This window comes from Faecalibacter rhinopitheci (assembly GCF_015234135.1).
In the GTDB taxonomy this organism is placed as follows: domain Bacteria; phylum Bacteroidota; class Bacteroidia; order Flavobacteriales; family Weeksellaceae; genus Empedobacter; species Empedobacter rhinopitheci.
This window is the reverse complement of record NZ_JADGIK010000004.1, coordinates 115,344-173,014: the sequence shown is the minus strand read 5'-3', so window position 1 is coordinate 173,014 and position 57,671 is coordinate 115,344. Positions and strand designations below refer to the sequence as shown.

Annotated in this window: 50 protein-coding genes (2 of these 50 cut by a window edge); 16 read left to right on the top strand and 34 right to left on the bottom strand. The window is 30.4% G+C overall.

Annotated elements, in window-relative coordinates:
- The 3 genes in view from IM532_RS07300 to IM532_RS07290 are tightly spaced (at most 2 nt apart) and all read right to left on the bottom strand, a layout consistent with a single transcriptional unit that may run on beyond the window.
- Positions 1–187 carry the start of a UbiA prenyltransferase family protein gene (locus IM532_RS07300; RefSeq protein WP_194182797.1) on the bottom strand. 734 nt of this gene lie to the left of the window's left edge, so the window shows 187 of its 921 coding nt (coding positions 1–187); its start codon is at positions 185–187; its stop codon lies off the left edge, out of view.
- A 2-nt stretch (positions 188–189) separates the two neighbouring features.
- Positions 190–873: a LytR/AlgR family response regulator transcription factor gene (locus IM532_RS07295; protein ID WP_194182796.1), complete on the bottom strand. Its 684-nt coding sequence runs from the start codon at positions 871–873 to the stop codon at positions 190–192.
- Entirely contained in the window at positions 866–1,621 is a 756-nt protein-coding gene (locus tag IM532_RS07290; RefSeq protein ID WP_194182795.1) for a sensor histidine kinase, read from the bottom strand. The genes IM532_RS07295 and IM532_RS07290 overlap by 8 nt, the downstream gene beginning before the upstream one ends.
- Positions 1,622–2,155: 534 nt before the next feature.
- Between IM532_RS07290 and IM532_RS07285 the strand changes: the two genes are divergently transcribed.
- From IM532_RS07285 to IM532_RS07275, 3 genes are all read left to right on the top strand, one after another.
- On the top strand, positions 2,156–2,872 hold the full coding sequence (locus tag IM532_RS07285; protein WP_194182794.1) for a CoA transferase subunit A: 717 nt from the start codon (positions 2,156–2,158) through the stop codon (positions 2,870–2,872).
- Between the two features lie 5 nt (positions 2,873–2,877).
- Complete coding sequence (locus tag IM532_RS07280; RefSeq protein WP_194182793.1) at positions 2,878–3,534, top strand: 3-oxoacid CoA-transferase subunit B; 657 nt, start codon at positions 2,878–2,880, stop codon at positions 3,532–3,534.
- A gap of 344 nt (positions 3,535–3,878) precedes the next feature.
- Positions 3,879–6,275 (top strand): T9SS-dependent choice-of-anchor J family protein, encoded by a 2,397-nt coding sequence (locus IM532_RS07275; protein WP_194182792.1) that lies wholly within the window; start codon positions 3,879–3,881, stop codon positions 6,273–6,275.
- A gap of 80 nt (positions 6,276–6,355) precedes the next feature.
- Here the strand turns inward: IM532_RS07275 and rimO are convergent, their stop codons facing one another.
- Positions 6,356–7,660 (bottom strand): 30S ribosomal protein S12 methylthiotransferase RimO, encoded by a 1,305-nt coding sequence (gene rimO, locus IM532_RS07270; RefSeq protein ID WP_194182791.1) that lies wholly within the window; start codon positions 7,658–7,660, stop codon positions 6,356–6,358.
- Between the two features lie 267 nt (positions 7,661–7,927).
- A complete protein-coding gene (locus tag IM532_RS07265; RefSeq protein WP_194182790.1) occupies positions 7,928–9,094 on the bottom strand; it encodes a zinc-dependent alcohol dehydrogenase in 1,167 nt (388 codons plus the stop codon).
- A gap of 450 nt (positions 9,095–9,544) precedes the next feature.
- Between IM532_RS07265 and IM532_RS07260 the strand changes: the two genes are divergently transcribed.
- Positions 9,545–10,057: a DUF3223 domain-containing protein gene (locus IM532_RS07260; RefSeq protein ID WP_194182789.1), complete on the top strand. Its 513-nt coding sequence runs from the start codon at positions 9,545–9,547 to the stop codon at positions 10,055–10,057.
- Between the two features lie 68 nt (positions 10,058–10,125).
- Here the strand turns inward: IM532_RS07260 and IM532_RS07255 are convergent, their stop codons facing one another.
- The 3 genes from IM532_RS07255 to IM532_RS07245 are packed head-to-tail and all read right to left on the bottom strand — an operon-like array spanning position 10,126 to position 12,771.
- A complete protein-coding gene (locus IM532_RS07255) occupies positions 10,126–11,166 on the bottom strand; it encodes a glycosyltransferase (RefSeq protein ID WP_194182788.1) in 1,041 nt (346 codons plus the stop codon).
- A 16-nt stretch (positions 11,167–11,182) separates the two neighbouring features.
- On the bottom strand, positions 11,183–11,620 hold the full coding sequence (locus tag IM532_RS07250) for a DUF2750 domain-containing protein (protein WP_194182787.1): 438 nt from the start codon (positions 11,618–11,620) through the stop codon (positions 11,183–11,185).
- Positions 11,621–11,631: 11 nt separating this feature from the next.
- Positions 11,632–12,771: a THUMP domain-containing class I SAM-dependent RNA methyltransferase gene (locus IM532_RS07245; protein WP_194182920.1), complete on the bottom strand. Its 1,140-nt coding sequence runs from the start codon at positions 12,769–12,771 to the stop codon at positions 11,632–11,634.
- Positions 12,772–12,957: 186 nt separating this feature from the next.
- Between IM532_RS07245 and IM532_RS07240 the strand changes: the two genes are divergently transcribed.
- From IM532_RS07240 to IM532_RS07230, 3 genes are read left to right on the top strand one after another with little or no spacing between them, the layout of a single operon-like run.
- A complete protein-coding gene (locus IM532_RS07240) occupies positions 12,958–13,341 on the top strand; it encodes a Fur family transcriptional regulator (RefSeq protein ID WP_194182786.1) in 384 nt (127 codons plus the stop codon).
- A gap of 5 nt (positions 13,342–13,346) precedes the next feature.
- Complete coding sequence (locus tag IM532_RS07235) at positions 13,347–14,075, top strand: SAM-dependent methyltransferase (protein ID WP_194182785.1); 729 nt, start codon at positions 13,347–13,349, stop codon at positions 14,073–14,075.
- Positions 14,068–14,778 (top strand): ZIP family metal transporter, encoded by a 711-nt coding sequence (locus tag IM532_RS07230; RefSeq protein ID WP_194182784.1) that lies wholly within the window; start codon positions 14,068–14,070, stop codon positions 14,776–14,778. Before IM532_RS07235 ends, IM532_RS07230 begins: the two co-directional genes overlap by 8 nt.
- A gap of 37 nt (positions 14,779–14,815) precedes the next feature.
- Here IM532_RS07230 and IM532_RS07225 read toward each other — a convergent pair whose 3' ends face one another.
- The 3 genes from IM532_RS07225 to IM532_RS07215 form a co-directional block, all read right to left on the bottom strand.
- Positions 14,816–15,406, bottom strand: coding sequence for a hypothetical protein (locus tag IM532_RS07225; RefSeq protein ID WP_194182783.1), 591 nt, complete (start codon positions 15,404–15,406; stop codon positions 14,816–14,818).
- Between the two features lie 71 nt (positions 15,407–15,477).
- Complete coding sequence (locus IM532_RS07220) at positions 15,478–16,176, bottom strand: pseudouridine synthase (RefSeq protein ID WP_194182782.1); 699 nt, start codon at positions 16,174–16,176, stop codon at positions 15,478–15,480.
- A gap of 66 nt (positions 16,177–16,242) precedes the next feature.
- On the bottom strand, positions 16,243–17,037 hold the full coding sequence (locus IM532_RS07215) for an SPFH domain-containing protein (RefSeq protein WP_194182781.1): 795 nt from the start codon (positions 17,035–17,037) through the stop codon (positions 16,243–16,245).
- Positions 17,038–17,327: 290 nt separating this feature from the next.
- Here IM532_RS07215 and IM532_RS07210 point away from each other — a divergent pair, with 290 nt between their 5' ends.
- Entirely contained in the window at positions 17,328–18,077 is a 750-nt protein-coding gene (locus IM532_RS07210) for a Rossmann-fold NAD(P)-binding domain-containing protein (protein WP_194182780.1), read from the top strand.
- A 127-nt stretch (positions 18,078–18,204) separates the two neighbouring features.
- Here IM532_RS07210 and IM532_RS07205 read toward each other — a convergent pair whose 3' ends face one another.
- The 8 genes from IM532_RS07205 to IM532_RS07170 form a co-directional block, all read right to left on the bottom strand.
- Positions 18,205–18,975, bottom strand: a complete 771-nt coding sequence (locus tag IM532_RS07205) for a LytR/AlgR family response regulator transcription factor (protein WP_194182779.1) — start codon at positions 18,973–18,975, stop codon at positions 18,205–18,207.
- A gap of 61 nt (positions 18,976–19,036) precedes the next feature.
- Complete coding sequence (locus tag IM532_RS07200; protein ID WP_194182778.1) at positions 19,037–20,356, bottom strand: RagB/SusD family nutrient uptake outer membrane protein; 1,320 nt, start codon at positions 20,354–20,356, stop codon at positions 19,037–19,039.
- Between the two features lie 8 nt (positions 20,357–20,364).
- A complete protein-coding gene (locus IM532_RS07195) occupies positions 20,365–23,700 on the bottom strand; it encodes a SusC/RagA family TonB-linked outer membrane protein (protein ID WP_194182777.1) in 3,336 nt (1,111 codons plus the stop codon).
- A 5-nt stretch (positions 23,701–23,705) separates the two neighbouring features.
- The gene (locus tag IM532_RS07190) at positions 23,706–26,276 is read right to left on the bottom strand and encodes a zinc-dependent metalloprotease (RefSeq protein WP_194182776.1); all 2,571 of its coding nucleotides are present in this window, start codon (positions 26,274–26,276) and stop codon (positions 23,706–23,708) included.
- A 112-nt stretch (positions 26,277–26,388) separates the two neighbouring features.
- A complete protein-coding gene (locus IM532_RS07185; RefSeq protein ID WP_194182775.1) occupies positions 26,389–27,882 on the bottom strand; it encodes a histidine kinase in 1,494 nt (497 codons plus the stop codon).
- Between the two features lie 146 nt (positions 27,883–28,028).
- Positions 28,029–29,429, bottom strand: a complete 1,401-nt coding sequence (gene lpdA / locus IM532_RS07180) for a dihydrolipoyl dehydrogenase (protein ID WP_194182774.1) — start codon at positions 29,427–29,429, stop codon at positions 28,029–28,031.
- A gap of 194 nt (positions 29,430–29,623) precedes the next feature.
- Entirely contained in the window at positions 29,624–30,637 is a 1,014-nt protein-coding gene (locus tag IM532_RS07175; RefSeq protein WP_194182773.1) for a 3-oxoacyl-ACP synthase III family protein, read from the bottom strand.
- Between the two features lie 116 nt (positions 30,638–30,753).
- A complete protein-coding gene (locus IM532_RS07170) occupies positions 30,754–31,635 on the bottom strand; it encodes a DMT family transporter (RefSeq protein ID WP_194182772.1) in 882 nt (293 codons plus the stop codon).
- Positions 31,636–31,790: 155 nt separating this feature from the next.
- On the opposite strand from IM532_RS07170, the gene IM532_RS07165 reads away from it, so the two are divergent.
- The 3 genes from IM532_RS07165 (at position 31,791) to IM532_RS07155 (ending at position 34,443) form a co-directional block, all read left to right on the top strand.
- Complete coding sequence (locus IM532_RS07165) at positions 31,791–32,597, top strand: TerC family protein (protein WP_194182771.1); 807 nt, start codon at positions 31,791–31,793, stop codon at positions 32,595–32,597.
- 35 nt (positions 32,598–32,632) lie between these two features.
- Positions 32,633–33,433 carry an HAD family hydrolase gene (locus IM532_RS07160; protein ID WP_194182770.1) on the top strand — a complete coding sequence of 267 codons (801 nt, stop codon included), beginning with the start codon at positions 32,633–32,635 and terminating at the stop codon, positions 33,431–33,433.
- Positions 33,434–33,537: 104 nt separating this feature from the next.
- A complete protein-coding gene (locus IM532_RS07155) occupies positions 33,538–34,443 on the top strand; it encodes a polysaccharide deacetylase family protein (protein ID WP_194182769.1) in 906 nt (301 codons plus the stop codon).
- A 24-nt stretch (positions 34,444–34,467) separates the two neighbouring features.
- Here the strand turns inward: IM532_RS07155 and IM532_RS07150 are convergent, their stop codons facing one another.
- Both IM532_RS07150 and argS read right to left on the bottom strand, forming a co-directional pair.
- Entirely contained in the window at positions 34,468–34,941 is a 474-nt protein-coding gene (locus IM532_RS07150; protein ID WP_194182768.1) for a DUF1810 domain-containing protein, read from the bottom strand.
- A 174-nt stretch (positions 34,942–35,115) separates the two neighbouring features.
- The gene (gene argS / locus IM532_RS07145) at positions 35,116–36,888 is read right to left on the bottom strand and encodes an arginine--tRNA ligase (RefSeq protein WP_194182767.1); all 1,773 of its coding nucleotides are present in this window, start codon (positions 36,886–36,888) and stop codon (positions 35,116–35,118) included.
- Between the two features lie 130 nt (positions 36,889–37,018).
- Between argS and IM532_RS07140 the strand changes: the two genes are divergently transcribed.
- Complete coding sequence (locus tag IM532_RS07140) at positions 37,019–38,365, top strand: DEAD/DEAH box helicase (RefSeq protein WP_194182766.1); 1,347 nt, start codon at positions 37,019–37,021, stop codon at positions 38,363–38,365.
- 107 nt (positions 38,366–38,472) lie between these two features.
- Positions 38,473–38,685: a heavy-metal-associated domain-containing protein gene (locus IM532_RS07135; RefSeq protein WP_194182765.1), complete on the top strand. Its 213-nt coding sequence runs from the start codon at positions 38,473–38,475 to the stop codon at positions 38,683–38,685.
- A 60-nt stretch (positions 38,686–38,745) separates the two neighbouring features.
- Here the strand turns inward: IM532_RS07135 and IM532_RS07130 are convergent, their stop codons facing one another.
- The 3 genes from IM532_RS07130 to lpdA (IM532_RS07120) form a co-directional block, all read right to left on the bottom strand.
- On the bottom strand, positions 38,746–39,507 hold the full coding sequence (locus tag IM532_RS07130; RefSeq protein ID WP_194182764.1) for a T9SS type A sorting domain-containing protein: 762 nt from the start codon (positions 39,505–39,507) through the stop codon (positions 38,746–38,748).
- Between the two features lie 134 nt (positions 39,508–39,641).
- Positions 39,642–41,045 carry a T9SS type B sorting domain-containing protein gene (locus tag IM532_RS07125; protein WP_194182763.1) on the bottom strand — a complete coding sequence of 468 codons (1,404 nt, stop codon included), beginning with the start codon at positions 41,043–41,045 and terminating at the stop codon, positions 39,642–39,644.
- A 109-nt stretch (positions 41,046–41,154) separates the two neighbouring features.
- Complete coding sequence (gene lpdA, locus IM532_RS07120) at positions 41,155–42,546, bottom strand: dihydrolipoyl dehydrogenase (RefSeq protein WP_194182762.1); 1,392 nt, start codon at positions 42,544–42,546, stop codon at positions 41,155–41,157.
- An 89-nt stretch (positions 42,547–42,635) separates the two neighbouring features.
- On the opposite strand from lpdA (IM532_RS07120), the gene IM532_RS07115 reads away from it, so the two are divergent.
- A complete protein-coding gene (locus IM532_RS07115; protein ID WP_194182761.1) occupies positions 42,636–42,983 on the top strand; it encodes a hypothetical protein in 348 nt (115 codons plus the stop codon).
- An 82-nt stretch (positions 42,984–43,065) separates the two neighbouring features.
- Here the strand turns inward: IM532_RS07115 and IM532_RS07110 are convergent, their stop codons facing one another.
- Positions 43,066–44,355 (bottom strand): MFS transporter, encoded by a 1,290-nt coding sequence (locus tag IM532_RS07110; RefSeq protein WP_194182760.1) that lies wholly within the window; start codon positions 44,353–44,355, stop codon positions 43,066–43,068.
- A 49-nt stretch (positions 44,356–44,404) separates the two neighbouring features.
- Between IM532_RS07110 and IM532_RS07105 the strand changes: the two genes are divergently transcribed.
- The gene (locus IM532_RS07105; RefSeq protein WP_194182759.1) at positions 44,405–44,881 is read left to right on the top strand and encodes a GNAT family N-acetyltransferase; all 477 of its coding nucleotides are present in this window, start codon (positions 44,405–44,407) and stop codon (positions 44,879–44,881) included.
- Positions 44,882–44,919: 38 nt separating this feature from the next.
- On the opposite strand, the gene rpoN is transcribed toward IM532_RS07105, so the two are convergent.
- The 9 genes from rpoN to IM532_RS07060 all read right to left on the bottom strand — a co-directional run bounded on the left by rpoN (position 44,920) and on the right by IM532_RS07060 (position 56,442).
- Positions 44,920–46,389 carry an RNA polymerase factor sigma-54 gene (rpoN, locus tag IM532_RS07100; RefSeq protein ID WP_194182758.1) on the bottom strand — a complete coding sequence of 490 codons (1,470 nt, stop codon included), beginning with the start codon at positions 46,387–46,389 and terminating at the stop codon, positions 44,920–44,922.
- A 94-nt stretch (positions 46,390–46,483) separates the two neighbouring features.
- Positions 46,484–47,932, bottom strand: coding sequence for an asparagine--tRNA ligase (gene asnS / locus IM532_RS07095; protein ID WP_194182757.1), 1,449 nt, complete (start codon positions 47,930–47,932; stop codon positions 46,484–46,486).
- Between the two features lie 429 nt (positions 47,933–48,361).
- Entirely contained in the window at positions 48,362–50,779 is a 2,418-nt protein-coding gene (locus IM532_RS07090; protein WP_194182756.1) for a DUF5686 family protein, read from the bottom strand.
- 83 nt (positions 50,780–50,862) lie between these two features.
- The gene (gene frr / locus IM532_RS07085; protein WP_194182755.1) at positions 50,863–51,417 is read right to left on the bottom strand and encodes a ribosome recycling factor; all 555 of its coding nucleotides are present in this window, start codon (positions 51,415–51,417) and stop codon (positions 50,863–50,865) included.
- 7 nt (positions 51,418–51,424) lie between these two features.
- Positions 51,425–52,135 carry a UMP kinase gene (gene pyrH / locus IM532_RS07080; protein WP_194182754.1) on the bottom strand — a complete coding sequence of 237 codons (711 nt, stop codon included), beginning with the start codon at positions 52,133–52,135 and terminating at the stop codon, positions 51,425–51,427.
- 49 nt (positions 52,136–52,184) lie between these two features.
- Positions 52,185–52,952: a TatD family hydrolase gene (locus IM532_RS07075; RefSeq protein WP_194182753.1), complete on the bottom strand. Its 768-nt coding sequence runs from the start codon at positions 52,950–52,952 to the stop codon at positions 52,185–52,187.
- Positions 52,946–53,932, bottom strand: coding sequence for a GSCFA domain-containing protein (locus IM532_RS07070; RefSeq protein ID WP_194182752.1), 987 nt, complete (start codon positions 53,930–53,932; stop codon positions 52,946–52,948). Before IM532_RS07070 ends, IM532_RS07075 begins: the two co-directional genes overlap by 7 nt.
- A 6-nt stretch (positions 53,933–53,938) precedes the next feature.
- Entirely contained in the window at positions 53,939–54,910 is a 972-nt protein-coding gene (locus tag IM532_RS07065) for a polyprenyl synthetase family protein (protein WP_194182751.1), read from the bottom strand.
- Between the two features lie 533 nt (positions 54,911–55,443).
- On the bottom strand, positions 55,444–56,442 hold the full coding sequence (locus tag IM532_RS07060) for an LLM class flavin-dependent oxidoreductase (protein ID WP_194182750.1): 999 nt from the start codon (positions 56,440–56,442) through the stop codon (positions 55,444–55,446).
- A gap of 856 nt (positions 56,443–57,298) precedes the next feature.
- Here IM532_RS07060 and IM532_RS07055 point away from each other — a divergent pair.
- Positions 57,299–57,671, top strand: the 5' portion of a protein-coding gene (locus IM532_RS07055) for a tetratricopeptide repeat protein (protein WP_194182749.1). Its footprint extends 899 nt past the window's final position; only the first 373 of its 1,272 coding nucleotides appear in the window; it begins with the start codon at positions 57,299–57,301; the stop codon falls past the right edge of the window.

The window sequence follows — 57,671 nt, the reverse complement described above, 5'->3', positions numbered from 1 at the left end:
TATAAGCATAGAAATAAAATAAGATAGATAAAGAGCTTATAAAAAAATAATACTCAATATTATTTAGCGGTAATCCTATTTTTATATTAGTTTCCAGATTAAGCCCAATTGACATTAATCCCATAAAAAAATTGGAATAAAAAATAATTTCCCATACTAAGTACGTTACTTTTTGTTCCAATTTCATATCTATTTAATTAATTCTTGAATTACACTTTTATAAGTATCTCCTACTGCGATTTGATAATCTCCTAAATGGAGTGTCTTATTTTGAATAGAAGTTACATACTTTAGGTTTACAATATACGAACGATGTACACGTTTAAATAAATTTTGCGGTAGTTTTTCCAATATAGATTTCATTGAAATTCGAGCTGTAATTTTTTTATTATTACTCAAATTAATTTTTACATAGTCATCTAATCCTTCTATATAGAGTATATCATTATAAGCAATTTTGTTTAATTTATAATCCGCTCTAATAGTCAAATATTCTTTGTCTTCTGCCAATTTTTTGTCTACAATTATCAATATAGCTTTATTAACAGCTTCTTCAAATCTATCATATTCTATAGGTTTTAGTAGATAATCCAACGCGGATACATTAAAACCTTCTAATGCATATTCAGCGAAAGCCGTTGTAAATATGGCAGGAATTTTCTTCTCAAGACTTTTATAAAATTCCAATCCGTTCGTCTTAGAAATTTGTATATCTAAAAACAATAAATCTATTGGGAATTGGTTGATATACTTTTGAGCGTCTTTAACATTAGAAAAAGTTTTTACCAAGTCTATATTTTCATTTCTAGAACAATAGTTTTCGATAACCATTAGTGCTAATGGCTCATCGTCCACAGCAATAGCTTTAATCATTTAAATTTAATTTTAAATTTACAATATATTGATTTTTATCTTTATGGATTTTTAAATCATAACGATTTGTATATAAATACTCTAACCGTTTATATGTATTTATCAACCCCACTTCACTACTTTCCACATTATCAAATTGTATATTTTCTATTTCATTTTCTACATACAATTCGAGGAATTTATTATCTATTGTAATATAGACTTTGATTGGATGAGTAACATCATCTAAAACACCATATTTAAAAGCATTTTCTATAAAATTAATTAATAATAAAGGTGAAATATTTATTTGTTTAGGATCACCATCAATTATAAAATCTACAGAATTTTTATTTACAAATCTTAATTTTTGCAATTCGATATAATTCTTGATGTAATCTAGATCCTGTAAGAGAGGAACATTATCTTTTGAACTTTCAGAAACTACAAAACGCATCATTTTAGATAATTTCATAACAGCATCCGATGCATAATCAGATTTTTGCAACGTTAATGCATATATATTATTTAAAGTATTAAATAAAAAATGTGGATTTATTTGCGCTCGTAAATATGCAATTTCAGATAATTGCTTCTCCTCTTTTATTTCTTGATATCTTTTGTTATGGCGCAAAAATAATGAAATTAATACCATACATAAATACATAAGAATGCGAGGAGCCCACAAAAAGTAAGCTGGCGGTGCTTTTCTTACCAAAGGTGTAGTATTAGCTGTCAGTTGCTGGATTCTTTCACTTTTTACTACCAATTCTGGAATTTTATATATAATAAAAAAACTACCAATGAGAGTTAGAAAATAAATAATATATTTTTTCTGAAAATATAATTTTGATGAAAGAATAAAGTAGTTAAATAGAAAAAATATTAATAATAAAATAGATTGAAGTGTTATTCTAATAAAAAAAGGTTGTTGATAAAAATTTTGTTGTGATGAAATATCCCGCATAAACATAGTCGGCATCATTAAAAAACCAATTGATATGACAATGAAAATGATTAGTTCTCGTTTAGAAAACAAGTTTTTATACATTATAAATAGTTTAAATTTGGATATATAGACGTCAATATTATCTATTCTATTAATTATCCAAGTACAGATAAATGATTCTTTTAAATATTAATCGTTACAAATTTAAACTATATAGGATAGAATATATAAAAATAGAGGTGAATTCATCTTAGTATGAGGTGAAATTTAAAAATTTAAAAAACTACTGCATTTTATTAGAACAGAAATACTAGATTTTATTATATTTAAACAACATATAGAAACCACAAAAATATGATTAATAAAAAAGTAAACTCTATAGAGGAGGCTTTAGAAGGTGTTTCCAGCAATATGACCATAGCCTTTGGAGGCTTCGGACTTAGTGGAATCCCAGAAAACTTAATACAAGGAATTGTAGATAAAGGAATTACGAACCTTACTTGTATTTCTAACAATGCGGGAGTTGATAATTTCGGATTAGGACTTTTACTACAGCGTAAACAAATTAAAAAAATGATATCGTCTTATGTTGGGGAAAATGCTGAATTTGAGAGACAAATGCTTTCTGGAGAATTAGAAGTAGAATTGATTCCTCAAGGTACCCTAGCTACACGGCTGATGGCTGCTGGATTTGGAATGCCCGTTTTTTACACTCCAGCTGGTGTAGGTACAGAAGTAGCTGAAGGAAAAGAAGTAAGAAAGTTTACTTTTCATGGTATAGAAAAAGAATATTTATTGGAAAAAACTTTTGAGCCTGATTATGCAATCGTTAAAGCCTGGAAAGGTGACACCGCAGGTAACTTAATTTACCGAGGCGCTGCAGGTAACTTTAATCATCCTGCTGCAATGTGTGGAAAATTCACTATTGCTGAAGTCGAAGAACTTGTAGAAATTGGAGAGTTAGATCCTAATCAAATTCATACACCGGGAGTTTTTGTGAACAGAATAATACAAGGAAAAAAATACGAAAAACGTATTGAAAATAGGACTGTACAACCAAAATCAAATTAATTGCCATGCTAGATAAAAACGGAATTGCAAAACGTATTGCAAAAGAGGTAAAAGATGGATATTATGTTAATTTAGGTATTGGAATACCTACTTTGGTAGCCAATTATATTCCAGATGGTATTAATGTAGTATTACAATCAGAAAATGGACTATTGGGTATGGGTCCATTTCCTATCGAAGGTGAAGAAGACCCAGACTTTATAAATGCAGGTAAACAAACAATTACTACATTGCCTGGATCTTCTTTTTTTGACTCTGCAATGAGTTTTGGAATGATTCGAGCACGTAGAATCAACTTAACCATTCTAGGCGCAATGGAAGTCTCTGAGAACGGAGATATTGCAAATTGGAAAATTCCTGGAAAAATGGTAAAAGGAATGGGTGGTGCAATGGATCTTGTAGCATCAGCAGATAATATTATTGTAGCAATGCAACATGTAAATAAGTTAGGAGAATCAAAATTACTATCTGAATGTACTTTGCCCCTAACCGGAATAAAATGTGTAAAGAAAATTGTAACAGAATTAGCTGTTCTTGAAATTTTACCTGAAGGTGGCTTTAAGCTATTAGAAAGAGCTCCGGGTATATCTGTAGAAGAAATTAAAAAAGCTACATCTGGTAAGCTAATTATAGAAGGTGAAATTCCTGAAATGATATTGTAACAAGTAAAATATTTAAAGTTTTTAAATAGTATATATTAATATACTTTACTATTATATATAAGTCCGATGATATCGGACTTATTTTATTTTAAATAATATTCTTAATAATTGATTTATCAATCTTATCAATTATCTGAATTCAACTCTATATTTATATAATTATTATTTTCTTTATTAATGATAACCTCTAAATATACAACAAACCATACAATTTATCAAACAAACACATTATTAATAGCTTAAGGAAATATTTTTTCAAAAAAATGTACATTTTATTTTAATTCTATTTTGCATTATTGATAATTCTTTATATATTTAAATTAATTACACTAATAAAATACATTATGAAGAAAAATTTACTAGGATTAGCCTTTTTGGCTATGCTTCCTTCTGTGAGTAACGCACAGATTTTCCAGGAAGATTTTGACGGTAAGGGACCAGGAATGAGCGCATGGACAACCATCGATGTGGATGGTAAAAACCCTGCTCCTGCAGTTAATTTTATCACAAATGGGTGGAATAGAATTGACAGACTTGGTGTTAATGGAAACTTTGGTGGACCTGCTGGTAATTATGCAGCTATGAGTACATCATGGTACAATCCTGCAGCTACATCTAACGATTGGTTAATTAGCCCAGTTATTGACTTAACTGCTGCTGTATCACCAGAATTATCGTTTGAAATAAAATCTCAAGATCCAGATTTCCCAGATGGTTACAAATTAATGTTATCAACTACAGGTGGAAATACGGTAGCAGATTTTGATGTAACTTTATACTCAAACCCAGCAGAGGATGCTGAATGGGTTACAAGAACTGTTGATTTAAAAAGCTATGTTGGAAAATCAGTTAGAATTGCTTGGGTAAACAATACTAATGATGCTTTTATGCTAATGGTAGATAACATTATTGTTAATGATAATAACACTAATGCAGAAGCTATTTTTAACGAATCTTTTGAGGCAGACTCACCTACAAGAGCAAATTGGACACAAGAAAATGTTCTTGGTAATGCACAATGGACTTTTGCAACTGGATCTACAGGAGGTTTAACTACAGCACATGGAGGAACTTTAAATGCAAGATTTGTAAGTGTAGCTGGAACAAATTCTCCAGTAACAAAATTAGTCACACCACAAATTAATGCAGGTAGTGGACAAGCTTATTTAGACTTTTATTATGCAAACCCTGATTGGTTAGGAGATATAAATCCATTAAAAGTTTATTACAAATTAAATGATTCATCTGATTGGGTGTTATTATTTACTGAAAATGGTTCTAAAAATTCTTGGACAAACAAAAAAATTCAGCTACCTGAAGTTTCAAGTACAATGAAGTTTGCTTTCGAAGGTATTAATAACTATGGAAGAGCAAATGTTATTGATGATGTTCAAGTATTTGCAGGTGAAATTCCACCTTTACCACCTTTACCTGAAGTATGTGGAATAGAAAATGTTTCTAATGAATTAGAAAATGGAATTGGTAATACTATCAGCTTCACATATGCTAATGATTTTAGAGTTAATGCAGTTTCAAAAATTGATGTTTCTCAAATTTCATTTAATTTAATTACTGCTACAAGTGGTATTTCAACTGCAACTTTTACAATTGTTGAAGATCAAGACGGTGTACCAGGAGATAATGTTATATATACTTTTACAGGAGCTCCTACAGCTACTGAAAATATTGGAGAAAACTTCGGATTTAGTTTTTCTAAATATACATATGATCTACCAGAAGTTGTTACATTAGAAAATACAACAGATACACATAAGAGATATTGGTTAAAAGTTGAAGGTGTACAACCTAATTCTGGAACAAACGCTTACTGGGAAGTAACTTCTGTAGACAATTCAGAATTCCCAATGGTTGTTTTCGATACAACTACACAAACTTGGACAGAATTACCAAACGAAGGGGTATTTACAGTTACAGGAGAATGTTCTTCATTAACTCCAGAGCCAGGAGAGGATTGTTCACAAGCAACTCCATCAAATGGGTTTGAAAATGGATTTGGATCACTTATAGCTGCTGAAATTGGAAATGATTTCCAAATTGAAGCAAACACTACTTTCAATTTAAATAAAGTTAGCGTTAACATGATGAGTTCAACAGGAATCAATTCTGCATCTGTTAATATTTATGAAAATAACAATGGTTATCCTGGAGCATTAATTAAAACTTTCTCAGCTACACCTACTCGTGAGGTAGTTGGATCTGCATTTGGTTTTGATGTTTCTACTTACACTTTTGATTTACCAGAAGCTGTTCAATTACAAGCTCCTGCTGATCAAAGTGCTACATATTGGATTGGAATCAGTAATGCTGTTGTAGCTTCTGGAACTAATGCATATTGGGAAGGAACTTCTATCTTAACTAATACGACATACCGTACTAAGTTTAAAAATGCTAGTGGATGGGCTGATTTATCTAATCCAGATTGGGATGGAGTATTCTCTATTTCTGGTGAATGTGCATCATTAGCTATTGACAATGAAATTGTAAATGTTGACAAATTATCTTTCTACCCTAACCCGGTTCAAGACAAATTATTCGTTCAATATAACAAAGTAATTTCTTCTATCGAAGTTTACAACTTAACTGGTCAAAACGTTTTAAGTGCTAAATTAAACACTAAAGATGGTTCAGTTAACTTAGCTAATCTTCCTAAAGGAGTTTATGTAGTAAATGCTAAATTAGCAGATGGTACAAACCAAACATTTAAAGTAATTAAGAAATAATTTCTTAAACTATAAATAAAATAAAGCCCTCATAAAATTTATGAGGGCTTTTATTTTATATTATATTTTTTAAAAAAATCTTAGTCGATTACTTTACCAATTAAATCAAATTCGTACGCTTCGATAATCTCAACGTTTACAAATTCTCCTACTGGTAAATAAGTATCAATTGCAGAAATTAAAATCTCATTATCTACATCTGGAGAATCATGTTCTGTTCTTCCAACAAAATTATCACCCTCTTTACGATCAATTAAAACTTTAAAAACTTTTCCAATTTTTTCTTGATTCAAATCGTAAGAAATTTGAGATTGAATTTCCATAATCTCTTCTACACGTTGCTGTTTAACTTCTTCTGGTACGTCATCTATTAAATTATACGCATGCGTATTTTCTTCATGAGAATAAGTAAAACAACCTAAACGATCAAACTTTTGCTCTTGTACCCAAGCTTTCATTTCTTGGAAATCTTCTTCAGTTTCACCTGGATAACCACAAATCAAAGTTGTACGGATCGTCATATCTGGTGCTTTTGTGCGGAAAGCTTCTAATAATGCATTCGTTTTCTCTTTCGTAGTTCCACGACGCATTGATTTTAAAATGTTTGTAGAAATATGTTGTAATGGAATATCTAAGTAATTACAAACTTTAGGCTCTTCACGAATTACATCCAATACATCTTCTGGAAAACCAGCTGGAAATGCATAATGTAAACGTATCCACTCTATACCTTCAACTTTTACCAATTCTTTTAATAGAGAAGCTAATTCACGTTTTTTATATAAGTCTAACCCGTAATAAGTCAAATCTTGTGCAATTAAGATTAATTCTTTAGTTCCATTTTTTGCTAAATGAGTTGCTTCTTTTACTAAATCTTCTATTGGTCTAGATACATTTCCTCCACGCATTAAAGGAATTGCACAGAAAGAACAAGGACGATCGCACCCTTCAGCAATTTTTAAATATGCATAATGACGAGGAGTTGTCGTTAAACGTTCTCCTACTAACTCATGCTTATAATCTGCACCTAATGCTTTTAATAACAATGGTAACTCTCGTGTACCAAAATACTGGTCAACGTTAGGAATTTGCTCCAACAAATCTGGTTTGTATCGTTCTGATAAACATCCAGTAACAAATACTTTTTCTACTAAACCATCTTCTTTACGTTGAACATAATCCAAGATTGTATCAATACTTTCTTCTTTAGCATTATCTATAAATCCACAAGTATTAATTACAACAATATCACCTGACTGCTCATGAACTACTTCTTTTCCATTGGCTTTTAATTGTCCCATTAAAACCTCTGAATCATATACATTTTTTGAACACCCTAATGTAATAACGTTGATTTTCTTTTTTCCAACCGATTTTGTACGCATTGCTTCAATTTAAGTGTGCAAATTTACGAATAATATTGGTAGAAGCGAATAAAATTATAGAGTTTGATTAAAATAAAACTATATGTATGAAGGAAATTATAAGAACTAATTTTAGAATTTTCAACGAAAAAAACCTCACTAAAAAGCTTTATTAAAAGAATTTATAGTGAGGTTTTTCTATTAATGCATTTATTTTGATGATTTATATAATTATAATAAGAATAAAAAATAAGTCATTTGTAAGCATTTATATAAGAAATTTTTATTCTACGCCCATGGATCTAATACTACTTTAACACAATCATCTTTCTTATTTTTAAAAATATCATAAGCATGTGCTACTTCTGTTAATGGTAAGCGATGTGTAATAATATCATCTAAAGTTATTTTGCCATCTATAACATATTGCATTAATTTATCAATATATTTATGTACCAAAGCTTGTCCTCCTCGCAATGTTATACCTTTATCAAAGAATTGACCAACAGGGAAATTATCATAGTAAGTAGGATAAACTCCTAAAACACTAACAATTCCACCCCTTCTTACTGCGCTCATACACGCCTCTAAGACTTTGACAGACCCTTTCTCGAAATTCACCAAAGCTTTTGCACGATCAACTAAATTTCTATCAGGTTCAAAACCTACAGCATCAATACATGCATCCGCACCCCTTCCTTGAGTCATTTCTCTAATTTTCTCAATCACTTCTTTTGGATCTTCCCACAATATAGTTTCACAATTTGCAGTTTTTGAAGCTTTTTGCAAACGATATTCTACAGTATCTACAATAATTACACGTCCAGCATTTCTTAGCCAAGCACTTTTAGCAGTCATGATACCAACAGGTCCCGCTCCAAAAATAACAACAGTTTCGCCACCTTTAATTTCTGCCCAATCTACTCCTGAATATCCAGTAGGGAAAATATCAGTCAAGAAAAGTACCTGTTCATCAGAAAACTGTTCAGGTACTAAACGAGGCCCAAAATCTGCATAAGGAACTCTTACATATTGTGCTTGTCCGCCATCATAACCACCGTAGAGATCTGTATACCCAAATAAAGCTCCACCTTTCTCATCTACTACTCCACCTTCTGGTCCATAATGATCTGGATTACTATGCTCACAATGTACTGGTAAGTCATTATCACAAAAATAACAACCACCACACGCTATAGGAAATGGTACAACTACCCGGTCTCCTACTTTTAAATTCTTTACACTATGTCCTACTTCTTCTACAATTCCCATAAATTCATGTCCTAATATCATAGGTGTAGGTTGCGGAAATCCACCAGAATAAATGTGTAAATCAGAACCGCAAATTGCAGTTGAAGTTACACGTAATACTACATCAGTGGAATCTTTAATTTGCGGATCGGGTGTATCGTCGCACGATATTTTTCCCGGTGAATGAATTACTGCTGCTTTCATAATATTCATTTTTGAGGTTAATATATAGTATCTACTAATAATTATTTTGTCAGATATAATTGCTCTAAAACTTAGACTACTATAAATCGTTCTATTGTAAATATTGTATAAATAGATATTAATATTTATCTGACATTAATTGATCAGTTGGAAATTAATCAATCAAAAATAAGTCCATTGATGAACCTAAATAAAACATAAAAACCTCATTAACTGATATGTAACCAATTTAAATACCTAAACTTGTGGTTTTTTAGATTTTTTTATTTTAAAATTTAAAAACATAAATAAGGTTATTAAATTTTGATTTTGATTTAGAATTTCAATAATTAGGTGGAGCTTTGACATAAAAAATACCTATTTTAAACCATGAAAAAATTATTCAGTATAGTTTTATAAATATTTAGTGAGATATTATCTCTACTTTCGCAGATATAATAAAAATTAAAAATGATTCAAAAGGTTACTGTAAATAATATTGAATTTAATTCAAAAACGAAAGTTCAGGAATATGCAAAAACAATATTAAATAAGTATACAAGTAATGAAATATTGTCACAAGAAGATTCTGAGTTTATGATCGCATACTTTGAACAATTTCATTATGAATGGAAAAGAAAAAATGGAGCTGGAATTGAAAATGTGTTTATCAAAAAATCTGAATGGGAAAATAACGAATTTTGGATTCTACGCAAAGATGGTACAACGACTGATATAAGTTACATTATAAGAAAAATTGCTAAACCAGATTATAAATTCTGGCTAGAATTAGCTTTTGGAAATGCCATTAAAATTGATGGAAATAAATCTTTGAAAGAAGTAATCAATGCTTTTGCTAAAGCTAAAGAACTTACAATCTCAGCAGATTTATTTGCAGCAAATCAAGAACAAGAAATGGTTCCTCAATTAGCTGATGCTACTTTAACAGAAGAATTTATTGCATTTTATGCTCAAGCTAATTAAAAGGCTTACATATCATATTTTAAAACAAATAAAAACCTCATCAATTCTGATGAGGTTTTTTTTATATTTTAATCTTCTAAATGAAAATGTGTCGGAAACGCTTTTTTCGGATTTTGTTTCAATACATTTAATTTGAACTGACTTTCTAAAAAACCATACCCATAATTAAAAAACTGAATTAAGGTTGTTTGCATTGACAACAATCCAACTTTTATAGATCTAAATCTGATATATGAAAAAACAAAAATTAAAATCATATATACAAGCCAAAAATCAAATGGAATCCATAAAATAGCTTGATAATCTACAATAAGTAAACCTAATAAAAAAGTAAACCAAGAAAATAAAGTTCCTAAAAAGAACAAACTTGGAAACCAAAATGTAAGTTTTACAAATTTTGGGTGTCGTTGATTAAGAATCGGACGAGCCACACCAAATTGATACACTTGTTTCGCAAATTTCTTTAGTGAAGTGCGACGTTTATGAATTACTTTTGAATCTGGAAATAAACGAGTGTCAAAACCATTTTCCCATAACCGCATAGACAAGTCTGGATCTTCACCAATTCGCATTGCTGCAAATCCTCCGGTAACTTCATAGGCTTTTCGAGAAATTCCCATATTGAAACTACGCGGCTGAAATTTCCCCACTTGCTTCTTACCTCCTCTAATTCCACCAGTCGTTAAAAAAGACGTCATCGAAAATGTAATTGCCTTCTGATAATCATTAAATGATTCATCAGCATCGTCAGGACCACCAAAAGCATCAACAAAATTCGAATTTAATTCATCAAAAACTGATTGAATATAAGTTGAAGGAATAATCGTATCCGAATCCAAGAAAATAAAGTAATTACCGCTGGCTTTTTCCATCCCATAATTGCGTGATTTTCCTGGACCTGAATTCGATTTATAATAATATTTAATATCTAATTGATCTTTGAATTTAGCACAAACAACATCTAATTTATTCTTTGATCCATCGTCAACGATAATCATTTCAAAATTAACATTTGTTTGTTTTGTTAAACTTGTCAATAATTCTGTTAACTCGTCTTGTCGCTCATAAACTGCAACAATAATTGATAACTGTAAGTTTGTTGTATTCAAAATCAAAAAGAAACTATTAATTTAAACTCTCTTTTATATCAAGAGCTGCAGACCTAATTTCTGCAATATTTTTTGCTAGCAAAGGTTTATAATCAATTCCATTAGTTCTTACGTAATGAACTATTTCTAAAATAAAATCAATCGGAGAGATTTCTTCACCTTGTAAATCAGCATTAAAATTAAGACCAGCAAGAGCAACTTCTTCGATCATTCCGAAAAGCCATTCTTCTAAGAAAACATTGAAATCTAATGATTCCGTTTTATGATTTTCCCATTGATTTTTTCTTGCTTCTTGCGCTTTATCTTCAGAAGACCAAAAACAAATAACTTCTAGATTTGATCCATCTTCATATTCAAACTCTTCTGATAAAGATGTTGCAAAACCTTCTTCAGATGTTAACAAATAGACTTTTTGGTTATCAATTATTTGTTTAATAAAATCTCTAGTATCCAATATTGTTTGCTTTAGTTATCTTGTTTTTTAAACTTTTTTGTTCCTTCGTACATTTCATATTGTAAGAAGTCACACTCTAATTTACCGTTAAAAACTTTTATTTTGCGAGACGGTTTTAGCCCTACATATTTTTTAGCTGATAAATCTGATGTAACAAACCAAGCCAAAGTATTAGGGTAGCTTGATTTTAACGTATCCCCAATTTGCTTATAAAATACTTGGTTATCATTTTCTAATCGTTCATTATATGGAGGATTGAAAACAATTGAAACTGGGAACATATCTTTCTGAGAAGTAAAGAAATCCTGTTGACGAATTTCGATAACCTCTGATAAATCTGCCGAACGAATATTTTCCTCAGCAATTTTCACCATCATTGGAGAAATATCGTAACCTACAATTTTATAATCAAAATCACGAATTCTATTAATTCTGAAATTTCTTATTTCTGCGAATAATGTAGCATCATAATCTGGCCAATTTTGGAAAGAAAAATCTCTACGGTGAAGTTGAGCTGGAATGTTACAAGCAATCATAGCTGCTTCTACTAACATTGTTCCAGATCCGCACATAGGGTCTAGGTAATTTCCTTTTCCGTCCCAACCTGCTGTAATTAATAAACAAGAAGCTAAAACCTCGTTGATTGGAGCTGGTCCAGTCTCTGAACGATATCCACGCTTGTGTAAAGATTCTCCCGATGAATCAATAGATAACGTTACTTTATCGTGTGATATGTGTAAATTAAAACGAATATCTGGATTATCCTTATCAATACTTGGACGTCGCCCTACATTTTCTTGGAATCGGTCAACAATAGCATCTTTAACTTTTAAGGCTGCATAATGTGAGTGTGTAAAGTAATCTGAAAAAACTGTAGGATCAATCATAAACGTTTGATCAACGTTAAAATAATTTTCCCAAGGGAATTTTTTCATTCTTTCATACAATTGTGTATCCGTTTTCACAGAAAATGTATGAATAGGTTTTTGAATTCTTAAAGCTGTTCTTAAGCTGTAATTTGCTTTGTACATAAACCCTAAGTCTCCATAGAATTCGACCATACGATTACCAATTGTTACATCAGCCGCACCTAAAGCCTTCAATTCTTGTGCTAATATTTCTTCGAAACCATAAAAGGTTTTCGCCTGCATTCTAAAATTTTCCAAACAATCAAAATTTTCACAAAAGTAACTCATTTTATTCTATTACTCACTATATAGCTTCGTTTGTTAAATATATTAAACTCACTACAAAGTAAATTTTACCGTAAATTTTATAAATATATCTTAATAAAATAAAGAATTGTTCGTATTATTGCAACTCAATTGCAATAAGAAATGAAACGGCGAAATACACCTCAGAAAATTGCGGTTTTGGAATTATTTGAATCAAATACAACTGCACTAAATCAAGAAACTATTGAGAAATTGCTACATGAAAAAATGGATCGTGCAACAATTTATCGCATTCTTAAATGCTTTTGTGAAGACGGAAAGTTACACAAAGTGTTAGGGGATGATGGAATCTCTTACTATGCATTGTGTAAATCCTGCAAAGATGAAGAACATCATCACAATCACTTTCATTTTCAATGTGAGAAATGTAATGAGGTGATTTGTTTAAAGGAAGAAATACAAATTAACTTACCTAACGGTTTTGAAATGACACATTGCAATTGTGTAATAACTGGCATTTGCCCAAAATGTAAACAAATTAAATAAATAGAATGGATTGGTTTAAAGCTTGGTTTAATACACCATATTATCATATATTATATAAGAACAGAAGCGAAACTGAAGCTAAAAATTTCATTGAGAATATTTCTAAACATATTGAGATTCAAAACAATTCAAAAGTTATGGATCTTGCATGCGGAAAAGGAAGACATTCTGTTACCTTGAATGAATTAGGCTTTGATGTGGTTGGTTTAGATCTTTCAGATGAAAGTATATCCTATGCGAAACAATTCGAAAACAATACTTTGCATTTTGATGTACATGATATGCGAAAAGTATATCAAGAAAACGGTTTTGATGCGATTTTTAACTTATTTACAAGTTTTGGTTATTTTGAAGACGATGCTGATAATGCAAAAGTCTTTGAAGTAATTAAAATTCAATTAAATGAAAAAGGCTTATTTGTTTTTGATTATTTAAATGCTGTGAAAATCGTTGAAAATCTTGTACCCTACGAGGAAAAAGAAATTGACGGAATTTTATTTAAGATAACAAAATCTATAACAGATAAAGGTTTTATTAAAAAAGAAATAGATTTCATTGCCGATGGTAAAGATTGGCACTTCGAAGAATTTGTTAAAGTTTTATATTTAAAGGATTTTGAACAAATGATTACAAAAGCTGGTTTTACAACAAAAGCTGTATATGGTAATTATCAATTAAATGAGTATAACGAAAAGACTTCTGATCGTTTAATTTTAATTTTAGAAAATGCTTGAAATTAGTGTATTAATTGGTAGTGTAATTTTGGGTGTAATTTGCTCAAAGTTTTTTCTACGCAACAAACACAATTCAAAATTACTACTTACATTCAGTGGTGCATATTTTCTAGCGATGACCGTTTTAGAAATTTTACCACAAGTATACGGACATCATGGAGGCGAGCATTCTCATCATACAATTGGTTTGTTTGTTTTGGCTGGTGTTATTATCCAATATATTTTAGAAACGATAAGTAAAGGTGTAGAACATGGCCATGTACACTTACACCACAACGAAAATAAGTTTCCAATAGGCATTTTTGGAGGGTTATTCCTTCATTCGTTGATTGAAGGAATTCCAGTTGCCAATGCGGATTCCCATGACTTTATGTGGGCAATATTTATTCATAATATCCCAGTTTCAATGATTTTATATAGTGCTTTATCTCATCATACAAAATCTAAAATAAGACAGTTCTTATTTATGTTTCTATTCGCAATTGCAGCACCGATTGGTTTTTTATTAGGAAAACATACTGCTATTTCTAATTATACCTTAGAAATTAGCGCTATAGTTTCAGGAATTTTTTTACATATTTCAACTGTGATTTTGTTTGAAGCAAATGAGGGACACAAATTCAACATCAAAAAATTTGGTGTTATTGTCGTAGGATTCATATTGGCTTATGCAACTGTTTCAATGCATATGCACAATCATTAAAATATAAAAGCAACTCTTTGGGAGTTGCTTTTGTATATCATAAATAATAACGTCTATCTAAAACTAAATACTCTCCATTGGATTTAAATTTCCATTGTTGATCTTTTTTACATGATCCAGAATCATTCATTGATTTAATATTAAATTTTACTTCTAGCTCATTCATCAGAACACCTGTTTCATACTCACAATCATCAATTTTTACAGTTGAGCTCACTTTATCTTTAACTAAAAGATCTTCTTTAGGAATTAATTTTAGAGATTCATTGATAATATTTAAATCCATTTCTGTGTAGATTAAGTCATATTGTTCTCTAATTACATCGGTAGATAATCTTGATGAATTTGATTCGATTGCATTTCTGATTTTTGAATTTTCAGTACTTAGCTCAATTTCTTCAATCCGCTTTGGACAATCTAAATATTCTGGTATTTTATCTAATCTTTTATCCTCTAAATCTTTTTGAAGTGAGATAATTTCTGATACTAATTGTTTTTTTTCATTGGTAACCTCAGATAAATCTGTAACAATTTCCAATTCATCTGGATTTTCATCCTTAGATGTGTTCGAACTTCCGCAACTTAAAATAAGTAGTGTTGTAAATAAAGAAAATAAATATTTTATCATATTGTAATTGGTTTTAAATCAACTATTAAAATAATGAATATTTACGTAAAACTTTATCTTTTAACATTTAATTATTTATAACTATCTAGATTTAAATTAAGGATATCTCCTACTCGATTAAATTCATCATTAATTCTAGCATTTATTGTCATTTCCTGATTTGTAATAGGATGATTAAAGTTTAATTCATGAGCGTGTAGCATCATCCCTTTTAATCCAAAATTTTCTAGCCATAATTTATTCTGTTTATTACAACCATGTGGACGACTTCCCAAAATAGGATGGAAAATATGGCGAAAGTGTTTACGTAACTGATGCATACGTCCAGTTTCTGGTATTGCTTCTACTAAACAATAGCGTGATGTTGGATGATTATTATATTCTAATTCAATTTCTGCTGTTTGCAAACGTTTAAAGTACGTAATCGCATTTTGTTTTACACCATCATCATTCGTTAAATCATAGTCAATATTTAGCTCTTCTGGCGACCAACCACGTAAAATTGCTAAGTACTTCTTCTCTACCGAGCGCGTCGCAAATCGATCATTCATTATTTTTAACGTTTCCTTATCTAAAGCAAACAATAAAACACCGGAAGTTTTACGATCTAATCTATGAATTGGATAAACGTGTTGTCCACCAATTTGGTTTCTTAACTCTTGCACAGCAAATTCCTTTGCATCTCTGGCATAATAGGATTTATGAACTAATAAACCACTAGGCTTATTGATGGCGATAATATATTCGTCTTGGTAAAGAATTTCTAACATTGGGCAAAAATAAAAAGAGATTCCAATATGGAATCTCTTTTTATTAAACATTTATATAAATTTGAATTAATTAACAGACTTGAAAAATGCTGGTGCATTCCCATAAATAGGTGTTTTTCCGTCCCATTTTTCAATAAATTGTTGTTGAATTAATAATTGATTTAAAGAAACTTTTCGCAATTCATTTGCTCTCGCTTCAGATTCCGCCAAAACGATTAATTTTTTAGCACTAGCTTCTGCAACTTTTAATTCATTTTCTACACGTTGTGCGTCTTGTATAGCCGCATTTTTCTCATTAATAGCTTTTGTTATGGCTTCTGGATATTGTATTCCACTTGTTAATTGCTCTAAAGTAAATCCTTCATTTTTTAAGAAAGCAATCATCTTAGCTTGAACGCCATTTTCGAATGCCTCACGACTACTGATAATTTGATCTGTGGTAAATTTATTAAATTCAATTCTATAAACATCTTTGATATGATTGACTAAAGTATTTTGTAAAACTTCATTTATTCCTCTACGATATTTTTTGAAAATCTTTGGAGACTGTCCATCAATAACTTTTAATGAAATTGTAGGATCTACTGTGAAAACTGAACCATCTTTTGCATTTACAGTAAAAGCATCATAATTTACAGTTTGTACATAAGTTGGAATTTCAAAAACTTGTTCTGTCAATGGATTATACCAAACGCGTCCTGTTACCAAAGCTACATCTTGTATTCCTTTATCAGATCCATACATTTTCACCAATAAACCTTCATGTCCCGCATCTATACGTTCTGTACATGCTAATGCTGTTATAAATAAGAATAATGCTAATATTCCTCCTGCAGTAAGTTTGATTAAATTTTTATTCATTCGTAAAATAGATTTTTTTAAAAATAATTAGTGTGATGAAAATTAATAAGCATAGTAGTAAAAACTCCTATAAATACCGAAAGCGTATCCGGTCTACTGATCAGACCAAAAATGTATTGAATGGCAAATAATAAAAATGCAATCCAAATAGGAACTAAAGCAATTTTAAAGAGTGTTTTATTATTCATATACTTTTAATTTTCTTAAAATTATCATAAATAAATTAAATTGATAATAAGTTATGTCATTGTAAATAAAATTTATTATCACTATCTTTATAAAATGTTTTAATGAAAATGAAGAGAGGTTTAATTATTGGCAAAGGATGGATTGGAAGCAGGTTAGAAGACTTTCTACAACACAAATATACTTTTACTACAACTAAAAGAGAATCTGATGCAGTAAATTGTATTTCAGTAAATTTTGATGCAGAATTAATTCCTTTTATCAATACAAAAAAATATGATTTCGTTATAATAACAATTCCTTTTGGAAAAAGACACTCTTTAAAAGAATTAGAACTTAGATTTACTAATATTTCTAACTTTCTTTCAAATTACAAAGGACAAATCATTTTACTTTCGAGTACTGGAATTTATCCAAATAATGATCAAATTGTTAACGAAGATACATATCATGAAACTGATTTAGCTGAACCTTATATTTCTATTGAAAATTTAATAAAAATGCATTTCCCACAACTTAATATTCTACGTTTAGGTGGAATTATGGGTGATGATCGCTATTTATCTAAATACATCGACTTAAATAAAGATGAATTGAACGATATGGTCAATCATATACATTTTAAAGATATTATTAAGGTAATTAATACTTGTATAGAAAAAGAAGTAAAATCAACGATTTATAATGTTGTTGCACCTCAACATCCAACTAAAAGAGAAATATTAGAATATCAAATTAATAACAAAGTCTTAGATGCAACAATAAAAAAAGGTAAAATAATTTCGTCTGAAAAACTAATCAGTGAGCTGAATTACCAGTTTTTATTTCCAAATCCGTTAGAGTTTAAAAGCTAGTTTCTTTTTTTGTTTTCTTTATTAATATATATTACTATAAAAGATACTATAACTATTAAAGAAATTAGAATTGTATCCCAATGATTGATTAATATTTCTTTCATTTCATTTTTTTTAAAATTCTATTTTAATTATTTTCACTTATCCAATGGATAAATTCTCCAATTTGAGGTTTACTGATCAAAATTTCGGATTTAATTTCGGGTGTCGGATTTACGGTAATTTCCACTTTTTGGCTGGAATGTTTGATGATTTCTTGGATACAATTACGATGAATTATATATTTTCGGTTCACCTTAAAAAAACAATCTGAATTTAATTTATGAATAATTTCTTTCAGTGTATCATCATAAATATACGTTCGTCCATCATTAGTTCTTACAAATAAATGTTTTCCTGAAGCAAAAAAATAGGCTATTTCATCATCGTTTAATACAATAATTTTTTGACCATTTGTTACCAACAATTTATTAAGTTTATCCGCTTTTATATTATTTTCTATAGAAACCAAAGAATGTAATACCGACGAAGTATTAAAAGCTTCTTGGATGGTTTGAAACTTTTTTAATGCATGGTGTAATTCTTCTTCCTCATAAGGTTTTAGAATATAATCAATGGTAAAATGTTTAAAAACTTTTATCGCATACTCATCAAACGTAGTTACAAATATAATTGGAGACTTAATTTCAACTTCTTCGAAAATTTCTAAACTTTTGCCATCACCTAAATGGATATCCATAAAAATTAAATCAACCTGGTTATGGATAAAATATTGAATCGCTTCTGATTTTGATCTTAAAACCACAAGCTCATCAATCGCAACAATCGTTTGCTGTTGTAATATATTTTGTAAATAATTTACAGCTAATAATTCGTCTTCTACTATCGCAATTCTCATCGAGCGTAAAAATAAAAAAAAACGCCTAATAAAATTCATTAGACGCTTTTTTATAAAAATGTTACAGACTAGGATTATTTAATTTCGCTTGTTGTGGTATTTCAATGGTATATCGAACATCATTTGGTAATAAAATGTATTTGTTCCCACTGATATTATGTATAATTTGTTTTTGATTTGCTCTTCTTAAATCAAACCAACGATGCCCTTCTAAAGCAAATTCGCGGTTTCTTTCTTCTAATATAAATTCCAACAATTCAGAATCGTTCATGGTTTCGATTGATGCTTGGATAATTCCGAAGCCTTCAGCCGTATAGCGTTTGGCTAAAAATGGTTTCAAGACAGATTTAGCTTCTGTTATTTGATTTAATTTTAATAAAGCTTTTGCTTTAATCAAATACAATTCACTTACTCTAAAAGACATTCTGAAATCTGAACTTCCACCTTTCAAAATTTTATAGCCATCCCAACTGCTTTCGAAATATAAATTAAAACGTAAATCAGTTGTTTGGTCATAAGCTTCAATCAATTCTGGTGAAGCTGTTGCAATATATTTTAAAGAACTATTGAAATTATTATCCAACGCCATAATACCTTCTACTGATGTATAATGGTTCGGCAATGCGTTCTCAACATTCAAATCCACCAATTGATCATGAATAACTAAGGCAGCATTTGCACTAGCTAGAGCAAGATCCCAATTTTGTTGGTATAAATAAATACGCGACTTAAATGCCTGTATGGCTTGTTGAGAGAAACGATAATTTATTCCTACCGATTGCTGCTCTTCAACCATCAATGTATTGGCTTGTGCAATATCTAGATGGATTTGATCGTAAATTTCTTGTACAGTTGACGGAGCAACTGCTTTTTCTAAATCTAAAGATAAAACTAGTGGAACTCCACGATCTGAAGATGACGTTGTTGAATTATATGGTTTACCGTATAAATTAACCAAATCAAAATAGGCATAAGCACGTAATGCATAAGCTTCCGCTAAAATTTGATTTTTCTCTGGTGAATCTTTCATCGTTTGAATTCCTTCATTGATGATTTGATTCGTGTAAAAAATGACTGAATAAAATGCCTCCCACTGGAATTGTGTTGTCGCTTGATCTGGATTTACATCCTTCCACATTGCAATTTCGCGATATGATATAAAATCACTTGAATATTCATCTAAAACCAATTCGTCTGTACGAATGGCAGTTAATGATTTATGTTGTGGATATTTTGAATAAGCCATCGTTAAAACTTGACGATATTCTTCTACCGATTTAGGAATTACTTTTCCGTCTGGTTCTATATCTAAATAATCATCGCAGCTGATCGTTGAGAAACTTACGGCTACAACACTTAATAATAAAATTAATTTCTTCATTTTCGTTCTTAGAATGTTACGTTAAATCCTAGTGTTAATGATTTTGCAATAGGTTGTGCATAAATATTTCCATAAGTTTCTGGATCAAAATAGCCATTGTATCCATTACTGATAACAAATAAATTTCGACCTTCTACACTTAATTTTAAGCTTTTTACCCCTATTGATTCTGAATAACGTTGTGGTAAACTATACCCTAATCTAATACTTGTGATGCGTAAGTAACTTACTTCTTTCGCCCAAATATCTAATAAGTTATAAGCATTGGCTCTATTTCCAGCAAACCATTTATTAGTCATCCATGAATCATCATCTCCCATAATTGGACTTGTAATTCCTGGTAATGTATTACCTGCTTCTAAAATTGCATGCGTATAATTACGACCTGGATCTACTTCCATTCCACGGTATGAAGGTGAGCTCATAATTGTTTGTTTAAAGTTGAAAGCAGCAGATACATTCAAATCAAAATTGTAGACTTTAAATGTATTGATAATTCCTCCTGTAAACTTAGGATCTCTGTTTCCGATGTAGGTGAATAATCCTCTTAATTCCTCACTTGATAAATTAGATTCAGCAATTTCTCCTGGGAAGAAATCAGCATATAAATCGTATAATTTAAAGAATTCGTTGGCTGAAATCTTTTGATCACCTTTCCAGAACATTGGATTTCCATTTGTATCTAATCCAGCTGTTTTCAATGCAAATACCGCATTTACTGGTAAACCTACACGAGATGGCAACGTACTATTCGCACTAACGTTTTCTTGTAAAACTTCACTCTTGTTATGTGCAAAATTGATCGTTGTTGTCCATTTGAAATTTTTGTGATCAATATTGCGAGTTGTTAAAGCAATTTCGTAACCACGATTTGAAATTTCTCCCCAATTGACCATTGTATAAGCAAAACCAGTTTCTAAAGGCGTTTCTCTCATACTGATCATATCTGTACCTTTACGATCATACACGTCAACAGTTAAATTGATGCGGTTACGGAACATTCCTAGATCCATCCCAAAGTTAACGTTCGTTGTTTTTTCCCAACGTAATTTATTATTTGGTGGATTTATTGCACCAATCGTTGGTTCTTTACCATCAGGTAAAATAGTTGCATCACCATATTCACCAATAAAGAATGGTGATGTATTACGATCAATATTACCTTGTAAACCATATGAAGCTCTAAGTCTTAAATTCGATATAAAATCAACATTCTGCATAAAATCTTCACGCGATACTAACCAAGAAGCTGATGCTGCCCAAATTGGTAAATATTTATATTTTTTATCAACACCAAATAAATTCGTACCATCGTAACGCACACTACCAAAAACTGTATATTTTTTATCGAATGTATAGGCTGCTGTTGCGAACATGGAAGCATAGGCATTTACAACAGCCGGAGTTTCATCGTATGTTTTAAAACGTGGATCCGTTGCTGAACTTGAATTAGGAAATAATATAGGCGATGATTCTCTTGTAATTGGATTATACCCAAACGCACGTGTTAATACTGTTTGATCGTTTGTTCTTCTCAATTCTGTTCCAACCATCAAATCAAGCTCATGACGATCATTAAATGTTGTATTATATGTCGCTTGTACCTTCCAATTGTATTGAAAATATTCGTTATTCCAATTCTGTTTTACATCACCATCAGGTAAAAAGTATTTGTAACCTGACTGATAATAACGTGAATTTTCTTTTAATTTTCGAGTATAATAAGTTTCTTGAGCAGCATACTTTTCTGTATTGTTGCGATCATATTGTAATCCAAATTGTGAACTTACATTTAATCCTTTTGCAAATTTGTAATTAACATCAAAAATAGCTTTTAAAGCTCTATTTTTTAAAGTATGACGTGTATTGCTACGTTCTTCGATAAAGTTGAATGGAATATAGCGGTCTTCATAACCGTCAATATCTTGGTCATATTGATAGCTTCCATCAGCATTATATGGAGATAAATATGGATTGGCATTGCGCGAATAATTCATCGGATTAATTGCAGCATCTGCATCCGTTAAGAATGAATTACGATCACTAGAAGTCGCAAATAACGAAACTCCAGCTGTTAAACGATCTGATACATTAAAGTTATTTTTGATCGTTAAGTTGTAACGTTCAAAGCCAGTACCTATCGTAGTTCCTTGTTCATCGTAATATCCTAAAGACACATAATAATCTGAATTATCTGATCCTCCAGAAACACTTAAACCATATTGTTGGTTAATTGCATTTTGATATAATAATTTCCCCCAATCGGTTGTTTGATTGCGTAATGCATTAATTTGATTTAAAGTTGTACCATCCAATCCTGCTAAACCTCCTAAACGAAAAGCATCTAGTTGATTGTTGCGCTGTAAGATGCGCATTACTTCACCTTTATCAGTACGATAAGTTAAATCATCACGGCCCGCTAACATCAATTCTAAATCCACTTTTTCTGAAGCATTCAAAAGGTTTAAACGATCAAAATCTGGTCGGGCATTGATGAATGTATTTGCAGAGAAATTGACTTGCATTTTTCCACGTTTCCCACGTTTCGTGGTAATCGAAATTACCCCATTGGCTGCTCTTGCTCCATAAATGGCAGTTGCTGCAGCATCTTTTAAAATGGTAATTTCTTCAATATCATTTGGATTTAACCCTGCAATTGAGAAATTCTGCAATTGATCGATATTGTCTTTATCTGTAAAATTAGGCACATCACTTCCTTCTAAAGGCAAACCATCAATCACCCATAGTGGATCCTGAGCACCATTTAAAGAAGCTGTTCCACGAATACGAATCTTTGATGGACCACCAGGAGAACCTGTTTCTGGCGTTACTGCTACTCCGGCAATCTGACCGGCTAATAATTGATCGACACTCGCAACACCTGCTTGCTGAATGTCGTCCATCTTAACAGTTTCTATTGCAGAAGTTAATTTTCTTTTTTCAATTTTTTGGTACCCTGTCAAAACAACTTCTTGTAGAGAATTTGATTCCTCTAATATTTGTTCGACTGAGCGTAAACTGATAGTAATATTTTTTTCGTCAGTTGAAAGTTGAATCAAACGTGATTCATATCCCAAATAGCTAATCAATAATGATGAGGTATTTGAAGGAATTTCTAAAACAAAATTTCCAAATTCATCGGTTACTGTTCCTACAGTAACACTTTCTATAATACCATCTTGACCTGTTTGTGTTGAAACAGATTGTGCTTCTACTTTAACCGAAGCTCCTGGAATTCCTAAAAAATTTTCTTCATCTTGAACTGTTCCGGTAATCACTTTTTTCTCTTGAGCAAAAGATAAACTTGCCGCTAAAAGAGGTAATAATAGTAGTTTTTTATTCATATGTGTTACTTTAAAGCTTCTTTAATTCTTATAGTTAGGTCGGTATAATGGGCTTTGGTAGATTGATTTACTTTATTTTTTCTTTTTTCTAATATTTGAAGTATGTTTTGCAATTCTGCTCTTTTATACGTTGTAACTTCAGATACACGTTTCATTGATGTATAGTTTATATTGCGGGCTGCACGATCTTCGTGTAAATGATTACATAATGTTGGAACTTGCAAATTTGAATTGGGATTAATTCCTAAAACAGTCGTTTTCTCGAATAATTTGTTTGTAGAAACAATTAGAGCATCAACATAATTTTTTTGCGTCATTCGATCCAAAATATCCAAATCGGATTTCTTTTTAAACACCTCACTTCGAACTTGATCAAATAAATTCTCTACAGTATAAAATTCAGATTTAGTATTTCTCTGTTCGTGGTATAATTCACTTTCTAATAAACGTAATAAACGCTCATCATTAAATAATGAATATATCACGCTATATTGCATTTCACGAGCTAATGTATATGGCGTTTGTTCGTAAGGACCCATTGGCGAATTTTTGATGGCATACGTTTTATCAATAATTTCATTAAAGAATAACCATTGAGGAATATTCATCACATGACGATTGATATAATCCACCGCTTTTCTTTGCATATCAGCTCCTACTGGTTCATATGCTTTCTTTTGATCATCAAAAACAGGATTATTTAAATAAATACCTCCAACATTAGCCATCACATGATTAGTATACGTGTCCCATTGACCAATCGTACCAAAATATAATTTACCCGCATCAATATAACTTTGATCTTTCTTCTTTGTCCAGTTTAAGATGTTTTCTGTTACACGTTTTAAATTTTTGATTCCATATTCGCTGGCTAAAACTGCATCATCACCTAAATCTTCGGATTGCGAACGTGGGTCGATTGTATTTAAATAACTTTGTTGTTCACCGTAGAAATACATTGGATCATGTTGGTGTTTCTCAACCATTGCTTTTAAAAGTGTTTGCTCTTTTTTAGCTTCAGGATACCAACGGTACCCCCATTCAATAGCATATTTATCGTACACACCAATTTTAGGAGTAATTGCTGTCACACCATCTTCAGGCTGAGCAACATAATTGTAACGCGCATAATCCATAATAGATGGCGCAGTTCCTCCCATTTTATCTGTAAATTCTTTTGAACGTAACGACTCCACCGGATAAGCAAAAGATGAACCCATATTGTGTTTTAATCCAAACGTATGTCCTACCTCGTGTGATGAAACAAATCGAATCGCTTCTCCCATATGTTCATCACTAAATTTATTTCCACGTGCTTTAGGATCGATTGGTCCTGTTTGGATGCGCATCCATTGGTGTAATGACGTCATTACATTGTGCCACCAAATAATATCTGATTCGATAATTTCTCCACTTCTGGGATCAACAACCGATGGTCCCATTGCATTTGATTTTGGAGATGCAGCATATGTAATTACCGAATAACGCACATCATCAATATCAAAATCAGGATCATTGGGATCTGCTTCTTTCGCTACAATGGCATTTTTAAAACCAGCTTGCTCAAAAGCGATTTGCCAATCGTGTACACCATCAATTATTTTTTGACGCCACTGTGGTGGTGTCGATGGATCGATATAATAAATAATTGGTTTCTTCGGTTCAACCAATTCTCCGTTTAGATATTTTTCTACATCTTCAGGTTTAGGTTCCATTCGCCAACGTGTAATGAAACGTTGATCCTCCATCTGATGCTGCTGATCATTGAAATGCCAATGTTTCTCTGTGAAATATCCTACACGCGCATCAGCCAAACGAGGTTGCATTGGAACTTCTGGTAATAAGACCAAATTGCTTGTAACCCCTAAAGTCACCGCTAAATCTGTACCTCCTTCATTCACAGAAGTTGTTAATTGTGATTTAACCACAATATTTTCTGGGAATGTTTTGACTTGTTCGATATATGATAGGTTAGCTTTTACTGAACCTCCCAAACCAGTGTTGGATAACACATCATTAAAACTTTTCTGGTTTCCGTCAAAAATTTTATTCACTTTTACAGCTACAGCAGTTGAATCAATATTTTGTGCTTCAATATCAAACACTTCAATAATTGATTCCGAAAAATTATCTTTTACAGAAGCCGTAATCGCATCCATCTTTGGAGAAGATGCAATAGGATTAATGGTTTTCACCCAAATCTTTTTGGCTTTGGTATCTTTATAAAAACTAATGACTTTGTTCTCATAATTCATTCCTTTGTTCAATCCCGCTTCGTTCACTTGCATTGGAACTTGCGATAATTTATTGACCACCAAAAATTGTCTACCTAATAAACTATCTGGAATTTCGAAATACACATCGGTATTGACTTCAATTGTATTAAAAAGACCTTTTTTGTATGTCCCTTTTTTTACTAACTCATCAATGGATTTCGGTTTCTTGGATGTTGTATCGGTTTTCTCTTTCTGATCTTTGTCTTTACTTTTACCTTCTTTTTCTTGTGCAGTAACTCCTGCAGCATTTAAAAGAACTCCTAAACACAATAGATAGTGGAAATTTCTTATCGGCTTCATATGCTTCGACTTGCAAAAATTAATTTTGTGAGGTCTAAACTTAATATGAATATATCCTTACATCAATTTTTACGGAGTGAATGGTTTATTTTATGGAGTGAATGGATAAGAATTAATCTAATAAGGGAAGTTTACAAATAAATTGACCATTATCCACATTTGTTTGAAAAGTTTTAATACCATAAAAACGATAGATTTCGTATAAATATTCAGATCCGAAATGAACGTTATCAGTTGTATCATTTCGAGGTTGATAGGTATTTGTGACCAACAGAAATTTATCCGTAAGTTCTATGGCGATAAACAAAGGTTGCGCAATAGTTGCAATATTATGTTTTAAAGCATTTTCTACCACCAATTGTAATGCGAGATATGGAATTTTTTTATTCAATTTATCTTCCGAAGATATCACCACATTATAATCTAATTCTTCTTGGAAACGATCGTTTTGTAACGACAAATAATATCGAATAAATTCGATTTCTTTTTCAACTATTACTAAATGGTCTTTTGGAGGGACAATCAAATAACGATAGATTCGCGATAAATTTATGGTAAAACGTTGTGCTTTCTTTTGATCCATCGAAATAATCATATAAAGAGTATTAAGAGAATTAAACAGAAAATGAGGTTGAATTTGATTTTTTAATTGCTCTAATTGATTTAAAGCATTTTCTTTAACCATCTTTTCATGCTTAATCAATAATGCATTATTATCATTTAGGATTGATTGTTTCTCTTTATCTGCTTGACGAGTTAAGGCATGAAGAAACAAAAAGATTATACTAACTAAAAAAATCGTCACTACAAAAATTACGAGTACATACATTTGCGTTGGACGTACATTTTCTTCCACGATAAAATCAAGATGTCCTACAGCAACATAGCCTTCAAAACCATTCACATTAAGAGGTTTTATAAATCGTGTAATGCCAGAATTCGGTAAAAATTCAGAAACAGCTTGATGTTCAGAAAATTTAAATGTTTGATTAGTGATTAATGTATCTGCTGGAGTAATGGATGTAAAATCAAACACATTTTTCCCTATATTTTTTTCGTCTGGATGCGTGATACATTTCCCATTTTTATCAAATATAAAAACATAGTTTTGACTGTTTTGATTAATTCCTGCAAAATATTGATGAAGATTAAGAAGGTCCAAATCAAGCCCATAATAAATGTATGCTCCTTCACTTAACGGAATAGAATCATATATCGTCCAAACCAAAGATTCTTTTTCACGAGTAAGTACATCATCTCTACCATATTGATTCGATTTATGCCACCAATGGTGAATTTTTAAATTATGTTGTTGTTGCACTTCATTCAACAACGCTAATTTTTCACCAATTTGAGCAGAATCTTGTTCTTCCTCTATTAATTTTTTTACAAGTATTTGCTCTTGAATGATACGATTGACTTCAAATTGAACAATTTCGTATTTACTTAAAAAGCTTTTTCGTGTGAATTCTTCGTTGTTTCTAATGCTTTCCTTAGTCAATAAATAACTTAAAATGACCAATGCAGTTAACGTTATACCTGCAATTAAAGAAATCGTAATGTAAATGGATTTAGCAGAAAATCGTGTAAAAAATTGTCGTATCAAAAGGAAGTAGTTTAATCGTAAGGTTGAATTTTATGGGCAAAAGTAGTTACTATGTTAGGAAATATAAAAATATGTTTAACAAATAGTAGAATAAAAAAAGCGACTTCTTACGAAGTCGCTTTTAAAGATATATTTTCTTAATTTAATTAAGCGTGAATTGCACGGTTATCAGTTGCAGCTAAAGCAGCTTCTTTAATTGCTTCTGAAAATGTTGGGTGAGCATGAGACATTCTTGTTAAATCTTCTGCTGAAGCACGGAATTCCATCGCAGTAACTCCTTCAGCAATTAAATCTGCTGCACGAGCACCAATAATGTGCATACCTAAAATTTCGTCTGTATTTTTATCAGCTAAAACTTTTACGAAACCATCCGTATCCATAGAAGCACGAGCACGTCCTAAAGCAGCAAATTTGAAAGACCCAGATTTGTATTCAATTCCAGCTTCTTTTAATTGCTCTTCTGTTTGTCCAACTCCTGCAACCTCTGGCCAAGTATAAACTACACCAGGGATTAAATTATAGTTGATGTGAGGTTTTTGACCTGCTAAGAATTCAGCAACTAATGTTCCTTCTTCTTCCGCTTTGTGTGCTAACATTGCACCAGCAACAACGTCACCAATTGCATAGATGTTTGCTACATTTGTTTGTAAGTGACCGTTTGTTTTGATACGACCTCTTTCGTCAACTTCGATTCCTACATTTTCTAAACCTAAAGATCCTGTAAATGCACGACGACCTACAGCAACTAAAGCGTAGTCTCCTTCGATTGTTAAATCTTCACCTTTTTTAGATGTAGCTGTTAAAGTAACATTGTCTCCATTGTTTGTTACAGATGTAACTCCTGTAGACGTGTGGAATTTCATTCCTTGTTTCTTTAAAATCTTAGTTAACTCTTTAGATAATGCACCATCCATTCCTGGGATTACACGGTCTGCATACTCAACAACAGTAACTTCTGATCCTAAACGTAAGTAAACAGATCCTAACTCTAATCCAATAACACCTCCACCGATAACGATTAAGTGTTTAGGTACTTCTGGTAATTCTAAAGCTTCTGTAGAAGTGATAATTCTTTTACCGTCAGTTGGCGCAAAAGGTAATTCTGAAGAAACAGATCCTGTAGCGATGATTGTGTATTTTGCTTCAATTTCTTGAGTAGATCCATCAGCCGCAGTAACAACAATATGAGTAGCATCTTTGAATGCACCAGTACCTTCTAAGACATCAATTTTATTTTTGTCCATTAAGTATTTGATACCAGAAACTGTTTGATCAATTACTCCTTGTTTACGAGTGATCATTTGTCCAAAATTTACTTTTGGAGCATCAATTTCAATACCGTGCTCAGCGAAATGCTTTACAGCATCGTGATAGTGGTGAGATGAATCTAATAAAGCTTTAGACGGAATACATCCAACATTTAAACATGTACCACCTAATTTATTTTTTTCGATGATTACAGTTTTAAATCCTAATTGTGCACTACGAATAGCAGCAACATATCCTCCAGGTCCAGCACCGATTACGGCAACATCATAAGAACTCATATGGTTATATTTTTTATTTTTAAATATTTGATACAAATATAATCCATCTATAACGATTAGTTATAATAAAATTGCTGAATTTTATTAGGGTTTTAAGTTTTAGTTATTGTTAAATAATTATGAGTTTAAAGTTAATACCCTAAAATAAAACCTTTCACAATTTGTGAAAGGTTTAAAATATAATTGATAAGTTTTTACCATTTAATTAAAACAGATCCCCAAGTAAAACCGGCACCAAAAGCTGACATTAATACAACATCACCTTCTTTTATTTTACCTTCTGCTTTTGCTTCACTCAGTGCAATAGGAATAGATGCAGCAGTTGTGTTTCCATATTTCTGAATGTTATTAAAAACTTTTTCATCAGGTAGACCTAACTGGCGTTGGACAAACTGTGAAATTCTTAGATTGGCTTGATGAGGTACAAATAAATCGATATTTTCTGTAGTTAACTCAGCATCTTTTAATACTTCTTGAATTGATTCTGGAAAACGTGTTACAGCATGTTTAAAAACATAATTTCCATTCATGTGTGGGTAAATATCTTCCTTTCTAATCGTATGATTTTCTTTTAAAATTTCATCAGCCCATCCTAACTTAGTTCCTGGAAAAGTTACAGCTAATTCTTCTGCATATTCTCCTTCAGAATGTAAATTAGATGCTAAAATTCCTCTATTAGGATCATCAGTAGCTGAAACGATTACAGCTCCTGCTCCATCTCCAAAAATTACAGAAACTCCACGTCCTTCGTCAGAAAAATCTAATCCAAATGAATGTACTTCGGCACCAATAACTAATATATTTTTATACTTTCCGGATTTTATAAATGTATCAGCAGTAGTTAATGCATATACAAATCCAGAACATTGGTTACGTATATCCATTGCACCAATAGTTCTACAACCTAAGGCTTTTTGCACTAAAACCCCATTTCCTGGAAAATAATAATCTGGAGATAGTGTAGCAAATAATATAAAATCTATATCTAGTGCTGTTAGACCAGCATCTTTTAATGCATTTTGTGCGGCTTTAATCCCTAAATCTGTTGAAGTAATTTTAGATCCAGGTTCTATGTGTCTACGTTCAACAATCCCTGTTCTTTCTTGGATCCACGCATCGTTGGTATCCATTATTTCTGCTAAATCGAAATTAGTAACGATTCTTTCAGGAACGTAGTGTCCAACACCTTTAATAATCGAATTATTCATTTTTTTGTTTGCTTTTCAATTCTTACAAATATAGAATTTTATCCAAAAGAAAAAATTTATCGTATCCAAAATATTACATATATGACAATTTGAAGTCTGAAATATTATCAAATTCACTATTTATTAAACTGTGGAAACTTGTTCTTAATGATTCCATTTACAATGATTGATAAGATCATAATTCCTGTAGCTATGTAAAATACTGGCGTCATTTTTTCTGATTCACCAAAAACTATACTTGCTAATATAATTCCGTATATGGGTTCTAAATTTACATTTAGTAAAATGGTATAAGGTGAAAAATATTTATACAAATTGACAAATTCGATTTGAGCAAACGCGGTAAATACAATTGCTAACAAAGCAAGCCACATAAAATTTGCCCATCCAACATTTATTACTTCACTAAATGTATCGGGCTGAAAAACAATCATCAAAATATTAATTGTTAGAAATCCTCCAATCATTTCATAGAAGGTGATATTTGCTGGTTTTACTTGTTCTTTGAAAGTTGAATTTAAAACAGAAAATAATGCTGATAGAAAGCTACATATTACACCATATATTATTCCTAATTTATATTCAGGTGAAGCTTTAAAAATCCAAATAACACAACCGGAAACAACTAAAGATAAAAGAATTTCAGATATTACTACTTTTCTTTTAAATAAAATGGGCTCTATAATAGAGGTAAACAGGGCGCCTAATGAAAGTGTACTTAAGGCAATTGCAACATTGGAAACTTTTATAGATTGATAAAATGTAAACCAATGTAAACCAACAATTCCTCCAATTAATAACAATTGAATTAAATGTTTTGAGGAAACTTTTATTTGCTGTTTTTTTAATTTTAAATATATAAAAATTACAAATGCTGCTATAGACATCCTAAACCACACCATTGGCAAAGCAGAAATTGTTACTAATTTTCCGAATAATCCGGTAAATCCCCATAACAATACCAAAAATTGTAATCGGAGCTGTACTTTAGAAAGCATATATAAGTTTTGGCAAATGTAATCTGTATAACTTTTCTATTAAAAAAAAAATCACATTAAATTTTCATTAAATAATCATCATCAATACATTAAATTTTTAACACGTAATATATTGAAATATTTAACCTTGTATATTCGACAAATTAATTATAAAAATGGATTTTAGTATTTTTTTACAACCCGATGCACTTATTGCACTACTTACACTAACGATGTTAGAAATAGTTTTGGGAATAGATAACATTGTTTTTATTTCAATTTTAGCAGGGAAATTACCTCAGCATCAACAGAAAAAAGCTCAAAAATTGGGTTTATTTCTTGCAATGTTTACTCGTGTACTTTTACTTTTATCGCTAAGTTGGGTGATGAGCTTAACGAACCCTTTATTCAATTTAGGGAATTTAATGGGCATTTCAGATCCAGATTGGTTGGATAAATTAGCAATTTCGGGACGAGATTTAATTCTTCTAATCGGTGGTTTATTTTTAATCTATAAATCAACAGTAGAAATTCATCATAAAATTGAAGGTGTTGTTGAGGAAGAAGGAAAATCAAAGGTTCAATCTTTTGCAGGAACGATTATTCAGATTTTAATTTTAGATGTTGTTTTCTCTTTAGATTCAGTAATTACTGCAGTTGGTATGGTCGATCAAATTGAAGTGATGATTGCTGCTGTTATTATTGCTGTTATTGTAATGATGATTTCCGCTTCTACAGTATCCAAGTTCGTTAATGATCATCCAACAGTTAAGATGTTAGCTTTATCATTCCTATTACTTATTGGAGTTTCTTTATTAGCTGAAGGTTTTGATCAACATATTTCAAAAGGTTACATTTATTTTGCAATGGGATTTTCAGTTTTAGTTGAGTTTTTGAATCTAAAAATGAAGAAAAAACAAACCAATCCTGGTGTTGTAAGAACTATGGTAGGTGATGCCGATGAACAAAATAAAAATTTATAAATTTACAGACCTCTAAGGAGGTCTTTTTTTTACTTATGAATTTAAAAAATATAAAACTTATCGTTTCGGATATGGATGGAACACTGTTACGTTCTAATCACGAATTAAGTCCTGAATTTAACGCCATACATCAACAATTAATTGCCAATAATATTCATTTTGTTCCTGCAAGCGGTCGCCAATTTTACAGTATTACGAGTTATTTTGAAAATAATAAAGACGAAATGTCAATTATTGCAGAAAACGGAACATATGTTACTTATAAGGGAAATGAAGTATTTGTAGATGAATTAGACCGAGATTTAATCAAAGATATTATTTTAGAAACTCGTACCATAAAAGGTGCAAATCTAGTTTTGGCTGGTAAAAATGCAGCTTATGTAGAATCTAAAGATGAAGATTTTTTAGCGTTTTTTCAAAATTTTTATTCTAAAAATATTCAAGTTAATGATTTATTAGCTATCGAAAACGAACAGTTTATCAAAGTGGCTATACATCATGCAGATGGTTCAGCAACAAATTTATACCCAAAATTTAAGCGTTTTGAACAAAACAATCTTAATGTTGTCATTTCTGGAGAGCTTTGGATGGATATGATGAACAAAGGAACCAATAAAGGTAAAGCGTTAACAGAATTGCAAGAAAAATTAGGAATTACTAAAGACGAAACAATGGTTTTTGGAGATTATATGAATGATATTGAAATGCTGAAACTTGCAAAGTATAGTTATGCTATGGCCAATGCACATCCAAGTGTAAAAGAAGTTGCTAATTTTGAAGCGCCTTCAAATGATGATGATGGAGTTTTACAAGTTATAAAGCAATTATTTAATTAAATAACATGAAGAGTGATTTTCTCGCTCTTTTTTTATGTTAATTATTAATATTTATACATTAAATTTCCACATATGTTGTATTTTCGCGGTAGAAACACAATCTAATGAAAACCTCTATCTACCACCCTATTATTTTGTTATTTCTATTTGTAAATTTATTATTTTCTTCTTGTAATTCTTTTCAAACCGAAAATATTTTTGAAGAAACTCCTTCTTTAACAAATAGTTCAATACAATCTGATAATAATGATTCGATTGCATCTATAGATTCATTAAAAAATGATTCTATACAGCTTTCAATGGATAAACATATCCAAACACAACAAAATATTATAGATTCTACAAAACTATATATTTATTTAACTTTTGATGATGGACCATTTAAAGGAAGTGAGAAGATTAATCGGATTATCTCTGAAGAACAAATTAAAGCAACCGTTTTTATTGTAGGACTTAATTCCTATACTAAACGCCTACAACAACATATAGATGATTATAAAGCCAATCAATATATTGAGGTTGCTAATCATACCTTTTCCCACGCTAATCGCAATAAGTTTGTGGGTTATTACAAACAACCATCTGTTGTATTAGAAGATGTCATACGTAATGATAGTATGTTTACTTTTAAAAATAGATTTGTACGTTTACCAGGTCGAAATGTTTGGCACTTAGGTAAACAAACTAAATATGATTATGATCAAGCTTCTAGAAATTCTGCAAATTATTTAGCAGAACATAAGTATTATATATTAGGTTGGGATTATGAGTGGCGAAGATTAAATAAAAATCATCCATTAGAGAATCCTTCTAAAATATATGATGGGATTGTTAGTCGTTTAAAGAACCATGAGACGTTAAATAAAAATCACATGGTTCTGTTAATGCATGATGATATGTTTGATAATGATCATGACGCTGAAAAGTTAAGAGAACTTATTAGATTGATTAAACAGAATAAGGATTTCATTTTTGAAGTTGCTTCAAATTATCCGATCGAAATAAGCTAAGAAAAAAGGCTAATCTTATAAAGATTAACCTTTTTTTTGCTTAAATTGTTTAATGATTTCTAACGTTTTTTTATCTGTTTGACCCTGATAAAATGTTTCCAGCACCTTTTTAATAAGGGGTTCTTTTGGTTTAACGAAATTAAAAAGTGTTAAACTCGATTTCAACTTCATTGCATCATTTTTACCAAATATTAATTGAGGTATAGTTCCTTTATGCATCATTAAAACTTCTAATAATTCTATATAATTTTCCCACAAAGATTCGTTCTGAACATATGCTCTAGCTTCTTCAATAGATTCGATTGCAAATTCTTTAGAAGAATCACTTTTACCTAAACCCAATACTTGTGGAAACATAAAAATAACCCAATTCGTTTGAACTTTCCCGGAATGAATTTCTATCAAAGCTTCGTCATATACAAAAGATTGTGCATTCTCAAAACGTTGTAAATTATATCGATCATTTGGCTTTTTTTGTAATAAATCGCCTAGTTTCATTAGTATCTTTTTTGATTAAGTTGCAAAGATACGATTTAAGGAATAAAGTATTTGGAATTGATAAAGAATGCACTGTTCTAATCAATATTTATTTTATATAATGTATTTAAAATTTCTTAAATAAAAAAACCTCATCCATAAAGATGAGGCGTAATATATATATTATTTAAAATTTTACATTCTTTCTGGAACTTCAATTCCTAATAAACGTAAAGAAGATTCTATCGTGTTTGCAACCCATTGTGATAAGTATAAACGGAATGATTTTACGTTTTCGTCTTCTACTTTAAGTACTGAATTATTTTGATAGAATGAGTTAAACAACTTAACTAATTCGTAGACATAATTTGCAATTAATGCTGGAGATAATTCTACAGATGCTTTCTTAATAGTATCTTGAAAATCATTTAATGCACGAATAATTTCTTTTTCAGCATCATTTAATTCGATCGCATCCATATCAAAAGCTTTAGGAGATTCTTTTCTTAATAACGATTGGATACGCGCATAAGTATATTGAACAAAAGGACCTGTATTACCATTAAAATCTACAGATTCTTGTGGGTCAAATAAAATACGCTTCTTAGGATCTACTTTTAAAATATAGTATTTTAAAGCTCCCATACCGATTTTCTCGTATAGCGCTGCTTTTTCATCCTCTTCGTATCCATCTAGTTTTCCTAACTCTTCAGAAATTTCTTTCGCAGTTTGATAAATTTCTTCCATCAAATCATCTGCATCTACAACTGTACCTTCACGAGATTTCATTTTACCATTTGGTAAATCAACCATTCCGTAAGATAAATGATGTAAAGCTTCAGCCCATTCATAACCTAATTTTTTTAAGATTAAGAATAAAACTTTAAAATGATAGTCTTGTTCATTACCTACTACATACGTTAATTCCTCTAATGTAGGATTATTTTTAAAACGCTCTACAGCAGTTCCTAAATCTTGCGTAATGTATACAGATGTTCCGTCTGAACGTAAAACTAATTTTTCATCTAAACCTTCAGCTGTTAAATCAATCCAAACTGAACCATCTTCTCTCTTATAGAAAACTCCTTTTACTAAACCTTCTTCAACAATATCTTTTCCTAAAATGTAAGTGTTAGATTCATATAAATATTCGTCAAAAGCAACTCCTAAACGTTTGTATGTTTCTGCAAAACCAGCATAAACCCATCCATTCATTGTTTCCCAAAGTTGTATAACTTCTGGAACCTGAGCTTCCCATTGACGCAACATTTCTTGTGCAGCTAAGAAAATAGGCGCTTGTTTTTTTGCTTCATCTTCAGGCATTCCACCATCTACCAATTCTTTAATTTCGGTGCGGTAATGCTTGTCGAATTCCACATAATATTTACCAACTAATTTATCTCCTTTTAATCCAGAAGAAGCTGGTGTTTCACCATTTCCAAAACGTTGCCAAGCAATCATCGATTTACAAATATGAATTCCACGGTCGTTAATAATCTGTGTTTTGATCACATTATTACCCGCCGCTTCTACAATTTGAGAAACCGAATAACCTAATAAATTATTACGTACGTGCCCTAAGTGTAAAGGTTTATTTGTATTTGGAGAAGAATATTCCACCATTACCGAACGAGACTCGGCAGTTGGTGTAATTATTCCGTAATTTTTATTTTCAGCATTTTGAGTAAAATCAACCATAAAATCTGTTGAATTCATACTCATATTAAGGAAACCTTTAACAACGTTATAAGCTGATATTTTACCTTCTGCTACTAAATTGTCTCCAATTTTAGCACCGATATCTTCTGGTTTACCTTTTAATGCACGGATTAATGGGAAAACAACTAAAGTATAATCACCTTCAAACTCTTTCCTTGTGAATTGTATTTCAACAGATTCTGGAGTAATTTCAAAGACATTTTGGATCGCGTCTAAAACGTATTGTGTGATTTGTTGCTTTAAATTCATTTCTATTTGTTTATTAATCGACTGCAAAAGTACGAAAAAAACGTGCTTTTAACCTATAAAAAAAGGTTGTTTTACATTATTATACTCAATAATACAAAAACATTTTGTCAGAAATCTATATCTTTGCGTCATGGATATTACATTCGAAGATTTTAACTTTCCCCCACAATTGAATTCAGCTTTAGAAAAGATGAATATCACAACTCCTACTCCGATCCAAATAAAAACGTATAAACCGATTTTATCTGGACGCGATATAATGGGTATTGCTCAAACCGGAACTGGTAAAACTTTAGCCTATCTTTTACCTTTAGTAAAGGAGTACAAATTCTCGAAATCACATATGCCGAAAATTATGATTCTTGTGCCAACACGAGAATTAGTAGTTCAGGTAACAGATATATTAGACCAATTAACACAGTTTATTAATGTACGTGTATTAGGTATTTACGGAGGTGTAAATATTAATACGCAAAAAGAATTAATCTATGAAGGTGTTGATATTTTAGTTGGTACACCAGGTCGTGTGATGGATTTAGCTCTAAACAATGATTTACAGTTTAAAGATGTCAAAAAATTAGTTATTGATGAATTTGATGAAATGTTAAGTTTAGGGTTTAAATTCCAATTACGTAACATTTTCTCTATGATGAATGAGAAACGTCAGAATATTTTATTTTCTGCAACAATGACTGATCAAGTGGATGAAATGTTAGAAGAATATTTTAACAGACCTGAAGAAATTTCTTTAGCTCGATCAGGTACACCAATTACCAAGATTAGCCAAAAAGCAATTCCTGTTCAGAATTTTAATACGAAACTAAATTTATTAGTTGATCAATTAAGAACGGAAGCTTCTATAGAAAAGGTTTTAATCTTTGCTAATAATAAGAAGCACGCTGATATTATTTATGAAAAATTAGAAGAAGAATTTCCTGATGAATTTGGAGTAATTCATTCTAATAAATCTCAAAATTTCCGTCTTAGAGTAATGGAAAGTTACCGTAAAGATGAAATTAAAGGTATTGTAACAACGGATATTATGGCGCGTGGTTTAGACTTCCCAGACATTTCTCACGTGATTAATTTTGAAATACCTGAAGTTCCTGAACAATATATACACCGTATAGGTCGTACAGGACGTGCAGAAAAAACAGGTATTGCTATTTCTTATTTCACTGAAAAAGAAGAAGTTTTATTGATTGAGATTGAAAATTTAATGGAAAAAGAGACTGAAAAACTTGATTTTCCAGAAAATGTAAAAGTCAATCAATCAAAAATGGACTTTGAAAAAACTGTTGTAAAAATGAAACAAATTACAACAGTAAAAATTGAAGAAGAAAGAGGTGCTGCATTTCACGAGAAAAAGGATAAAAACAAAAAAGTAAATTTAGGAGGTCCTACTAAACGTAAACCACCAAAAACCAAGACACAAAACAGAGGTCAGTTAAAACAAAATTCTAAAAAACGTAGATAATTAATTTATATACTTTATTTATAAGCATTCATTATGAATGCTTTTTTTATTTAATACTAATGCAGATTAAGTAAAACTCATTAAATTTGAGTTTAAAATAATATAATATGTCAGAAATAAAGTTCAAAACAAATATAAATTGTGGAAATTGCATTAAGTCTGTAAAACCTTTTTTAGATGAAGCGATCGGTGAGGGAAATTGGAAAGTTGATACTGAAAATCCTGATAAGATACTAAGTGTAGGAAAAGATATTGAGCTAAGTGAAGTTGTAGAAGCTGTAACTGATGCAGGCTTCAAAATTCAAAAAATAGAAGAATAATTGTACATAAAAAAGCCACTCTAATGAGTGGCTTCAATATTTAAAAGAATTAGATACTAATTATTTTTTTACAACTTTAGTTGTAATAGTTTTACCTTCTTGCGTTGAACTTACGAAGTAAATACCTTTAGCTAAATCAGCAACATTAACATTTTTGTTACCATTAACTTCTAAAGATTTTACTAATTGTCCATTTACATTGTAAACCTCAACTTTCGCATTTCCTTTTGTTGAAAATGAAGCTGTATCAGTCCAAACTGTATTTTGAATAGCTTTAGCAGCTTGAGTATAATCAGCTACACCTAAGTTCTTATCCCAAGATACATTATCAATTGTAGTTTGACGGTTTCCTACAGTCATTGCATCAGAATAAGTGATTTTTACTTTAACTTGACCTGCTTTATTTACTGGAACTGAAAAAGTATAAATTTGACCTTGTTCTCCAGAACCTTCTCCATATTCAGCAGTAGTATCAGCTAACTCTCCATTAACATAAACTGATAATTGTCTTACGGTACCACTTGTAAAAGCTTTTCTATATTGAAATTTGAATTCACCAACTCCATCAGGAATAACAAATTCTACTGAACTTGGCTCATCAGATCTTCTTAACATAATACCTTTACCACTAATTGGGAATTCAGCTTGGTCTCTTGCGTGAACAAAATTAACCATAACTCCAGAAGTTTCACCTTGGAAAGACCCATCTGCATAACTATTTCCTGATTGAGATAAAATTGTTTGAGTTTCGAAAGTTTCAGAACCTTGAGCAAAAGTTAAAGATGCTGCAGCGATAGCCACTAAAGAATAGAATTTTTTCATATATAATAATTTTTAAAGTTTTTAATAGTTTTATGGTATTGCAAATATAATTTAAAATTAGGATTTACAATAAATAAAATTAGGATTTTAAATAATTTAATATTATCTTAATATGTTTATTGAATCACACATATCTATCTTTTAATCATAATACTACCTTCTTTCAATGTTAATTCATTATTATATATAATATACCAATAGGTTCCTGATGCTAACGGATAATTGTTTATATAACCATTCCAAGGTAAAATATCTTTTAATAAACCTTCAATAATTAATCTTCCTGAACGATCAAATATTTTAATAAAGTTGATATCATTCTTAAATTCTGACCTAATATCCCATTTATCATTAACTCCATCATTATTTGGGCTAAGGAAATTAAAAAAATTTGATAAATTATAATTGTATGGTCCTAAAATACAACCTAAATTGTTTTTAATATAAAAGACAAAATCTAGTTCATTAACAGCATTAAAAATATTTGAAGTTTGCCAATTAATCCCATCTCTTGAATATGAAGAAATCTTATTAGGTAAAGTTGGTTCAATGATTACTTGGGTCATTGTTGACCTTACATTCTGTATATAGCTGTATATGTCTTCTTCTACAACACTAATTGTAATCGAAGATCTACATCCTGTATTGATATCAAAGTAAACGGTCCATTCTCCTAAAGCATCTATCTCCACTTGATGTTGGCTAGACTTTAATTCTCCATTGTGAAACCATTCAAAATTTGAAAACTGAAATAAATTATTTTTGTCAACAGGACCATTTATGATATATGGGATACCACAAAAAGTAAATTCTTTCTGACTCATATAATCATGAAATTGACGAGTTTCTAACGTCAACGCAAATATTGAAAAACAATCTGATCCATATTCATAATCATTTTTAAATTTTACTCTAAGAAACAATTGATTAGTTTGCGGAGAAACCTCATAAGACTGCCATTCAGACTCAGGTATGGGATTACGTTCTGAGTTTGCATCTTGAAAATTTGTGTAGAATGAAAAATCATAATTATAATTAAAACTATATATATCTAATAAAGCTTTATTTAAGTTATAAGTATTTCTATCATTATCTAATGAACAACCAAAAATGATAAAATCATTTCGACCTCCAGGTCTTTGAGAATAATTGTATGTAAATCTAACTATTATTCTTACCGGATTTGTAGTCACATTTTGGTTTAGTTGTGCATATATTACTAAGGGATTTTTAAAATCAACAGGAATATTACGTGCAATTCTGTCGTTTGGATATGGGGAAGTATTGTTGTAAGCATCATCAGCAGATGGATATAAACTATATTTAAAGGTCCAATATAGTAAGTTATATTCCTCAGAATGAAACTTTTCAAATTCACTTTTTAGACCTCTTAATTGGTCATCAAAATAAATAATATTAGGATATGTACTTAAACACTCTTCTATATTTACATCCAGAATTTTATATGACGTAGAATTCTGTGCAAATATTTGAGTAGATATATTAAAGAAGAATAAATAAAGGACTAATATCTTCATAAGCAATTAGATATGCATAAATATACGAATATATTCCATATTAATTACTTAATAAAAAAGGCATCCTAAGATGCCTTTTTTTGATATATATATTTTTATTTAAAATATTTTAGATATGAATAGCGTGTCCGTAAGCATCTTCTACAGCTTCCATGATAGCTTCTGACATCGTTGGATGTGGATGAACAGATTTCATAATCTCATGTGCAGTTGTTTCTAATTTACGAGCTGCCACTGCTTCTGCGATCATTTCAGTAACTCCATCTCCGATCATATGGCAACCTAACCATTCCCCATATTTAGCATCGAATACAACTTTTACAAATCCGTCTGCCGCACCATTTGCAACAGCTTTTCCGTTTGCTGAGAAAGGGAATTTACCCACTTTTACATCATATCCGGCTTCTCTTGCTTTTGCTTCTGTTAAACCAACTGATGCTATTTCTGGTGAACAATAAGTACATCCTGGGATGTTTCCGTAATCTATTGCTTCTACTTTTTCTCCAGCAATATGCTCAACACAAAGAATTCCTTGCGCAGATGCTAAGTGAGCCAAATCTGCACCCATTACAACATCACCAATTGCATAATATCCTTTTACAGAAGTTTCACAAAAATCATTGATGACAATTTTTCCTCTTTCAGTTGCAATTCCAACTTCTTCTAAACCAATATTTTCTGTATTAGGAACAACTCCAGCAGCAGATAACACTACTTCAGCTTCAATAATTTCTTCTCCTTTTGCAGTTTTAATAGTTGCTTTTACTAAATCTCCAGTTGTATCTACACTTGTAACTTCTGTATTTGTTAAAATATTGATACCAGATTTCTTTAAAGATAATTGTAATTGTTTTGAAATATCCTCATCCTCAACTGGAACAATACGTGGTAAATATTCAACAACTGTTACTTTAGTACCTAATGTATTATAAAAGTGAGCAAACTCAACTCCGATAGCACCAGAACCAACAACAATCATCGATTTTGGTTGTTTTTCCATTGCTAAAGCACCACGGTAACCAATAACTTTTTTACCATCTTGTGGCAAAGCAGGTAATTCACGAGAACGTGCTCCTGTTGCAATAATTATATTTTCTGCGCTGATTTCTTTAGAAGATCCATCTGCTGCAGTAACTTTAACTTTTTTACCTGGTAAAACTTTTGCAGCACCTTGTATTACTTCGATATTATTCTTTTTCATTAAGAATTGAACACCTTTGCTCATACGATCTGCTACTCCTCTACTACGCTTTACTACATTTCCAAATTCGAACGTAATATCAGAAGGTTTATTTAAACCAAAATCTTCCGCATGATTTAAATATTTAAATACTTGTGCACTTTTTAATAATGCTTTAGTTGGAATACATCCCCAATTTAAACAAATTCCTCCTAACTCTGCTTTTTCAACAATTGCAACTTTTTTACCTAATTGAGAAGCTCTAATAGCTGCTACATATCCACCTGGTCCGCTTCCAATAATAATAATGTCGTAATTCATTTTTCCATAATTTGAATGCTAATTTAATAAATCTTAAACGAAATAAAAGAGATTATATAAAATAGATTAAAATTTCTTAAATTTGCAGGGTGAAAATATTCTTTGAAAATTACGCCGACAATTTACTTGTCGAAACGAACTTTCCTTTAGAAGGAAGTTTAGAACAAGCTGTCGATATTTTCCATAATTTACCAGATTATGATGGTAGTTTTATTGGATTTGTAAATGAAGATGGCAATACAGTTCAAATTTCTAAGTACGACCGATTTTTATTCTTGGTCGAAATTCCACTTGAAGATCAAGATGCTTCGTACTATAAATTATTCAATTATTATCAAGTAAAAAATTTAATTGAACATTTATTCAACGGATTTGATCCTTATGATATCCCGGATTTAAAATTTGAACCGTTCATAAAAGAGAAAGCGACTAATTAATTAGCCGCTTTTTTTATTTATGTAAAGATATAATTAAAGCGAGTATTATCATCTAAAAACTCATCCTCATCATGATATCCCATTATTTCTTCTCCATTTTATAGAATAGCAAAATAACAAAACTAATCGCAAAAGAAACACCCATGGCTAAAGCAGATGTTTTCATTCCTCCCGTATATTCAATCAATAAGCCATAGATTACTAATCCTAAGAAAAGTGCAAACTTTTCGAAGATATCGTAAAAACTAAAGTACGTTGTCGTATCATTTGTTTCCGGTAATAACTTTGCATAGGTAGAACGTGATAAGGCCTGTAAACCTCCCATAACCAATCCTACTAAAGCAGCCATTCCGTAGAAATGTAATTTAACATCTGGATGGTTCGGTTGAATAGAATAACCAATTATACATGTAATTACCCAAATAAAAATTCCAATTAATAAAGTAATCTTATTTCCAATTTTCCCCGATAAAAACGAAAATAACCACGCGCCAAGTATTGCTTCAATTTGAATTAATAGGATTGTCATAATTAATTCTGAATCTTCCATTCCGATTTCTGAACTACCAAACATTGCCGCCATTAAGAAAATAGTTTGCATTGCTAAGCTGTAAAAGAAAAATCCTGCCAGGAAAACACGTATATTTTTATAACTATTTAATTCTTTGAATGTACTTGATAACCTTTTGAAACTACTTTTAAAGATATCTTTCGGCACTTCGCTATTGTTAGAATTATTAGGTAATTTTGATAAAGCAATTTGACCAAATCCCATCCACCAAACTCCCGTTAGTAAGAAACTGATACGCGTTAAGATAGAAGTATATTCAGTAGGTGCAAATTGGATCATTGCTAAACAAATTGATAATAAAACAACAGAGCCAATATAACCAAACATATAGCCTTTTGCTGAAACAGAATCCATTTTATCTTCTGAAACAATTTCTGGTAAGTACGCATTATAAAATACTAAACTTCCCCAAAAACCAATACTTCCTGTAATATTCATTAATAATCCCAACCAAGTTAATTCGGGTGAAGTAAAAAAGAACATCCCAATACAAGATAAACTTCCTAAATAGCAGAAAAATCGTAAAAATTTAATTTTATTCCCAATCAAATCGGCAATGGATGATAAAACAGGAGATAGTACAATAACAAAGAAAAATGCAATCGCCAACGAAAAATTAAATGCTGATTCTGGTAATAATCCTAAAAATTTGATCGGGTTACCATCCTCACCTCTTGTTATTGCTGTGTAATAAACTGGAAATATGGCAGATGCAATGACAAGTGAGTGGACAGAATTGGCCCAATCATAAGAAACCCACGCTTTTATTAGATTTGGATTATTTTTTTCGATTGTATTCATTTACTTTTAATGATTATATTAATTTAAGTCTCTCAAAAGTAAACTAAAAATGGAATCTGACCGATTATTTTTTCGAACGCTTACATCAGAAGATATATTTCGGTTATTTGAAATATATTCAGATACTGAAGCTATGAAATATAGACAATCTAAACCTCATATAACAATAGAAGATAGTATTCAAATGATTGAAAGAGATTTAATTGTAAGAAATACTAACTATGAATTGAGATATGGGATTTTTGAAAAAGAAAGTAATATTTTAATTGGTACAATAATGTATCAACCATTTAATACAAAAGCTATTATTGGTTATTCATTAGCAAAAGAATCGTGGAATAAAGGATATGCAACAGAAGTTGTTAAATTCTTTATCAATTTTTTAAAACATAAAAATTTCAAAATTCTAGAAGCATGGGTATTAAATGAAAATATCGCTTCTTGTAAAGTTCTTGAAAAAAATCATTTCAAAAAGATTTCTCAAACCATTTACCCCAATTCGTCATTTTACAAATTATTCCTATAAAAAAAGTCATCTTTTAAAAGATGACTTTTATATTAAAACTATATTTCTTTTCTTAACCTAGCAACAGGAATACTAAGTTGCTCACGGTATTTAGCAATAGTACGTCGTGCAATAGGATAACCCTTTTCTTTCAAAATTTCAGTTAATTTCTCATCAGTCAATGGTTTACGCTTATCCTCATCCTGAATGACATCTTGAAGAATTCGTTTAATTTCGCGAGTAGAAACTTCTTCTCCATCTTCATTCGTTAAAGATTCTGAGAATAAATCTTTGATTAAGAAAGTACCATAAGGCGTTGCAACATATTTAGAATTTGCGACACGAGAAACTGTAGAAATATCCATACCAATACGATCAGATATATCCTTAAGAATCATTGGTTTTATCTTAGTCTCATCACCAGATAAGAAATATTCTTTCTGGAATTTCATGATAGCTTCCATGGTATACAATAATGTATTACGACGTTGTTGTATAGCATCTATAAACCACTTAGCTGAATCTAATTTTTGTTTTACAAACATTACAGCTTCCTTCTGCTGATTTGATTTCTTTTCAGTTTTCTTATACGTATCTAGCATTTCTGCAAACGTATTAGAGATTCTTAACTCTGGTACATTCCTTCCATTTAACGATAACTCTAAATCGCCATCGATAATATTAATGGTAAAGTCTGGTGTAATTTGTTCTACAATTTTCCCACTAGAAGAAAACGATTTACCAGGTTTTGGATTTAAACGCTCTATTTCATAAATAGCTTCTTTTAACTCCGTTTCCGATACATCATACTTCGTTAATAGCTTAGAATAATGCTTCTTTGTAAAGGCATCAAAAGATTCTGAAATCAACTTTTCAGCTAATTCAACAGCTTCAGTTTGTGTTTTATTCTCTAATTGAATCAATAAACACTCTTGTAAATTACGTGCACCAACACCAACTGGATCTAAATTTTGGATATAATTCACCAAAATATTTTCTACTTCTTCGTAAGCAACGAAAATATTTTGTGTAAATGCTAAATCATCTACCAAAGATTTTAATTCTCGACGGATATATCCATCGTCGTCAATATTTCCTAAAATAAATTCAGCAATCTGAAATTGTTGTGCAGTTAATCTGTAAGTATAAATTTGATCTTTCAAGTATTCAATAAAACTTAATCCCTGCGCAAAAGGAATAGATTTTTCCTCGTCATCATCACTATAATTATTTGTATATGTTTTATAATTAGGGACGTCGTCGTCACTCAAATACTCATCAATATTAATATCACTTGTATCAATTACTTGGTCATCGCCATAATCATCATTATCTGTATTCCAATCATCCTGCTCTCCGTATTCGTCATCATATTCTGATGTCTGATCATCTAATGCAGGATTTTCTTCCATCTCTTCTTTCACACGTTGTTCAAAAGCGACTGTTGGAAGTTGAACTAACTTCATTAATTGAATTTGCTGAGGCGATAATTTCTGTTGTAATTTAAAATTTAGTTCCTGCTTTAACATAAATGTGGTCTTTGTTAAAAAAATGGGTCTAATCTCCTTTTTAAATATACTAAAATTTTGATTAAACCCATAGTTATATTTTTTCTAAAAAATTCTAGAATTCTGCATTGTTTGGTGTTCTAGGAAATGGAATTACATCTCTGATGTTCCCCATACCTGTTACAAATAAAACTAAACGCTCTAAACCTAATCCAAAACCTGAATGCGGAACTGAACCAAAACGACGTGTGTCGCGGTACCACCATAATTCTTCTGGATCTATACCAAATTTAGCCATTTTTTCATCTAAAACATCTAAACGCTCTTCTCGTTGAGACCCACCAATGATTTCTCCAATTCCTGGGAATAAAACATCCATTGCTCTTACTGTTTTACCATCATCATTCATACGCATATAAAATGCTTTGATTTCTGCTGGATAATCAAATAAAATTACTGGGGTTTTAAAGTGCTTTTCAACTAAATAACGTTCATGTTCTGATTGTAAATCTGCTCCCCAACCTTCAATTGGATATTTAAATTTACCTTTTTTATTTGGTTTAGATTCTTTTAGAATTTCAATTGCTTCAGTATACGTTAAACGAACAAATTTATTGTTTAAAACATATTCTAAACGCTCTAATAATCCTAATTCTGAACGCTCTGCAGCTGGTTTACTTTGTTGCTCTTTATCAAAACGTTGTGCTAAGAAATCTAAATCATCTTTACAGTTTTCCATTGCATATGTAATTACATATTTCATGAAATCTTCTGATAAATCCATATTTTGATCTAAATCAAAAAATGCAACTTCTGGTTCTATCATCCAGAATTCTGCTAAGTGGCGAGAAGTATTTGAATTCTCTGCACGGAAAGTTGGACCAAAAGTATATACTTTACCTAATCCCATTGCAGCAGTTTCACCTTCTAATTGTCCAGAAACAGTTAAGTTTGTTGCTTTTCCAAAGAAATCCACAGAAAAATCAATTGCCCCTTCTTCTGTTTTTGGTAAATTATTAAGATCTAGATTAGTTACTTGGAACATTTCACCAGCTCCTTCAGCATCAGATCCTGTAATGATAGGTGTATTAATATACACAAATCCATTCTCATTAAAATATTTGTGTACAGCAAACATTAACGAGTTACGTACACGGAATATAGCACCGAATAAATTTGTACGGAAACGTAAATGAGCTTGCTCACGTAATGTTTCTAAAGAATGTTGTTTTGGTTGTAAAATAGTTCCTTGAACTTCGTCTGAGTTTGCAACTCCTAAAACTATAATCTCTTTAGCAATAATTTCGATAGCTTGACCAGCACCTTGACTTTCTACAACTTCACCTATAACTCGTAAAGATGCTGCAGTAGAAATTTGTTTTATAATTGACTCGTCAAAATTTTCGAAATCTATTACTACTTGTATATTATTAATTGTAGATCCATCATTTAATGCGATGAAGCGATTACTTCTAAATGATCTCACCCATCCGTTAACAACTACTTCTTGAAGTAATAAATCTTTGCCTTTTTCAAGTAAGGCTTTAATTCCGTACGATTGCATATTAATTTTATTTATCCTTACAAATTTAATTATATTTCTATGGTAGAAAAACTAAAGGCATAATTTTTGTTTAAAAGTTGAAAAAAATAATAAATCCGTTTAAAAATTAAACTTTTTTAAACGGATTTTATACTTTATAATGGATTTTAAATATAATATATAAAAGTTACATATTTATTCGAAAGCTACTATCTATAGCTATATAATAAAATAATGTCAATAATATATAGCAAAAGGTCATTAATAATGTTAATATAAATTTCTTCTTATACAGTAACATTACTAAGTGAATTATTTCTAGTAAGATTAAAAAAACAATAAAAGCTAATAACCCATCTAGTGCATCAAATATTAAAAACATTAAAAAACTAATCGTAAATGTTAGCAATATTCTAATCAGAAATTGATTTCTCATTTATTAAATTTTCACTACAATAAATTTAAATTAAACGTTAATTTAATGTGTAAATTATCTTCAAATCTTGGTAATGTATATGCTCCTAAGCGATAATATATTCCGACACCAAAATTCTTTAATAATATGTTGTTTACTTCTAAACCAGTTTCATGATAATAATGAGTTGGGGTTTTGAACTGAAACAATTCATGATTTTGCTTATGGTTCATATTTCCTAATAATCCACGGTAAATAAACTGTGGTAATATAACACGATTCCCAACTTTAACACCTGCAAAAATATGTTTTATTTGAAACGAGGCATATCTATCGGCATAAAATTCACCAGGTAACATCGTCTCAAAATTATTAGAAGTTGCCACTCCAAAATTTTTGAATACTGGTTTTGATTTTGCATTTCCCATCCCTTCAAAAAGATTCATTAATGTCATTTCTCCAAACACAGCACCAGCAGAAGCATTAAAACTAGTTTTACCTAATTTTGTTTCATACACATCTAAGTATGAGACATTGAATCTAAATGCATCAAACGGGGAATTATCTATTTTCCAGTATTTATTGGCCAAAACATAAAAGACCGATTTTCCTTGTTTTACTGTAACCTTACCATAAGGTGTACGCAAATATTGATCTTTTGGCGCCCATCGCAAAGCAAATTGTGTATGATACAAATCAAACCAACTATCTTTATTTTCGTAAAGATATTGAAATTCGTTATGTTGTTTTTCATAATTTCCAGAAACGTTAAAAGTTACATTTCTGAATATATCTTGCTCGTATCCTGCAGAAACTCTTTTAAATGAATAAAATTGATCATTATACAAGTTCTTAATAGAACCGTTTATAAATTTTGTGATATTACTTTGCAAAAGTTGAGGTAAATGACCAGAAGCTGAAACATCTTGCGCATAATTACCGAAAATTCTACCAGAATAAGATTTATTTACAAAATAATCTCCTCCAAAACCAAATTTCACAGCTCTATCTTGGAAACCATAAGCTGTATAAGCATTCAGAGAATAATTACTACTCCATTTTTCATTTGTATTAAAAGCAGCTCCAATTCTTAAACCTTCATAGTTATTAAAACTAATCAGTTTTGTTAAATCTAAATCAACTTTACCGATATCCAATTTTCCACCTTTTTGGATAATTCTCATCAATTTCAATTTATCTTCTAAATTGTATTTTTGACTTATACTATCCATCGCTAGATAAGTTTTGGTATCTTTTTGGGATAACTCTTCTCGGTATTGAGATAAAACCAATTCAGCCTTTTCTTGCGTATTATTTTCAAAAGATGCCTCTGTGTTATATCCTAAGAATTCATTTTTTTTGTAATGCACAGGAGTTTGGATATTCTTAAATTGAATTTGATGAAAGATCCATAATCTTTTTGAATCGTCATCTTTTACCTCATCTTGTTCAAATTTGATTCCATCCATATTAAGGTAACCACTTTCCATGCGATACATTTGGTAATGAGGAAACCATGAATTACCAATCAACTTCCATTCTGCATCAAAATCTGCGTAGAATTGATCGTCGGTATTTTCAGCTATAATTTTCACTAAAGCTTTAGATTTTTCATCGATCCAAAACTCACCTCTTAATTGACGTTTATTTAATTTTTGGATAGGTGTAAAACCAATAATTGTAGTTGCTCTATCATTATAATTAAACTCTTCAATAATTTTATAACGGTAATATGATAGTCCTTCATTAGATATAGGGTTTTCTATTCCTCTAAAAAAGAAATCAAATTTAGATTGATCTAAATTCACTAGTATAGGCTGCATAGCATCTAACTCATAGATTGGTGTTTTTAGACCAGATATACGAGAAGATTTGATAATATTTTTAGTACCAAAACGTTTAGAATATTTATGATCCATCGCACGTTCACTTAAAAAAATATGACTTTCATTTAAAAATTTTCTCCAATTATTAATTGATGAGTCTTTTTTATCTTTTGGATTTAAAATAAGTTTCAAAGAGTCTTCTTCAATTGTGCTCCAAAATTTAGTATATGTTTGAAAAAAATATGAATCCGACTTTTTTAATGAATTTTTTGATTGTTGTTTAATAACTTTTCTCACATAATTACGAGCGATAGAATCGTTTGAAAAAAATTCTACAGCGGATAAACTAATTGTTGTTGGTTCTAAAAATACTTCGACCAATTTCTGATTAGATTTTTTTATTAATTGTGGTGAAAACCCATCACTTTCAATATTAAAAATTAAGATTGAATCATTTATATCAATTTCACCTACTTCATTGGTATAGCCAATAATATTATATTTTTCATCAGAAAGTTTTGCATTAGTAATTCTAAACTCATCTCGGGAGTCATATACGCGTACTTTATATTGTGCTGATAAGTAAAAAGATAGGAATATTAATAAAAAACTGTAGAGTTTTCGCATGATGTAAAATTGAAACGCAAATTAACAAAAAAAGCAGCGATTTTAACGCTGCTTTAAATTTTATTTAAGAAATATTAGAAAGATTAAACTTTCATAATTTCTGCTTCTTTCTTAGATAACTCTTCTTCTAATTTTTTACCGAATTTATCCGTTAAACCTTGAACACGAGTTTCGTAATCTTTTACTAAGTCTTCAGCAACATCTTTTAATGCTTTTAAAGATTTATTAGCGTCTTGACGAGCATTACGTAAAGAAATCTTAGCAATTTCCATATCCGCTTTTGCCATTTTAACTAATTCTTTACGACGTTCTTCAGTCACCGGAGGAATACTAATAATGATAGAATCTCCATTGTTAGAAGGTGCAAAACCTAAGTTAGAATTGATAATAGCTTTCTCAATTTCGTAAATTAAGTTTTTCTCCCATGGTTGGATGCTTAAAGTCATCGCATCAGGAGTTGTTACATTAGCAACTTGGCTTAACGGTGTTAAGCTTCCATAATAATCAACACGAACAGAACTTAACATAGCTGGAGTAGCTTTACCAGCTCTTAATTTGTCAAATGCAACATTTAAATGTTCCACAGTTCCTTGCATTTGCTCTTTAGTTGTCTCTAAGATTAAATCTAATTCTTCCATTTTGGATTTAATTATTTGTTACCAGGGTCCCTACGTTCCCTTCTTCTATTAATGCTTTTAAATTACCTTTAGTATTCATATCAAATACAATAATAGGTAAATTATTTTCTTCACTCAAAGTAAAAGCAGTCATATCCATTACTTTTAAGTTTTTATCATATACCTCTTGATAAGATATTGTATCAAATTTTTGTGCTTCAGGATCTTTTTCAGGATCTGCAGTATAGATTCCATCTACACGTGTTCCTTTTAAGATTACATCAGCATTTACTTCTATTGCACGTAATACAGCTGCAGTATCTGTAGTAAAGTACGGATTTCCTGTACCAGCACCAAATATAACTACACGACCTTTTTCTAAATGACGAGTTGCTTTTCTTTTAATGAATGGTTCTGCAATTTGTTCCATACGAATTGCTGTTTGCAAACGTGTGATTAAACCAGCTTCTTCTAAAGCTCCTTGTAAGGCCATACTGTTAATAACTGTTGCTAACATTCCCATGTAATCTCCTTGTACACGGTCCATACCAGATGCTACACCTTGAACACCTCTGAAAATATTACCACCTCCAATTACGATTGCCACTTCACATCCTAAATCAACTACTTCTTTGATTTGTTCAGCATATTGTTTTAACATATTTGGGTCGATTCCGTACTGTAAATCTCCCATTAGTGCCTCTCCACTTAATTTAAGTAGTACTCTTTTGTATTTCATTGTTTCAAAGGTTTTCTTTTGCAAATATAATTTATCTCTTAATATTCTACTAACGTTCGAATATTTCTAATGCATTTTTTGTTGTTATTTCCGCAATTTGTGTAGGTTCTAATCGATAAACATCAACTAATTTTTCTACAACATATTTTAAATAACTTGATTCGTTTCTTTTACCTCTAAAAGGCGCAGGTGCCAAGTAAGGCGAATCCGTTTCTAAAACCACATGTTTTATATCAAAATCTTCTAAAAATTGATCTATTTTTCCATTTTTAAAGGTTAAAACACCTCCAATCCCTAATTTTAAATTAAAATCAATTGCGCGTTGAGCTTGTTCTTTTGAACCAGAAAAGCAATGAAAAATACCAAATAATTGATCATCTTTGACTTCTTCTAAAACTTCAAAAACTTCATCAAAAGCATCACGACAATGAATTACGATTGGTAAATTCTTTTCCTTAGCCCATTCAATCTGCGTTTTAAAGGCATATTGTTGCTCATTTAAATAAGCTTTTTCCCAATATAAATCGATTCCGATTTCTCCAATCGCTTTAAAATCTCTTTTATCAATCCACTCTTTAACATGAGCTAATTCAAATTCTAAAGTATCTGGATGTACAGAACATGGATGTAAACCCATCATCGCAAACATTTCGTTAGGAAATTGTGCTTCCAAACTAAGCATACGTTCTGTATAAGATTGATCAATAGCTGGTAAATAAAATCTATTCACTCCATTTTCTTTTGCTCGAGCTACAATTTCATTAATTTCTCCTTCAAATTGCTCAGAATATAGATGTGTATGTGTATCAATTAACATGATTTGATTTTTAATTGTATTTTTTCTTTTTCAACGAAAAAATTTATTTTATTTTCTCTTTCAATGGTTGTTATATCAGCTAATAATTTTCGTAAAAATTTTTGATGACTTTCCGACTCTTCATTAAAAGGTCTATGATTGATCGCCGAAATTATTTTATTGATTTTTTGAATTACAACCTGAGTACTAGTTGCGAAATAAGTTTCTGAAAATCGCTTCCAAATATAATCTACAGCCTGACTTGACGGATGAATCATATCTTCTTTGAAAAAACGATAATCTCTTAGATCATCCATTACTAATTCATAAGAAGGAAAATATTCTACTTGATCATACTTATGATTTAACTGAAATAATGCATCAATTAGTCTTGCTTTACTAACATTATTCTCTATAAAACCATCTTTTATATGACGTACAGGGCTTACTGTCGTAATAATCTTAATATTTGGATTAATCTTGATTAAATCAAAAATAATTAAATCCATTGATTTAAAATTATCTTCTGGGGAAAGTAAAACTTTCTCAAACTGTTTTGCATTAACCTTATGGCAATTTGCAACAATATGTTTATTTTCTTTCCACTCGTACACCCACGAAGTTCCTAGAGTAATAATTACTACATCGCACTGATGTAAATATTCGTTTACGTGTTGTAATGTTTGATTTAGAGGATTTAAAACATCCTGTATAGAATTTGCATTAAATGATGAATGTACATCGAAACAGAAAAATTGATCTCCATTTTGATGTACATCATCAGCTGTATAATATCTTTTATGAATGCTTCTTTCTATTAAATTTTGAATGGAATGAGCGTTGAAAATTATCCCAAAAGGATTAATTAATCCATCAAATTTAAAATTTACTAATCGACTACCTATTTCATCAGAAAAACAAGAACCTAATGTTAATATTTTCTGCTGATGATTGATCTTAAAAAGAGATTCAGGAATGTCGAAAGTTGTTCGAAAATGCATTGTATTTTATCCTTGGCGGTCAATTAAAACTTCACTCAACTCTCTAAGATATACTTTCTTTTCATCTGACACATTAATTTTATCTAAAAATTGATGCGCTTTATTTGTATATTCTCGGATTAAAGTAGATAATTTCTTATTTACATTTAGTTTTCTAAAGATTTTTTCTACTGCGTATACTTTATCAACATTATCGGTGTTCATATTATACCAAAATAATAATTCGTCACGATCTCTTTCATCAGCAGCTTCTAAAGCTGATATATAAAGAATAGTTTTCTTATTTTCGTAGATATCTCCCGCATGTTTCTTCCCTAAATGTTCTAAATTTCCAAAGACATCTAAGTAATCATCTTTTAATTGATATGCAATTCCTAAGTTTAAACCATATTCATATATTAATTCAGCATCTTCTTCACTTGCTCCAGCTATAATAGCACCGATTTGTAATGAAGCACCGACTAAAACACCAGTTTTAAAAGAGATCATTTTAATATAATCTTCATACGTAACATTAGTCTGTGTTTCAAAATTTATATCCCATTGCTGACCTTCACATAATTCTTTTGCAGTCTTTGTAAATAATTTAGTAACCTTTTTAAACAATTCTGGTTCTAAATCTTCAAACATTTCATAAGATTTAATTAATAATGCATCTCCTGATAAGATTGCAGTATTAACTCCATATTTTTCATGAACTGTTGTCTTTCCTCGTCGTAGAGGTGCATCATCCATTATATCATCATGCATTAATGAAAAATTATGGAAAAATTCTACTGCTAAAGAAGGTTTTAAAGCTTTTTGTAAATCACCATCAAATAAATCTGCACCTAACAATACAATTACTGGTCGGATACGCTTACCTCCTATAGTTAGGATATAATCCATTGGCTCGTAAAGTTCCTTTGGCGTTCTAATCAATGGATTCTCTTGAATTCCTTGAGCAATTAATTGATGAAATTTATCTAATGAATACATAGTTTAAATTAAGTAAAAATTAAGTTTCGGCAAATATAATTAAGAAAGATTGATTTTTGTCGGTTTTAAGCTTTTTTTGATTAAAAAGAAAAACCTATAAATCGCTAAAATAATAAATGAAAATTGAAATATTACCACAAAATAGAATATATAATTTTTTGTAAACAAGACATTTAAAATACTTTCAAATTTCGGAATTGACCAAAAATAAGATGTAGATATAAACAAAAAAACTGTATTAAGATTGATTAGCCATTCTTTTTTAATTTTTGATGCTCCTAAATGAATGATTAAACCTCCTATGTAACAATAAAACAAAGCCTCACAAAAATCAATTAGACTATTCTGAGAAGATAAAAAATCAAAATAATCTATAAAACGACTTTCTAAATACGAACTTCTAAAGTAATCCCTTAATTTACTTACTAAGATTAATGAGGTTAGATTTAGCAAGATTACTAAAGTTAGCTGATCACGATATTCTTCGAGCAACATTAGATAATAATCTATTTTAGAAAACTTTTTTTTAGGCATTATTTAAATAATTCGCTAATTATTTGATAAGATTTTCTTTTAGCTTTTTGATCAAAAATATTTGAACTTACAATTATCTCATTCACACCGCTTTCATCAATAAATTTTGAAAGAGTTTGACATAATGTTGATTTAGATCCTATAAAAGACAATCCCGTCATATTTTTTAAAACCATTTTTTGTTGATCTGAAGCAACTTGTAAATTTGTTTCTTCTGGTGCAACAAGTGGAGAACGTTGATCAGTAATAATATTTAAAAAACTTTGATACATCGATAAAGAAAGATAATGAGCTTCATCGTCCGTAGTACTAGCAATTACATTGATACAAGCCATAGTATATGGTTTTTCTAGATATTTTGAAGGAATAAAATTTTCCTTATAAATTTCTATTGCACTATAAAATTGTTGTGGTGCAAAATGACCTGCGAAAGCATAAGGAAGTCCCATTTTAGCAGCTAAATATGCACTTTCAATACTCGACCCTAAAATATAGATATCTATTTGAGCTCCCTCACCAGGAATAGCGCGGACTTTATTTTCTCGATTATCTACACTAATATAGCGTTGAAGTTCTTTAATATCTAATTGAAAATTATAATTCGCAAAATTATCTCCTCTTCTTAGTATAGAAGCTGTTAATTGATCTGTTCCTGGCGCTCTACCAAGCCCTAAATCTATCCTGTTTGGATATAAAGCATCTAAAGTCCCGAATTGTTCAGCAATATTTAAAGCGGTATGGTTTGGCAACATTACACCACCTGACCCTACTCTTATTTTTTTTGTTTTTCCAGCTACATGTCCTATTAATACGGAAGTAGCTGAACTTGCTACATTTTCCATATTGTGATGCTCAGATAACCAATATCTTGTATACCCTAATTCTTCTACAAAAGATGCATTATCAACTGTATTTTGAAATGTTTCAGTCAGGGAATCGCCTTTTCTAACAACTGCTAAATCAAGCACTGAATATTTTATATTTTTAAGATAATCCATTTATTCATTCTTCATTTTGAAATACTAAATTACGAAGAAAATAAATAAGGGAAATAAAAAAACCTTTAGCAGCTAGCTAAAGGTTTTTGAAAGTTAGGAATAAGTTTAAGTTAGTTTAGGTAACTCTTTGATTTGATAGGTTTAGTTAGTTAATTATATTCACTTATTAAGTACTACATAATTGTTTAAACAAATCTATTATTATCCGTTAAATATAAATAATTTAAAGGGTGGACAATGGAGAGGACAACATCATTTTACCTATAAATCAATAATTTAAGTATATTTACTTCAATATTAAAACTGAAATATAGTAGCTATATTTTCAGAATTTTTAAAGTTTAAAAATCTCATTAAAAATCATTTATATGATTAAATCATATATATTATGATAAAAAATATAAGCATTTCTTTTATTATAATGTTTGTTTTTGCTATACTATTTTCCTTCAGAAATCAACATTCTGAAACAGATATTGTATACTTAAACAAGATTTATAATGAAAATGAATATATTGAGGATTCAATATTATTACGAAGAAAGTTTAAAGCTTTAGAAATTGGAAAAGATCAGATTACTAAAAGTCATTTACAAGTAATCTATTTATCCTTACTTGCAAATTTGCACAGTAAAAAAGTTGATGGTAAAAATTCTAAAAGTGAGCAATTATTTAAGGAAGCAATTCGTATTTCATATTCAACCAATCATCAAGATCTTATACTTTTTTCTAATACATATTTAGGATTTTATTATTACAGCTATAGTGATGTAGTTAATGCATTGCCTTATTTCATGACTTCCTCTAAGATATTAGATGCAAAGTCTATCTCTTCGCAGTTTAGATTTGCGGATATATTGAAAAAAAATGCTTATTTTTTTATAACAGTTGAAGAGGATGAAAAAAGTTTAAATTATCTTAAAACTGCCTTAAAACATACTTCAACAAATTATCCTGAGTATTCAAATTTACTAAGTGGTATTGCACAGTATTACATAAAACATAAAAATTATGAAGAGGCAAAAAAATACATTATAAAAACAATTTTATATTCTAAAAAAAATAACAGGATAAGATATGCAAAAGCTTTAGGCGATTTAGCTTTAATTCATAAAAATGAAAAAAGCTACAAAACAGCTATTAAATTACTCGAAGAAGATATCGAAATTTCAAAGGCTATAAACGAGAATCGAAATACAATTTATGCGACAATATTATTAGGAGAAATTT

Bases quoted from the DNA above. Each gene is read 5' to 3' on its own strand.
- IM532_RS07240 (WP_194182786.1), top strand. From the start codon at position 12,958: ATGAAACGGCGAAATACACCTCAGAAAATTGCGGTTTTGGAATTATTT.
- IM532_RS07155 (WP_194182769.1), top strand. From the start codon at position 33,538: ATGAAAACCTCTATCTACCACCCTATTATTTTGTTATTTCTATTTGTA.
- IM532_RS07205 (WP_194182779.1), bottom strand. From the start codon at position 18,975: ATGAGAATTGCGATAGTAGAAGACGAATTATTAGCTGTAAATTATTTA.
- IM532_RS07215 (WP_194182781.1), bottom strand. From the start codon at position 17,037: ATGAATAAAAATTTAATCAAACTTACTGCAGGAGGAATATTAGCATTA.
- IM532_RS07220 (WP_194182782.1), bottom strand. From the start codon at position 16,176: ATGTTAGAAATTCTTTACCAAGACGAATATATTATCGCCATCAATAAG.
- IM532_RS07160 (WP_194182770.1), top strand. From the start codon at position 32,633: ATGAATTTAAAAAATATAAAACTTATCGTTTCGGATATGGATGGAACA.
- rpoN (WP_194182758.1), bottom strand. From the start codon at position 46,389: ATGTTAAAGCAGGAACTAAATTTTAAATTACAACAGAAATTATCGCCT.
- IM532_RS07170 (WP_194182772.1), bottom strand. From the start codon at position 31,635: ATGCTTTCTAAAGTACAGCTCCGATTACAATTTTTGGTATTGTTATGG.
- IM532_RS07150 (WP_194182768.1), bottom strand. From the start codon at position 34,941: ATGAAACTAGGCGATTTATTACAAAAAAAGCCAAATGATCGATATAAT.
- IM532_RS07230 (WP_194182784.1), top strand. From the start codon at position 14,068: ATGCTTGAAATTAGTGTATTAATTGGTAGTGTAATTTTGGGTGTAATT.
- IM532_RS07125 (WP_194182763.1), bottom strand. From the start codon at position 41,045: ATGAAGATATTAGTCCTTTATTTATTCTTCTTTAATATATCTACTCAA.
- IM532_RS07285 (WP_194182794.1), top strand. From the start codon at position 2,156: ATGATTAATAAAAAAGTAAACTCTATAGAGGAGGCTTTAGAAGGTGTT.
- IM532_RS07075 (WP_194182753.1), bottom strand. From the start codon at position 52,952: ATGTTAATTGATACACATACACATCTATATTCTGAGCAATTTGAAGGA.
- IM532_RS07260 (WP_194182789.1), top strand. From the start codon at position 9,545: ATGATTCAAAAGGTTACTGTAAATAATATTGAATTTAATTCAAAAACG.
- IM532_RS07200 (WP_194182778.1), bottom strand. From the start codon at position 20,356: ATGAAGAAATTAATTTTATTATTAAGTGTTGTAGCCGTAAGTTTCTCA.
- lpdA (WP_194182774.1), bottom strand. From the start codon at position 29,429: ATGAGTTCTTATGATGTTGCCGTAATCGGTGCTGGACCTGGAGGATAT.
- IM532_RS07280 (WP_194182793.1), top strand. From the start codon at position 2,878: ATGCTAGATAAAAACGGAATTGCAAAACGTATTGCAAAAGAGGTAAAA.
- IM532_RS07210 (WP_194182780.1), top strand. From the start codon at position 17,328: ATGAAAATGAAGAGAGGTTTAATTATTGGCAAAGGATGGATTGGAAGC.
- IM532_RS07140 (WP_194182766.1), top strand. From the start codon at position 37,019: ATGGATATTACATTCGAAGATTTTAACTTTCCCCCACAATTGAATTCA.
- IM532_RS07090 (WP_194182756.1), bottom strand. From the start codon at position 50,779: ATGCGAAAACTCTACAGTTTTTTATTAATATTCCTATCTTTTTACTTA.
- IM532_RS07130 (WP_194182764.1), bottom strand. From the start codon at position 39,507: ATGAAAAAATTCTATTCTTTAGTGGCTATCGCTGCAGCATCTTTAACT.
- IM532_RS07235 (WP_194182785.1), top strand. From the start codon at position 13,347: ATGGATTGGTTTAAAGCTTGGTTTAATACACCATATTATCATATATTA.
- rimO (WP_194182791.1), bottom strand. From the start codon at position 7,660: ATGCGTACAAAATCGGTTGGAAAAAAGAAAATCAACGTTATTACATTA.
- IM532_RS07275 (WP_194182792.1), top strand. From the start codon at position 3,879: ATGAAGAAAAATTTACTAGGATTAGCCTTTTTGGCTATGCTTCCTTCT.
- IM532_RS07245 (WP_194182920.1), bottom strand. From the start codon at position 12,771: ATGCAGGCGAAAACCTTTTATGGTTTCGAAGAAATATTAGCACAAGAA.
- IM532_RS07175 (WP_194182773.1), bottom strand. From the start codon at position 30,637: ATGAATAATTCGATTATTAAAGGTGTTGGACACTACGTTCCTGAAAGA.
- pyrH (WP_194182754.1), bottom strand. From the start codon at position 52,135: ATGAAATACAAAAGAGTACTACTTAAATTAAGTGGAGAGGCACTAATG.
- IM532_RS07225 (WP_194182783.1), bottom strand. From the start codon at position 15,406: ATGATAAAATATTTATTTTCTTTATTTACAACACTACTTATTTTAAGT.
- IM532_RS07110 (WP_194182760.1), bottom strand. From the start codon at position 44,355: ATGAATACAATCGAAAAAAATAATCCAAATCTAATAAAAGCGTGGGTT.
- IM532_RS07195 (WP_194182777.1), bottom strand. From the start codon at position 23,700: ATGAATAAAAAACTACTATTATTACCTCTTTTAGCGGCAAGTTTATCT.
- IM532_RS07070 (WP_194182752.1), bottom strand. From the start codon at position 53,932: ATGCATTTTCGAACAACTTTCGACATTCCTGAATCTCTTTTTAAGATC.
- IM532_RS07105 (WP_194182759.1), top strand. From the start codon at position 44,405: ATGGAATCTGACCGATTATTTTTTCGAACGCTTACATCAGAAGATATA.
- IM532_RS07065 (WP_194182751.1), bottom strand. From the start codon at position 54,910: ATGTATTCATTAGATAAATTTCATCAATTAATTGCTCAAGGAATTCAA.
- IM532_RS07190 (WP_194182776.1), bottom strand. From the start codon at position 26,276: ATGAAGCCGATAAGAAATTTCCACTATCTATTGTGTTTAGGAGTTCTT.
- asnS (WP_194182757.1), bottom strand. From the start codon at position 47,932: ATGCAATCGTACGGAATTAAAGCCTTACTTGAAAAAGGCAAAGATTTA.
- IM532_RS07265 (WP_194182790.1), bottom strand. From the start codon at position 9,094: ATGAAAGCAGCAGTAATTCATTCACCGGGAAAAATATCGTGCGACGAT.
- lpdA (WP_194182762.1), bottom strand. From the start codon at position 42,546: ATGAATTACGACATTATTATTATTGGAAGCGGACCAGGTGGATATGTA.
- argS (WP_194182767.1), bottom strand. From the start codon at position 36,888: ATGAATTTAAAGCAACAAATCACACAATACGTTTTAGACGCGATCCAA.
- IM532_RS07295 (WP_194182796.1), bottom strand. From the start codon at position 873: ATGATTAAAGCTATTGCTGTGGACGATGAGCCATTAGCACTAATGGTT.
- IM532_RS07060 (WP_194182750.1), bottom strand. From the start codon at position 56,442: ATGGATTATCTTAAAAATATAAAATATTCAGTGCTTGATTTAGCAGTT.
- IM532_RS07135 (WP_194182765.1), top strand. From the start codon at position 38,473: ATGTCAGAAATAAAGTTCAAAACAAATATAAATTGTGGAAATTGCATT.
- IM532_RS07165 (WP_194182771.1), top strand. From the start codon at position 31,791: ATGGATTTTAGTATTTTTTTACAACCCGATGCACTTATTGCACTACTT.
- frr (WP_194182755.1), bottom strand. From the start codon at position 51,417: ATGGAAGAATTAGATTTAATCTTAGAGACAACTAAAGAGCAAATGCAA.